Source organism: Allomuricauda sp. ARW1Y1 (assembly GCF_013407935.1).
Classification (GTDB): domain Bacteria; phylum Bacteroidota; class Bacteroidia; order Flavobacteriales; family Flavobacteriaceae; genus Flagellimonas.
The window spans coordinates 115343-173013 of the sequence record NZ_JACBZU010000005.1 but is presented as its reverse complement, the minus strand read 5'-3'; the positions used below and the strand labels follow the sequence as shown (position 1 = coordinate 173013).

Sequence of the window (57671 nt, the reverse complement as noted above, 5' to 3'; positions counted from 1 at the left end):
GGCTTTTCCGCATGGACATCCGATGATGGCACAGCCTGCCATGCAACAAGGCAGAAATTTAGGGGATAATTTGGTGCGTCTGGTTGAAGGTAAATCCATGAAGCCCTTTGTTTATAAAGATAAAGGAAGCATGGCCACTGTTGGCCGGAACAAGGCGGTTGTGGATTTGCCCAAGTTTAAATTTCAAGGCGTGTTCGCTTGGTTCGTATGGATGTTCGTCCACCTGTATTTTCTGATCGGTTTTAGGAACCGCGTAGTGGTCTTCATCAATTGGGTTTACAATTATGTCCGATTTGATCGTGAGGCCCGATTGATAATCCGGCCGTTTAAAAAACAGAATAAAGTGGAAAAGGATACCTTAATGCGTGATTAATCTTTTTTTCTCCTTGGATGAAACTCATTAAGAACCTTGCTTAAATGTGAACGGTTTACGTGCATGTACACCTCGGTGGTGGTGATGCTTTCATGGCCCAACATTTGTTGAATGGCCCTCAAATCGGCTCCGTTTTCCAGTAGATGGGTCGCAAAGGAATGCCGAAAGGTGTGTGGACTGATGTTTTTCTGCAATCCCACTTTTTCAGCAAGTTGCTTTACAATAGTGAAAATCATGGCACGAGTTAGCTGTTTGCCCCTTCGATTCAAAAAAACAATATCCTCGTGTTCCTTTTGAATGGGTAAATGTACACGCACCTCATTTCGATATATGTTGATGTATTTCTGGTTGATGCCGCTAATGGGAACAAAGCGCTGTTTGTTGCCCTTGCCCGTCACTTGGATAAAATCCTCATCAAAATAAAGGTCGGATAGTTTGAGGTTGATGAGTTCGGAAACACGCAGACCACAGCCATACAGGGTTTCGATAATCGCCCGGTTACGCTCGCCTTCTGGTTTGGAGAGGTCGATAGCGGCAATCAGGCTGTTGATTTCTGTTTCGGAAAGGGTGTCTGGAAGTTTGCGTCCAATTTTTGGGGTCTCGATCAAATCCATGGGGTTGTCTTCCCGGTAATCCTCAAAAACCAAATAGTTGAAGAATCCTTTCAAACCGGAAATTATCCTGGCCTGCGTTCTCGGGGTAACCACTTTGGCAATGCTGTAAATAAATTCTTGAACTGTTTCTCTGCGAATATGGACCGGTTTTTCGGCAATGGAGTATTCGTCCAGATAACTTTGGAGCTTTTCCAAATCCATGGTGTAGTTCACAATGGAGTTTGGAGAGAGCCCTCGCTCTATCTTTAAGTAATTTTGATAATCCTTAATCGCCTGCTGCCAATTCATCATCACAAATATATATCAACCCATGGTACTCTTAGGTTGATTTTTGTGTAGTTCAATTTTGTTTAAAGATAAATGGATTATGGAACTGTGCTTATACAGGTATGATTATTTCACTTAGATTCTTCGGTTCAACGGTAAATCGATTTTAAAATAAAAAACCCGTCGCGAGACGGGGACTTTTTATTAGAAAAGGAAGGGAATTATAAGCTTTCGATTTCCTTTTTTAATGCTTCTTTGGATTTTCCTGTTTTCTCTTGTACCCTTCCGAGCATCTCTTCGAATTTTCCTTCGGAATAAGAAAGGTCGTTATCGGTTACCTCCCCATATTTTTGTTTAAACTTTCCTTTTACTTGTTTCCATTTGCCTTCTAGCTGATCAGTATTCATATGTTTTGTTTTTAATGATTAATACTGTAAGTAAACTAAGGCGTGAAGCTTAAATTATTTAACGTCAATCCTTTAATTGTTAACGCAATAGCATATTCTGAATCAACTTAAAATAGTTTTAAGGGCAATAAAAACCTTGAATGGGGTAAGCTGATCATGTTTGTTTTTTCAATTTGGCCATGTTTTGTGATGGTCATTACACAAATGAAACCCATCAACCTAAACTGATTCAATCACGCGCAATCGTAACAATCTACAGATAATAGATGAAACAAATACCCCCCAAAATAGTACGACAGATTTTTATCCTTCTCTTGATTCTTTTGATGGCGGGGTTGATTTTCTCGGAAATTGCTCCCTATTTCTCGGGTATTCTAGGTACCATTACTTTGTTTGTCCTTTTAAAAAGGCCCATGGAAAAATTGGAGGACAAGGGATGGAATTCCACATTGTCTGCAATTCTTTTAATGTTGACCTCCTTTTTTATCATTCTACTTCCCATAGCAGGAGCATTTTTTATGCTTGGGAAAAGAATCCGTAAGGCCGCGGAAAATTCGGAGCAAATAACCTCCATGATCAAATCCCAATTGCAAACGCTCGAAGATTACGTAGGATTCAGGCTCACTTCCCAAGTGGATGCCTCTGCGGTAACGGAATGGCTTACCTCAAATTTACAGGGACTTGCGGGCGGTACTTTTAACGCGGTCATAGCAATTTCCATAATGTACTTTCTATTGTTTTACATGCTCACCAATCAAAAAAAGTTATACGAATCGCTTTATGAGTACATACCTATCGGAAATCATAATTTGAAGATAATCGGGGATGAGGTAAGGGAAATTGTCCGTGCCAATACCTTGGGAATTCCTTTGGTCGCTTTTGCACAAGGGGTCGTGGCCTTAATAGGTTTTCTGATTTTTGGTGTTGACAATGCCCTTTTTTGGGCCATTATGGTCACCATTGGTTCCATGATTCCCTTTGTAGGTAACCTATTGGGTACATTACCCGTATTTGTGTTGTCCCTGTCCAATGGTAATCATTTTCAGGCTTGGGGTGTCTTGTTATATGGGTCCATAGTGGTAGGATCTACCGATAACCTTATTCGATTGTACATCCTTAAAAAACTCGATGATGTTCACCCACTTGTAACCTTGATCGGGGTTTTGGTGGGTATCCCTTTATTTGGATTTATAGGTCTGATTTTTGGGCCGTTGCTGGTCAGTCTGTTTTTGGTAATCGTGCGTATTTATAAAAGAGAATATGGAAAGGGGGAAACTGAACCCTGATCAAAATGTGAGGTTATTCCTAGCGATTTTTTGATTTCATCATGCTGGAATAGCTATCATCAACACCATAAAACTAATTGCAAAAAACCTTCTGTTGATCGGGAAGGGGCATTGGTCAATTCAAAAGGGGCATCCGTCAATTGGCCACTTCCAACATGATTTATTTTGCTACTTTTCGGCAAGCAAACCATGCTGCATTTTAGAATGAAAGAATTTTATAGGAAAAATATTACAAAAGGTACTTTTTTGGTCATCCATGCGTTTTTCAGGTAGAAAAAATACAACCATGAGTAAAAAAACCTTTGTAATGGCAATTCTAGCGATGGTTGCCATCAGTTATTCGTCCAGTGCACAGCATGTGGACCGAACAAGTTTTAAAGCGGGAGTCCATGTTGGTGTGCCGCTAGGCGATATTTCCGATTTTTCCAATTTTGAGCTGGGTCTCGATTTGGGATATCACTGGTCCGTATCCGAAATGGTAGATGTAGGTTTGGCGACAGGATTTATGAATGCCTTTGGGAACACATCGACCGAAGATATTGGTCCGGTTGCAGTGGAAGTTGATTTTCCGGATATCCAATATATCCCGGCGGCAGCGGCATTCCGACTTTATCCTACCTACGATTTTAAGCTAGGGGCCGATGTGGGCTATGCCATTGGAATAAATGAAGGAAATACTGGGGGACTTTACATTAGGCCAATGGTGGGCGTAAACATAAGTAGTACTACAGAATTGAATATATCCTATGTAAATATCAGTGACGATTACGATTACTCGATGGTCGCCTTGGGATTGTTGTTTTTGTTTTAGATAGTAAATTTTTGTTTTAGATAGTAAAAAAGTAACTGTTCATAACCCCAAATCTTGCAAAAAACCATGAATATTAACCATTAATTATGTTTAGAAAATGAGAAAATTACTTTTAGTTTTTGCACTTGGAATGCTTGGACATTTGGCGGTAAAGGCCCAAACCAATTATCGGGCCGCTCTGGGATTGGGGATTGACCTTTATGATGACGCCACTTTTTTCGGGGCCACTGGAAAATACTTTTTTTCCGATAACCATGTTGGCCAGGGAGATTTGGGCTTTGAGGACAATGCCACCATTGCAACCTTTTTGTACTCCTATCACAAGGAATTTTTTAGGGCAAAGGGATTGCGCTGGTACGCTGGGGTTGGTCCCAGTATTATTTTTATCAAGAATTCGGATAATATTTTTGCATTGCGTCCGCATTTGGGGCTCGACTTTAAAGTAGATGGGGTGCCCTTTGTCATCAATTTTGATTGGCGCCCTTCTGTGGTACTTAGCGATGTGGGCGACAACGAGGTTGGCGCATTCGGCTTTGGACTTCAATTCGCCATTAATTAAAGAACAGAACATAGCACAATTAAGAGGCTATCTAAAAAGCAAAATAATAGTTGAGCTTTGTCAGGTTGAGCGCTTGCCTGCCGCAGGCGGGCGCTCGAACTGATAGGTAAACTGCTTTTTAGACGGTCTCTTTTCTTTTTATTGTATTTTTGAAAGCATGAAATTGATCATCATCAACGGACCCAACCTCAACCTCTTGGGAAAGCGTGAACCCGAAATCTATGGGAGTACCACTTTCCAGGACTATTTTGCAACGCTTCAATCCAAATTCCCCGAGGTGGAACTGTCGTACTATCAATCCAATATTGAAGGGGAAATCATTGCTAAAATACAGGAAGTAGGGTTCGATTACGATGGTATCATTTTAAATGCCGCAGCCTACACCCATACCTCCGTTGGCATTGGTGATGCGGTAAAAGCGGTGGAATCACCCGTAATCGAAGTGCATATTTCCAACACGCATGAGCGCGAGGCATATCGCCATGTATCCTACATAGCACCGGTCGCTAAAGGAGTAATCCTTGGGTTTGGCCTGCAGAGTTATGATTTGGCCATCCAGAGTTTTTTAGGCTAGTTCCTTCAAGTACTTTTTGTCAGCATAAAACGTCCCGAAGGGAAGGAGGGAGGCTATAAAAAGTATAACAAATCTTCTGAGCTTCCATTTGCGTTCCCAACAAAAAACGATGGCCACCACTACGTATAGAATAAACAATATTCCATGTGCCATCCCAACCACTTGGTTTGGTTCAGGAATATCCGCCCAATGCTTCAATGGCATGGTCATTCCGAAAAGGAGTAGATAGGAAATACCTTCTAAAATAGCAGTGGCCCTAAAAATCTTAAGCATAGGTTATAGGTGGATTACTTCATCGTAAGCATCCGCAACCGCTTCCATTACAGCTTCGCTCATGGTAGGGTGAGGGTGGACTGCTTTCAGTACTTCATGTCCGGTGGTTTCCAGTTTTCTGGCCACTACGGCTTCTGCGATCATGTCGGTTACCCCAACACCGATCATATGGCAACCCAACCATTCTCCGTATTTGGCATCAAAGATTACTTTTACAAAACCATCAGGGGTTCCTGCGGCTTTGGCCTTACCGCTCGCCGAAAACGGGAATTTACCAATCTTAAGGTCATATCCTTTTTCCTTGGCTTGCTTTTCTGTCAACCCAACAGAGGCGATTTCGGGGATACAGTAAGTACATCCTGGGATGTTGCCGTAATCCAAGGGCTCTACGTGCATTCCTGCTAATTTTTCTACACAAATAATACCTTCAGCCGAGGCTACGTGCGCCAATGCCTGTCCTGGGGTTACATCGCCAATGGCAAAGTAACCGGGTATGTTGGTTTGGTAGTAGTCGTTCACCAATATTTTGTCACGGTCTGTGGCGATGCCCACATCTTCCAATCCAATATTCTCGATGTTTGTTTTGATTCCCACTGCAGATAGTACGATGTCAGCCTCCAAAACTTCTTCGCCTTTTTGGGTCTTTACCGTGGCTTTAACGCCATCACCAGACGTATCCACCTTGGTCACCTCTGCGGAAGTCTTGATTTTGATGCCCGATTTTTTGAAGTTACGTTCCAATTGTTTGGAAATATCCTCGTCCTCTACGGGCACAATGTTCGGCATATATTCCACTACAGTAACCTCGGTACCCATGGAGTGATAGAAATAGGCAAACTCCATTCCGATGGCACCACTGCCTACCACGATCATTTTCTTGGGCTGTTTTTCCAAGGTCATGGCCTCACGGTACCCAATGACTTTTTTGCCGTCTTGGGGAAGGCTAGGCAACTCGCGGCTGCGAGCCCCAGTGGCGATGATGATATGGTCCGCTGAATACTCGGTGGTATCACCGTTCTCAGCTTTTACTTCTACTTTTTTTCCTTTTTTCAGTTTTCCAAATCCATTGATGACCTCGATTTTGTTCTTTTTCATCAAGAATTGGACCCCCTTGCTCATGCCATCGGCCACGCTTCGGCTTCTCTTGACAACGGCATCAAAATCATGGCTTACATCTTTGGCATTCAAACCATAATCTTCGGCATGTTTCAGATATTCAAAAACCTGAGCGGATTTAAGAAGGGCCTTGGTTGGGATACATCCCCAATTTAGACATACACCTCCCAAACTTTCCTTTTCTATAATGGCTGTTTTGAAACCTAATTGTGATGCCCTGATGGCAGTAACGTATCCACCTGGACCACTTCCCAAAACAATTATATCGAACTTGCTCATTAGATTTTGATTTTAGTTGTTAGATAAAAACCTGCCGTTGAATGGCAGCTGCAAAAGTACGCAAATCAATCTCCATTTCCCAAGTTGAAAAACTCAAATTTGGATTCGTTTGTGAAATCTGAAAAAATGGTTGTTCGGGGAAGAATTTAACCTTCTGGGTCAAAATCGATGCTCACTGAATTGATGCAGTACCGTTGCCCAGTGGTTTCCCGAGGCCCATCATTAAAAACATGTCCCAAATGGCTACCGCAGTTGGCACAGACCGTTTCAGTGCGTACCATACCATGGCTGGTATCGCGAATGTACTCGATGGCGCCTTCAACAGCTTGATCAAAAGAAGGCCAACCACAACCGCTTTCAAATTTGTGCTCACTTTCAAAAAGTTTGGCATTGCAGGCTTTACAGTGGTAGTTGCCATCTTCAAAATGAAGGTCGAACTTTCCAGTATAGGGCCGTTCGGTACCCTTTTGCCTCAGAACATAATATTCCTCAGGGGAAAGTTGCTGTTTCCATTCTTCTTCGGTTTTGTTTACCCCATATTTCTTGTCCATAGAAATTTTTTATGCCAAATTATGGGTTATCCGGAATAAAATCAAGCGCGGCTCCATTGATGCAGTGTCTTTTTCCAGTGGTATTCCGCGGACCATCGTTGAATACGTGCCCCAAATGCCCTCCGCACACGGCGCAATGCTCTTCGGTACGGGCCACTCCTATTTTATAATCCACGTCGTAGGCCACATTGCCCTCGATTTCCCTATCAAAACTGGGCCACCCGGTCCCTGAGTCAAATTTATGCTCGCTCTTGAACAGGGGAGTGCCACAACCGGCGCATACGTAGGTGCCCTTTTCCTTAATGTCCAATAGTTCACTGGAGAAAGCATTCTCTGTGGCGGCCTTGCGAAGCACGTAGTATTCCATGTCGGTAAGCTCGGCACGCCATTCGGCATCCGTTTTGTTGACCTTAAAGGTGGTTTCTTTTTCGGTCTCCTTTTTTTCTTCCTGTGAGTTTCCCTTGCATCCGGTCAGAACTACCAATGCAATCAATAGCAATCTTTTTCCCATTCTTGTTTTTTTATGATTGGACGACTTTTTATGGCTATCCTTTCAAAATTACCATAAAAAAAGTCCCATTGATTTTCAATGAGACTTAAAATATCATTTTTATATGATTTATTGAAGGTCCAACTGGATTACCTGTCCTTCATTGATCTGTAATTTGGACATCACGCTGTCAATGTTGGAGGCATCAAAATCCGGAGATTGGGCATATTCGCTCGGTATGAATACGATACGGAACAGCTGATTGTCCGTAAAGTCCGTGCTAAGGGTGGATAAATCAAAATTACCATCGATAAACAGCTCCAGGTCCACAAAAGTATGGGAAAACACATATTGAATGGTTCCACCTGGCAAAAAATAATTCTGTGGTATTTGGGTCCATGCATCTGCAGTGGAACCATCGCTTAAATCGATAACCCCGTCGTGGCGATATACCAATACGGCATCCGATTCGAATACCTCAAAATTGGTCACATCGGAAAAGGTGATCAGGGTACTGAAGAGATTGGCTTCGGCATCATAGCCAAAGTCAACGCCCTCTACTTCCACTACCTGTCCTTGGATACCTGGAGCGCCAGGAGCTCCATCTAGGCCGTCCAACCCGTCAAAGCCCGGAGGACCTTGTGGGCCTTCGCAAGCCGCGAAAACAAAAACGATAACTGCTCCTAAAATTGTACTAAATTTATTCATGATTTTTGGATTTTGGATTTGTGTTACTTTTAACTGTTAACGCATTAAAATCAAAAAGCGTTCCACTTTTTGAAAAAAAATGATTTTAATGGCAAACCGATTATCAAAATCGTATTCTTCCCTAAAGTTGCGTATTATTGTATAAGCACTAAAAACACTTTTATGTCAAAGGTAGTTCCACACAGTTTTTTTACGGAGTTTGATATCGATCTTTTTAAATCTGGAAAGCATTTTCGCCTGTATGACAAGTTAGGGTCGCACCTCACCGAAGTCGATGGGGTGAAAGGGACGTATTTCGCTGTTTGGGCACCTTCGGCAAAGTCGGTCAGTGTAATTGGCGATTTCAACTATTGGACTGTTGGGGAACACCAGTTGAATGTGCGCTGGGACAGCAGCGGAATCTGGGAGGGTTTTATTCCGGGAGTTGACAAAGGAATCAAGTACAAATATAAAATACAATCCCATAACAACGATATCTGGACCGAAAAGGCGGACCCTTTTGCCCGTTTCTGCGAGCAGCCTCCACAAACTGCATCCTTGGTCTGGGACGATAATTACAAGTGGAAGGACAGCGGCTGGATGGAAACCCGTGAAGAAAAGAACGCATTGGACAAACCGTATTCGGTTTATGAGGTCCATTTGGGCTCTTGGAAAAAGAAGAATGGTTGGCAATCGCTGAGTTATTTGGAAATGGCAAAGGAATTGGCCGATTATGTGGAGGAAATGGGCTTTACCCATGTGGAGTTTATGCCGGTTATGGAGTACCCTTACGACCCTTCTTGGGGTTATCAACTAACGGGTTACTTTGCGCCGACCTCGCGTTTTGGCAAACCTGAGGATTTTAAGGTTTTGGTAGATGCCCTGCACCAAAGGGGCATTGGGGTGATTTTGGATTGGGTGCCATCCCACTTTCCCGAAGATGCCCACGGTTTGGGCTTTTTCGACGGATCTCACCTGTATGAACATCCAGATAGACGAAGGGGTTATCATCCCGACTGGAAAAGTTTGATATTTAACTATGGACGTAACGAAGTACGGGCATTTTTGATCAGCAACGCCATTTTTTGGCTCGACCAGTACCATGTGGACGGCCTTCGGGTAGATGCAGTGGCTTCCATGCTCTATTTGGATTATTCCCGTGAAGATGGAGAATGGGAACCCAACATCTATGGCAATAACGAAAATTTAGAAGCCATATCCTTCCTGCAAGAAATGAACCAAGAGGTCTATGCCAGTTTTAAAGGGGTACAGACCATTGCCGAAGAATCCACTGCCTTTACAGGCGTTACCAAACCTGTACATTACGGTGGGCTGGGTTTTGGCATGAAATGGATGATGGGCTGGATGCACGATACCTTGGAATTCTTTAAAAAAGACCCAATCCATCGTTCGTATGATTTGAACTCCATAAGTTTTAGTCTTACCTACGCCTTTACGGAAAATTTTATGCTGCCCTTTTCCCATGATGAGGTTGTGTACGGTAAACAATCCTTACTGTACCGAATGCCCGGCGATGAATGGCAGCGCTTTGCCAATTTGAGGTTGCTTTATGGCTACATGTTTACCCATCCTGGAGGTAATTTGTTGTTCATGGGAGGTGAATTTGGACAGTCCTCCGAATGGAATTTTCAGGAAAGCTTGGATTGGCATTTGACCCAGTACGACTTTCATTCGGGAATACAGGAGGTGATCAAGGATTTGAACAAACTGTACAAAACAAGTCCGGCACTCTATGAGAAACAATTCCAGCCAGAAGGTTTTCAGTGGATTGAGTACAACGACCAAGAGAACTCGGTGATTTCGTACATTCGGAAAGGCAACGACCCAAAGGACGACTTGATCATTGTTTGCAACTTCACCCCGGTCCCAAGGGAAAATTATAGGGTAGGGGTGCCAAAAAGCACTACGCTTAAATTGGTTTTTAACAGTGATGACAAAAAATATTCGGGAAGTGGCATGGGCAAAAAGACCATGAAACCCTCCAAGACCTCTTGGAACGGTCAGGAACAGTCCGTTTTGATGAATCTACCGCCATTGGGCGTAGTCGTATACCGATAAAAGCAAAGCTACAACGTTGTAGTTGATTGCTTTTCAAAACATATTTTTAATTATTCAGGCTTTTGTGTTTCTTTTGCTAGCCTCAACTGATTATAGATGATAACCAATACAGAAATAGCCAGAACGGGAAATCAGTTCCCTAACCATATAGTCGATTTTAAACAGGAAAACGACAAACTATACTTCACCACCCAGAACGGGGTCATTTTGCAAGTCACCATTCTAAGGGACAGCGTTGTCCGATTCAGATATGCCACCGAGCACGTTTTTGAACCCGATTTTTCCTATGCCATCAGTGAAGATGTGAACCTTGGGTATAATGAGCTTACCGTGGAAGATGAGATTCCGGAGTACGTGATCACCACGGCGAAGATCAAGATCTACATCAACAAGACCAACCTCAAAGTGCAGATTGTAGATCTGGATGGGGTAATTTTAGCAGAGGACGAGCTTGGTTTCCATTGGGAGGAGAACTTCGATTATGGGGGCAATGTGGTGAAAATGAGCAAAATTTGCCATGCAGGGGAAAGTTACTACGGTATGGGAGACAAGGCCTCGCACACCAACCTGAAGGGTAAACGGGTGAACAACTGGGTAACCGATTCCTACGCCTACGGCAAGGACCAAGAACCTTTGTACAAATCCATCCCGTTTTACGTGGGGCTCAAAGAAAGCATTGCCTATGGCATATTTTTCGACAATTCCTTCAGCACCTATTTTGATTTTGCCAACGAGAAACGGAACGTAACCAGTTTTTGGGCAGATGGTGGGGAAATGAACTATTATTTCTTCTACGGACCCAAAATGAAGGATGTAGTGGAATCTTATACGGATTTGACGGGCGTTCCTGAGCTTCCGCCACTATGGGCCCTTGGGTTTCATCAATCCAAATGGAGCTATTTTCCAGAGGATAAGGTGAGGGATATTGCATCAACTTTTAGAAAACTGAAGATTCCGTGTGACGCCATTTATTTGGATATCGATTATATGGAAGGGTTCCGCTGTTTTACTTGGAACAACCAACATTTCCCCAATCCGAAGAAGATGATAGCGGAAATGGCGGAAGATGGCTTTAAGGTCATCACCATGATTGATCCGGGCATCAAAATAGACCGCGATTATTGGGTGTACCAACAGGCCATGGACCACGGATACTTTTGTAGAAGGGCCGATGGACCGCATTTTAAGGGAAAAGTATGGCCCGGGGAGTGCAAATTTCCGGATTTTACCAATCCAGAAGTACGGGAATGGTGGGCCGGCCTATACAAAGAGATGATTGCCGATATGGGCGTGAGCGGTGTTTGGAACGACATGAATGAACCTGCTGTAATGGAAGTGCCTACCAAAACGGCCAATCTCGATGTACGCCACGATTACGATGGGCACCCATGTAGCCACAGAAAAGCACACAACGTTTATGGCATGCAGATGGTAAGGGCCACTTACGAAGGGGTCAAAAAATACATGTTTCCTCGACGTCCCTTTGTGCTTACTAGGGCGGCCTATGCTGGTACCCAGCGTTACTGTGCCACTTGGACGGGCGATAATGTGGCCACTTGGGAACATTTATGGATTGCCAATGTACAGATGCAACGCATGTGCATGAGCGGATATTCTTTTGTAGGTTCCGATATTGGTGGATTTGCCGAGCAGCCCAACGGCGAACTTTTTGCCCGTTGGATGCAATTGGCGGTGTTCCACCCTTTTTGCAGGGTACATTCCAGTGGTGACCACGGCGATCAGGAGCCATGGTCGTTTGGAGAGGAGATAACCGATATTGTCCGTGAATTTATCGAGTTGAGGTATCAATTGATGCCCTATCTCTACACCATGTTCTACAACTACATCAAACAGGGTTTTCCCATGTTGCAGTCTCTGGTGTTTTACGATCAAGAAGACCAGCAAACGCATTTCCGTACGGATGAATTCATCTTTGGAAAACAAATATTGGTCTGTCCCGTGCAAGAACCCAACGCACAGGGCAGAAGAATGTACTTCCCAAAGGGAAATTGGTACAACTACTGGACCGATGAGCTCAATGAAGGCGGTATCGAAAGATGGGTTTCTGCGGAAATCCACCGAATGCCACTGTTCATCAAAGAAGGGGCTATGATCCCGAAATACCCTGTGCAGCAATACATAGGGGAAAAGGAAATCGAAAAGCTTGTTATCGATGTCTATTATAAGGAAGGAACCGAAAATTCCCAGGTGTACGAAGACCAACAAGAAGGGTACGATTATAAAAAAGGCCGCTTCAGCTTAAGGCGATTCAAATTGACAGGAAAGAAAAACGAATTGATCATCCAACAGTTCAAGGACGGTAACTACATTACCCCGTACAAGAATTTTAAGATGAGTTTCCACGGTCTGCCCTTTAAGATTGATTCCGTAGAGTTGGATAACGAAGAGGTGAATCTGGACGATATCAAACTGAATGGAAACAACTCCATTGAAGTGAGCAAGGATTTCACGGAACTTCACATTTTCGGAAAATAAATTTTTGTAAATTCAGAAGACAAAAACACTACAGCCATATGAAAAAAATAGTTTTGATAGCGGTGGCTTTCCTCATGGTATCGGCTTGCAAGACCAATCCGTTTACAGGAAAGAGTACCCTTAATTTTTACTCCAATAGTCAAATGTTCCCCATGGCTTTTGCCCAGTACGACCAATTTTTGGAGAGTAACAAGGTGGTAAAGGGAACTTCAGAAGCCGAGATGATACAACGGGTAGGGCAACGCATTGCTTCTGCCGCTGAACGCTGGCTGGATGCCAATGGCTACCCTGGATACCTTAAGGATTACAAATGGGAATATAATTTGGTTCAAGATGAGACCGTGAATGCTTGGTGCATGCCGGGTGGAAAGATTGTTTTTTACACCGGAATATTACCGATTACCCAGAACGAAACGGGCGTAGCGGTTGTAATGGGCCATGAGGTGGCACATGCCTTGGCCGACCATGGTGCGCAACGTATGAGTGCAGGAACCTTACAGCAAATTGGCGCCGTGGCAGGGAATGTGGCCATCCAAGACCCAGAAAAGCGAAATATGTTCAATCAGGCGTATGGCATTGGTTCACAGGTGGGGGTCATGTTGCCCTTTAGTAGAAGCCATGAAACCGAAGCGGACAGGATAGGACTTCAGATTATGGCCATTGCAGGATATGATCCCAGCGAAGCTGCCGAACTTTGGAAACGAATGAAAGCAAAATCGGGAGGACAGGCACCGCCGGAGTTTTTGAGCACCCATCCCTCCAACGACACCAGAATCAATAATTTGACGGCATGGGCACCGGCAGCCAAACAGGAAGCCCGTAAATTTGGGGTAACCTCCTTCAAATAAATCAAAATAAATAATTGGGAATGTCACTTCGAAACAGACGAAAAATCCAAATGATACCAAAAATGGGTTTTTCCAAGGAAGCGAAGTGACATTTTTTTATGATAGGACATGGCACAGACATTGGCATTAAAAGGAAGTAGAAAACTGTTGAACGCATGGGCTTTTTATGATTGGGCCAATTCGGTGTACAGTTTGGTAATCTCATCCGCCATTTTTCCACTTTTTTATGGGCTACTGTTCCGTACCGCTGGTATTGAGCAGGTAACACTATTTGGAGGCGAGATTGCAAGAGCTCCTTTAATCAGCTATGTGACTTCTTTGGCCTTTGTTTTTATAGCAATCGTAACCCCGCTTGTTTCCGGGGTGGCCGATTATTTGGGAAACAAAAAGGTGTTCCTCAAGTTTTTCTGCTATCTGGGGGCCGCCTCTTGCATAGGACTGTACTGGTTCTCGTTGGAGAACATCTATTTTGGACTGGCCTGTTACTTTTTTGGACTGGTAGGGTTTTGGGTGAGTTTTGCCATCAATAATTCGTATTTGCCAGACATCGCCTATCCAGAGCAACAGGACAGTATCAGTGCCAAAGGATTTTCGTTGGGCTATGTGGGCAGCGTCATACTATTGGTGTTCAATTTGTTTATGGTGATGGAACCAGATTTTTTTGGCATTACCGATAATGGTGGTGAAATTGCTGAAATCAAGGCGATGAAGTACTCTTTTATCTCCGTAGGTATTTGGTGGATATTGTTCAGTCAGTATACATTTAAGCATTTACCTAAAGGGTATAAAAGGGAAGGGGAGCGACACCACATCATTTTGAACGGTTTCAAGGAGTTAAAGCTCGTATGGCATCAACTCGGAGAAAACAGGAGACTGAAACGCTATTTGGGGGCATTTTTCACTTACAGTATGGCGGTACAGACCATTATGCTGATTGCCACTTACTTTGGGGAAGAAGAAATTGTTTGGGGTTCGGATAATGAACGCACCATGGGACTCATCATAAGTATATTGTTGATACAGATCGTGGCCATTTTGGGAGCAACACTTACGGCAATGGCATCCAAGGCGTATGGAAACATTAAAACATTGATCTTGATCAATGTGATATGGGGGCTACTTTGCGTTTATGCCTATTTTTTACAAACTCCCATGGATTTCTATATCGCGGCTGGATTGGTCGGTGTGGTGATGGGAGGTATACAGGCACTATCGCGGTCCACCTACTCCAAATTTTTGCCGGACACGACCGATACCACTTCCTTTTTCAGTTTTTACGATGTGGCCGAAAAAATAGGAATCATCATTGGCACGCTCATGTACGGTATCGTGGCACAACTTACGGGAAGCATGCGCAACAGCACCATCTTTTTGGGGTTGTTTTTTGTAATCGGTATCTTTTTGCTCACTAGGGTCAACAAAAAAAGCTAAGCAGATGAAACAAATTTTTATTATTTCCTTTTCGTTGTTATTTATGGCAGTACAGATTCAGGCTCAAAAAAGCGTTCAAGAACGTTTAGGATATCCCTCCGATGCCAAATTATTGATTGTACATGCCGATGATCTTGGGGTCATGCATACCGCAAACCAGGCCACGTTCAAAGCCTTCAAGGAAGGTTCCGTAAACAGTGCCAGCATTATGGTGCCAACCCCATGGTTGTCCGAGGTGGCCGAATATGCCAAAGCCAACCCAGACCATGATATGGGTATCCATCTAACCTTGACCAGTGAATGGAACTATTTAAGATGGGGGCCGGTGGCATCAAAATCAGAGGTGTCCAGCTTGTTGGACGACAATGGCTATTTCTATCCCGATTGCGCACAACTTTGGAAAAATGCCAAAATTGAGGAAGTGGAAATCGAGTTAAGGGCCCAAATAGATAAAGCCATTGCCATGGGTATCCAACCTACCCACTTGGATAGTCACATGGGGTGCTTGTTTTCCACAGACCCGAGATACTACGAGCTTTATGTGAATCTGGCCAAGGAGTATGGTATTCCGGCTATGATCAATCATCAAATCGAAGGACTGGGTGGCAAGGAAGGTCCCAAACAGCCCGTTCTCGTCAATCAAATATTTGGAGCAGGGCCCGCTGATTTTGATACGGACATGGCCGCTTATTATGCCAATACCCTCCGTAATATGGAACCGGGCGTCCATGTGATGATCATACACTGCGGATTTGATAATTTGGAAAGTCAGGGAATGTCCGTGGAGCATCCCTATTGGGGTGCTAGATGGCGCCAACAGGACTATAATTTCTTCACCAGTGAAGCATGTGCCCAAATCTTAGAAGAGGAAAATATCCATTTGGTGACTTGGAAGGAAATTGGAGCGTTGCTAAAACAATGACTCTTGATTTATGTAAAAGAAAGGTCTAAAAAGCAGTTTACCTGTCAGTTCGAGCGCAGTCGAGAACTTAAGACACATTTATAATCAATGGGTTTCGACTGCGCTCAACCTGACAAAGTTCAAATGTTACCGCTTTTTAGACCTCTTTTATGTGGTTATTTTGGATTCAACTATGCCCTAAAGGGGTCAATATACTTTTTGGTAAAATAATAAGCTACAATGGTCAGGACCTCATTAATAATGAACAGTAAACCTATACCAATGATTTGTTGATTCAAAAACTCCTTATGTACCATTAAATATTCCAATCCCATGAAAAATGGGCCCACCAAAAGATATGGGAAAAGGGCCAAATAGAATAAAAACCACCATATTCTATGTTTATTTTGAATTGCCTTGAAAGCTTTCACCAAAGGTGGAATACAAATTACCCAAATAATGATTATAACTGACCAGTACACGATGTCCGTTGCTCCAAACAGTTGTGCAGTGGCATAGTACTCATCGTTCATTCTAAAAAAGGGGTTCACCATTCGTTGCAAGGGAATTTGAGCAAAAATCATGGCAAACCCTAAATGCTTCGTGTAGTTGGAAAACTTTTCATTTAAGAGATAAGCACCAATGTACATCATGATAAAAGTGAAGATGGGCCCCGCATAGGTGGCTATGTGAGCTTTTGGTTCACCGTCGCACGCGGTACTAAAATAATTGAAGGTTTTAACCCCCCATTCTCCACAAACCACATATCCAGCAAAATGATGGATTAATTCATGTAGCGATGCGTAAAGCATGCCGATACAATAGAAAGCGATACAATACTTCCAAGTAATTTTTAGTTTAATCATAATTTAACGATTTGGGAGGTTGAATTATGAAATCAGTTCATTGTCTGCTAACGGTAGGTTTTAGGGTTAATGATCTACACTTTTGTAATATCCCCAGAGCCAGAGGCCTTGGAATGTACCTTTTTGGGATTACCCTTATACTGAATGTCCCCAGAACCGGAAACCCTGGCATCCAAGGATTGGTTTGCGGTCACTTTGATATCGGCCGATCCTGAAACGGTGGCCTCTACAAATTCAGCCTCCAAATCGAAAGCTTTGATGTCCCCGGAACCGGAAACCGAAACTGAAAAATCGGTTACTTTTCCGGACAGGTTGATATCCCCGGAGCCCGAAAGCGCAGCTTCCAGTTCGTTGGCCTCTACGGTCAGCGATACATCCCCGGAACCGGACATACTGGCATCGAACTTATCCGCTTGAATGGTCGTTTTTCCTACGATGTCCCCTGAACCGGATAGGCTTACAAAGTCGATGGAAGATATGGGAACCGTAATGCGGATGCCCCTGTTCCAACTGGATGGCCTAAGGTTCATGCCATTTTCGGCCTTAATGACCAGCTTTCCGTTCTTGACCTCGGTTTTAATATGCTCCAAAAGGTTGGATTCGCCTTCAAGGGTCAGTTCGCCTTCGGTTCCAGAAACCAGTTCCACATCAAACCAACCTGCCAGTGCGACCCCATCGTACTCCCCAACAGAGCGCTCCAGGGTTACGTAATCCCCGTTTCCTTTGACCCGTTTGCCCCATTGGGCGTTGGTACAGGCTATCATTCCTAAGGCTAGCGCAAATGTGATAAGTTTTTTCATGATCTTGTGTTTAAATTGTTTTTTGATTGCTATTAATTCTGATAAAATGAGATACCCCCGTAGTCGCTGGTAATGCTGACCCTGTTTCCAGAATTGGCCTTGCCATAGAACCCACGATAATATTTTTCGGTCGATTTTTCCTTACTGATGTTGATTTCAAAATCTTCCTTGCCGCTCACACTGGCATATTCGGTACTGATTTCAAAATCAAAATGGTAAGCTGGATCATAACCAATCTTGATGCCCGTGTAATCTGAACCAATCTCAATATTTCCGGCATCGGCGGCCATGCGATCAATTTTAATGGACCCATAGTCGCTGGTGATGGCTACGTTCCCGTGTACATTGCCCAGTTTTACACCGATATAGTCCCCGTTGCCTTCCACATTGTTTACGTTCCTAACGTCGATGGAACCATAATCACTACCGTATTGCAGGTTGTCCATTTCTTCCACGACTGCATTGGTATAGTCCGCCTTAATGTTGAGGTTGCCTGCCTTTTCGATGGTAAATCCGGAATAATCCGCAATGATTTCGGCACTGTTGATGTAATCGAAGGTTGATCGGGAAGTGTAGTCGAAACGTAGTTCATTGTTGCGACCACGTAGCTCTCCAATTTCCAATTTACCGTAGTCACAGCTGATCTTGGCGTGGCCATCGATACGGTCCAAAATAATGCTTCCATAATCGTTGCTGAGGTTAACACTGTTCTTTACGGGCAATTTTATGGTATAGTTGACCTGTACGCTGACTTTTTTGCGTCCACCCCAGCTCCAGCCCCAGCTATTGCTACGATCTCCGAACCGAGTAGTGGCAGAGACCATATCGGGACTATTTTCAAACTCCACGTCAATTTCGTCCAATCGTTCCTGCACCCGGTCTTCATCGTTGCCGTTGGTTTTGATGTGTACCTCGATTTCCACGCGGTTCTCGTTCCACGAGGTAAGGGTAACATTCCCATAGCTGTTCTTTACCTTAAAGAGCGCATCCGGATTAACATTGTATTCTTTTTTAATGGTCTTTTCCTTGGTGTACCTGCCGTTCAGCTTATCGCTGTCCACATGGCCCATAGCCACAAGGGGAATCAAAGCCAAGGCGAAAAAGAGGGATTTAAATGGTAAAACTTTCATCATGTTGTGATTTTAGATTCTTAATATTTTCTATTTGGCTCAAAACTTCTTTCAAAAGGTCAATACGGGTCTGGAAATTGGTGATCATCGCACTTAATATGATCTTGCTATCTCCACCATCGACCAGATCTTGCTCCAACGTTCGGTAATCTTTGTCCAGTTTGGTCAATTGTGCCAAAGTGTCGTCTACCAGTTGGGCCGTTTCCAGTGTTTTTTCTTCCTTGAGTTCTTCCACTTGCGCTTCTATCAAACTGGCAAAGTAGAACTCGGTCTGGGAAACTTCCGGTGCAATTTTGGTCACCTGTCGTTTAATGCTGGGCTCCGGGCCGAAGGCTTGGTATCCCAACACGGCCACAAGGACTATGGATGCGGCGATGGACAACGGTTTCCACCAGGAGGTCTTTTTCTTGCCCAAGGCAATGGTGCCCTGTTGCCGGTTCAATTTTTCCAAAAACCGCTCTTGGTGCCCGTTTTCCGGCTCCGCCACATCGAACTCTCCTTGGAGACGCTCGAACAAATGGTCTAAATTATCCTTCTTCATAACTAAACATTTACGGTCAATTTTTTTCGCAGACTTTCTTTGGCCCTCGAAATGGTGGTCCTACAATTAGCATAGCTAATGTTCATGATATCACTTATTTCTTCGTAGTCGTACCCTTCAATTAAATGTAAGGTCAAAGAAACTCTGTAATTGTCTTTCAAACTTTTCATGGTTTCCATCACTTTTTGAGCCTTCAGTTCTGTATAACCATTTTGGTCCGAAGCAGCTACATCGTTATCTTCGACCTTGTACATTACATCATCCAAGTCCACAGCGCGTTTTTTCTGCTGTTTTTTGTAATGATAGATACTGTTATTGATCACGATCCGCTTTAACCATGCTCCAAAGGCGACGTCTCCTTTAAAGGTGTGCAGCTTGGTAAATGCGTTCAGGAACGATTCCTGCATCACATCCTCTGCCTCTGCCGTATGTTTTACAATCCTCAAAGCAGTATTGTACATCGCTTTGTGATAGCGGTTGTAAACCTCTAGCTGTGCGCTTTGTTTGCCCTGCTTGCACAATTCGAGCAGCGTGTCAATATGTTCATTTTGTCGGCTCAAAAAATGATTGGTTTGTCTTATAGATTATGGAATTTACCAATTGTTACACTTTTTTCTTAAAATTTGAATTTTAAATGGCACAGGAATTGCCAATTAATGGGTGATACTAAGCTTGCAAATCACTATAAACATTGATTTTTAGGGATTTATGCGGCTGTTGATGTTGAACAAAAATGCGGGTCGTTGGTCAATTATGACAAAATGACCGAAAAGATGATATGGGAGAGATGAAAATTACCAAATTTGACAATATAGACCTTCAGGGATTGGACGAGGATGCCGAATTGATTCCGTTGTTGACCCCTGAGGACGAGGAGCAGATGAATAGGGAAAGTCTGCCCGAAACTTTACCGTTATTGCCGCTACGCAACACCGTTTTGTTTCCTGGCGTTGTGATTCCTATTACAGCGGGCAGGGACAAATCCATCAATTTGATCAAAGATGCCAATAATGGTTCCAAGGTCATCGGGGTGGTTTCCCAAAAGGACGAAAGCGTTGAGAATCCAGGGCCGGAGGATATCAATACCGTGGGAACAGTGGCTCGTATCCTACGGGTGCTTCAAATGCCCGATGGCAATACCACTGTGATCATTCAAGGGAAGAAGCGATTTAAGATCGATGCACTCTTGACCGAGAAGCCCTATATCACTGCTAAAGTGAGCGAAGCGGCAGAGGAGCGTCCCGACGACCAAAGCGGCGAATTCGAGGCCATTATCGATTCCATTAAGGAATTGGCGTTCAAGATTATCAAGGACAATCCAAATATTCCCAGCGAGGCCACCTTTGCCATCAAAAACATACAGAGCAATCCGTTCTTGATCAATTTTGTGTCTTCAAACTTGAACCTATCCGTTTCCGAGAAGCAGCAGCTTTTAGAGATGCCAAATTTACAGGAGCGCGCCTTGGCCACCTTGAAGTACATGAACATGGAACTTCAAAAATTGGAGTTGCGCAACGATATCCAAAGCAAGGTCCGTAGCGATATGGACCAGCAGCAGCGGGAATATTTCCTCCACCAACAGATGAAGACCATCCAAGAAGAGTTGGGCGGACTTTCGTATGAAGAAGAGGTGGACGAAATGACCGAAAAGGCCAAGACCAAAAAATGGAGCAAAAAGGTAGAGGAACATTTTGAGAAGGAATTGGCCAAAATGCGCCGTATGAACCCTCAGGTGGCCGAGTATTCCATCCAACGCAATTATTTGGACCTTTTGCTCGATTTGCCCTGGAACGAATACTCCAAGGATAAGTTCGATTTAAAAAAAGCACAGCAAATCTTGGATAGGGACCACTATGGTCTGGAAGATGTAAAACGCCGCATCATTGAATATTTGGCCGTGTTAAAACTGCGTAACGACATGAAGTCGCCCATCCTTTGTTTGTACGGACCTCCTGGGGTGGGTAAAACTTCTTTGGGGAAATCGGTGGCAGAGGCCTTGGGCCGTGAATACGTTCGCATGTCCTTGGGTGGACTCCGCGATGAAGCAGAAATCCGTGGCCACCGAAAAACATATATCGGTGCCATGCCAGGACGTATCATCCAAAGTTTAAAGAAAGCAGGAACTTCCAACCCTGTATTCATTTTGGATGAGATCGATAAATTGGCCAGCAGTCACCAAGGAGATCCTTCTTCGGCCATGCTGGAGGTATTGGACCCTGAGCAGAACAGCGATTTCCACGATAACTTCTTGGAAATGGGCTACGATTTGTCCAAGGTGATGTTCATTGCCACGGCGAACAATCTATCCACCATTCAGCCAGCACTTCGTGACCGTATGGAAATCATCAATGTGACGGGCTACACGATAGAGGAGAAGGTGGAGATTGCCAAGCGACATTTGTTGCCCAAGCAATTGGAGGAACACGGACTGTCCAAAAAGGACCTAAAGATTGGAAAGCGACAGTTGGAAAAAATCGTGGAGGGTTACACCCGCGAATCAGGTGTGCGTAGTTTGGAAAAACAAATCGCCAAGGTGGTGCGCTACGCTGCCAAATCCATTGCCATGGAAGAGGAATATAACGTAACCGTGACCAACGAGGACGTTGAAAAGATTTTGGGCCCAGCACGATTGGAGCGCGATAAGTACGAAAACAACGATGTGGCCGGTGTGGTCACTGGTTTGGCGTGGACCAGTGTTGGAGGCGATATTTTGTTTATCGAGTCCATACTTTCCAAAGGAAAGGGCAGTATGAACATTACCGGTAACCTGGGCAAAGTGATGAAGGAATCGGCTACGATTGCGATGGAATACATCAAATCGAATGCAGAGACTTACGGTATTGACCCGACGGTTTTCGATAAGTACAATGTACACATCCACGTACCCGAGGGAGCTACACCAAAAGATGGTCCCAGCGCAGGAATTACCATGCTAACTTCTTTGGTATCGCTATTTACGCAACGCAAAGTGAAGAAGAGCTTGGCAATGACAGGCGAGATCACACTTCGAGGCAAGGTGTTGCCGGTTGGGGGTATCAAAGAGAAAATCTTGGCGGCCAAAAGGGCACGGATCAAAGAAATTATCCTCTGTGCTGACAATAAAAAGGACATCGAAGAAATCAAAGAAGAGTACCTGAAAGGTTTGACGTTCCATTATGTGACCGACATGAGCGAGGTAATCGATATTGCCATCACCAAGCAGAAGGTGAAACATGCCAAGGAGCTTTAATTGACAGAAGTCATAACCGCATAAGCGCTTTTCTGCCTATTTTTGGCCTATGGGAAAAATTACGATTGCCATTGATGGATATTCCTCCACGGGAAAGAGTACCATTGCCAAACGACTGGCGGCTAGCCTCAACTATATTTATGTAGATACCGGCGCCATGTACCGTGCCGTAACACTTTTTGCGTTGCAAGAGGGCATTATTGATAAGGACGGGCATTTGGACGAAGCTGCGTTGGTAGACAAACTATCCGAAATTCACCTCCAATTTGTGCCCAACGAAGAAACTGGGCGTTCCGAGATGTACTTGAACGATAATAATGTGGAGCAAGAGATTCGCACCCTGCATGTCTCGGGATTTGTCAGCAAGGTGGCGGCCATTAAGGAAGTGCGCGAAAAATTGGTGAAGATGCAGCAGGCCATGGGCAAGGATAAGGGCATTGTGATGGATGGCCGTGATATTGGTACCGTAGTGTTTCCCGAAGCCGAACTAAAACTGTTTATGACGGCCTCACCAGAAACCCGGGCTACCCGTCGTTATAAAGAACTTTTGGAAAAGGGCGAAGCGGTAACTTATGAGGAGGTGCTGAGAAATGTGGAGGAGCGCGACCGTATCGACTCTACCCGTACCGTTTCCCCACTGACCAAGGCCAAGGATGCCATCGAGTTTGACAATAGCGATATGGGTCTGGAAGAACAGTTTGAGCGTATCCACGATTTTGCGCAACGGGTGATAGAGGAGGTGGGGTGAAAGTCGACTTCTAAAGAGTCTCCATAAGCCCAAAACAGAGTTGGTCAATGTGTATCATAAGGTCACCAAGAGCTGAAACGTTGGATAAGACAATAACGGCATTCTTACTTTCCGTATTCATTACCAAACAGGATGTGTACCCTCCAGTTCCACCATTGTGCCATATCCAATTTTCACCAGATAGCCCTTTTCGTATATGCCACCCCAAACCTACACTGGAATCTTCGTTTAGAGCATGTGTTGCCGCTCTGGTCATTGCCAAAACTTCATCATCTGCTTGAAATTGCGCCAACACAAATTGGGAAAGATCTTCAGCAGTGGAAATGATGTCACCGGCACCGGACAAAGAGGCCAAATTCCAATTTTGCACCGGTCGCCCTTCTGGGCTTTGCCCTTGCACTAATGAAGTGGGTACATTTTCGCTTCCAATAGTGCTGTTGGGCATGTCATATTTTGTAAATATCCTTTCTTGGAACAATTGGCTCAAGGGCTTTTTTTCAATTTTTGACAAGGTATACCCCAAAAGCCCAGCTCCCAAATTGGAATACTCATATGTTCCTTCATTATCAAAAGATAGTTCCATGTCATTCGTCAAATATGCTCTTAACTTTTCACTGTCGTAAGACGCAAATGGGTCTTGGTTACCGATATCAAAATCAAAATTAGAGGGCATTCTTGGAAGTCCCGAGGTATGGTTTGCCAATGTTTTAAAAGTGATTTTCTGATTTTTATGGAACGCAAAATCATAAAAAGGATTGATGGGGTCATCCAAATCTACTGTATGGTCGAACACCAAATCGGCCAAAACTGTACTGGTGAATACTTTGGTAATGGAACCGATTTCAAAGGCATTTTGATGATTTTGAACTGAAAGAATGGAGTCGTTTCTTTTCTTCACACCGTAGAACTGTACCCTGCCATTCTTAATAAAGGCGAAAGCGAGTTGGGTGTTGTTCGGAAAGACTTTGGTATGGTCAAAAATCAACTCGGATTGGGCTTTTTTAATAGCCTGCTCGTTAACAGTTTGATGATCGATGGTTGTTTTGGCGTTAGGATTACCACAACTGAATAATAAAACAGATATGGACCAAAAGATGATAAGGCCATTTTTCGTCATACGTGTAATGGTATAAGTAAGGATGCTGTTAACATCAAAAAAAGATTGCTTTTATCAAATGTCGTTGAAATAACAGCACGCTTACAATTGAAAAATCAATTAAAAACTATCTCTGGTACACCGAAACCCCATTTTTAATGGTTTCCAATACGATAATGTTTTTGATATCACTTTCCGGCACCTTCAACGGGTTTTTGTCCAAGATCACCAAGTCCGCTGTCTTGCCTGCTTCCAACGTCCCTTTGGAATCTTCCTCAAAATGTTGGTAGGCGGACCATTCGGTGATTCCTTTTAGGGCTTCGTAAGGGGTGAGTTTTTCGTTTTCGCCGATCACTTGTCCAGAACGGGATTTGCGCTCCACGGAAATGCCTACCATGCGCATGAGGTTGGGCAGGGCCACGGGCGCATCGGTATGAATGGTAATGTCCAAGCCTTTGTTTAAAGCGGTACGTGTAGGGCTGATTTTATTGCCCAGGCTGTCCCCGATAATCTGTTTGTGCCAATCGCCCCAATAAAAGGTGTGCAACGGGAAAAGGGATGCAATCACATCCAATTTTTTGAGGGAGTCCAATTGGTCTTCGCGCACGTATTGCCCATGAATCAATACACTCCTCCGGTCTTCATTGCCATGGGTTTGGGCGGCAGTTTTCATGGTGCGGATCATTTGGTCGATGGCGGCATCGCCGTTGGCATGGGTCAAAATTTGCCAATTGTTTTTGAAGGCTTTGTCGTAAATGGCCGTGACCACGCTGTCTTGCGGAATGGCAGGGTACCCGCTGTAATCCGCGCTGGCGCCATCCGGCGGAATCAAATAGGGGGTGGTGCGCCACGCAGTTCTTCCTTGGGGCGAGCCATCTAGGGTAACTTTCATTCCCCCGATTCTATAATGATTATTGTAGGTATTGCTCTTCCATTCGCTGTCCAGGTACTTGTCCACAAAAAGGTAATCCACATAGCTTACCACATCCAATTTTAATTTTTGGGCATTGGCCAGTTGTGCAAATTGATCCACATTCCCCATATCCCTTCCTTCTTGCGCGGTGGTATAACCGTAGGAAAGGGCCATCTCCTGACCTGCTTCAAAAAAGCGATTGGCCGCTTCGGCGGTCGCCGGTGTCAAGGCTTTTGCATAGTACGGAATGGCGGCAAGTTCTTCCAGTACACCATTGGGTTCGTTATTGCCTTCCCTTCGGATGATACCTCCTTCGGGATCAGGGGTGCTGGCATCGATGCCCAAAAGCTCAAGCCCTTTGGAATTGACCGAGGCAAAATGCCCGGAAATGTGCACAATCATAATGGGAAACTCAGTGGTTACTTGATCTAGGTCGTGTTTGGTAGGAAATCTGTTTTCTTCTAGGGCAGAATCATCAAAGCCTATCCCAAAGATCCATCCCGTAAGTGCTCGGTTTTCTGGTGTGTTCCATTCCTTTAAAACCGAAATCAAGGTAGGGATGTCTTTTGCCCCGGCATCGGGAGGCGGTAATATTTGTGCTCCGATGGCCTGTGCGGAAAAGGATGAAAAGTGAGCGTGGCCATCGATTAAGCCCGGCAGCATGGTACGGCCTTCCAAATTTACCATTTGATGACCTTTGCCCGCTTGGTTCATGGCTTCGTCAGCGGCTCCGGCATAGATAATTTGACCATCCCGAACCACAAGGGCTTCCACATATTCGGGAGTGTCACCAGCCATGGTGAGGATGTCTCCACCATGGTAAACTATGGCAGGGGTTGTATCAACGTGCTTGTTGTCCGATTTACATGCCATGACAAGCATAATCACGGAACATACGGTAAAGGTTTTCAAATGATGCATAGGTTGGATTTTTAAAAAATTAAGGTTTGTGGATTGGTAATCGTAGTTTGTTGATAATCAACTAAATTTAGTAATTTTCGGTTTATGGGCGATAAAAAAATGTGCCTTAATCACTATTATTTTTTGATTTGATAAACGACAGCTGTAGCCATTAAATCAGCAGGGTATCCTGTCCTTGGCGAAATATTGTAGTTTTGGACTATGGATGAAAAAACAAGGCAACAACTGATTCGTTTGGCTGAAGATGAAATTCCGATACACCGCTATTTGGGATTAAAAGTAGTGACCATCGAAAAGGAATTTATACGGGTACGGATTCCGTTTCGTGAAGATTTTGTTGGAGATATCCGCACAAAACGTTGGCATGGCGGCATCATGGCTACGGTCATGGATTCCGTAGGAGGCGCCATAGGAATCGCCAATTTTGAGTCACCGGAAGATAAGCTTTCCACCATTGACCTGAGGGTAGATTATTTGCGGTTTGCAGAGGGTAAGGACCTTCTCTTTGAAGGTAAACTGGTACGGATGGGCAACCGCATCATGGTGACCAAAATGAAGGCATTTCAAGATGGGGTGTTGGTAGCGGAAGGTAGGGGGGTCTATAATTTTATTAGGGCGTTGCAAGAGTAGCAAACGATTTAAATTGCCATCAAAAGAAAACAGTCCGAGACCAACGGCCCCGAACTGTTCATCAATTTTACAAATTGGGAATCACCAACACTTGGTCAGGGTGGATCACATCCGGATTCTTCAGGATATTGGTGTTGGCCTCAAAAATCTTGTTGTATTTCATGGGATCGCCATAATAATGCTTGGCAATCTTGCTTAGCGATTCCCCGCTCTTCACCGTATGCCTATGGTAAACGGATTCGTCCTCCACGGTAATATTGGCCTTGATATCCGATGGCTTTTCCCCACCAATCTCCTTGATTTTGTCCCATAACAGGTTCTTTTCGTATTGGGTCTTGGTCGTGCCCTTGATTTTTAGGACATCCCCCTCAACGGTGACATCGCCATGTTGTACATTCAATTTTTCACCTAGGTCGAGTACAGGTTGATACTTTGCTTTTACGCTCATAAGGGTACTTTTTTATAGTTAACAATTAGAAGTCTCAAGATAAACATTCTCTTATTATTTTGCCACCCAACCAAAGGAATACTTTTTTTGTTGAAACCTTGCTTGTAGGCTTTGTATATCAATAATTTAATTGTATTTTTGCACCCCTTTTAGCAAGGAGGCAAGAGCGAAAGGGACTATAGAAAATCAATTTAAAACCGCTTTCACGGTAATTGTTGGGCTCTTGTAAAACGTGGAATACAAATTTTAATCAGCAAAGTATGGCTGAAGAAAAACAAAACGTTGAGGTAGAAGAAACTGCCTTGGCACCAGAAGTAAAGGAAGCAAAACAACCCGAACAAGATCCTCAGGAATTTCTTGAAAACTTTGATTGGGACAAGTACGAAGAAGGAATTGAGCGCGTAGATGATACAAAGCTCAAGGAATTTGAAAACCTTGTTGAGGAAAACTTTGTGGACACTGCCGATGAGGAAGTTGTGGAAGGAAAAGTGGTTCACATGACAGACCGTGAGGCGATCATTGACATCAATGCCAAGTCCGAAGGTGTGATTTCCTTGAATGAGTTCCGCTACAATCCCGATCTTAAAGTTGGTGATAAAGTTGAGGTACTTATAGATATCCGTGAAGACAAGACCGGTCAATTGGTGTTGTCCCACAGAAAAGCAAGGACCATCAAAGCTTGGGAGCGCGTAAACAACGCCCATGACAAGGAAGAGATTGTTACTGGTTTCGTTAAATGCCGTACCAAAGGTGGTATGATCGTTGACGTATTCGGTATCGAGGCGTTCTTGCCAGGTTCCCAAATCGATGTGAAGCCTATCCGTGATTACGATCAATATGTAGGCAAGACCATGGAGTTTAAGGTAGTGAAGATCAACCACGAGTTCAAGAACGTAGTGGTATCCCACAAAGCCTTGATCGAAGCGGACATCGAAGAGCAGAAAAAAGAGATCATCGGCCAATTGGAAAAAGGTCAAGTATTGGAAGGTGTGGTCAAGAACATTACATCATACGGGGTATTTATCGACCTTGGAGGTGTGGATGGATTGGTTCACATTACCGACCTTTCCTGGAGCCGTATCAACCACCCGAACGAGGTGGTGGAGCTAGACCAAAAATTGAACGTGGTTATCTTGGACTTCGACGACAACAAGTCCAGAATCCAGTTGGGTCTTAAGCAATTGGAGAAACACCCATGGGATGCCCTTGGTGATGAGATCAAAGTAGGAGACAAGGTGAAAGGTAAAGTAGTCGTTATCGCAGATTACGGTGCATTTATCGAAGTTGCCGAAGGAGTGGAAGGTTTGATCCACGTTTCTGAAATGTCTTGGAGTACTCACCTAAGATCGGCCCAAGATTTCGTTAACGTAGGTGACGAAGTTGAGGCCGAGGTATTGACCTTGGATAGAGAAGATCGTAAAATGTCGTTGGGTATAAAGCAATTGACTCCTGACCCATGGACCGATATCACTTCCAAATACCCAGTGGGATCAAGACACAAAGGAATCGTTAGAAACTTTACCAACTTTGGAGTATTCGTAGAGTTGGAAGAAGGAATCGACGGTTTGATCTATATCTCCGACCTTTCTTGGACCAAGAAAATCAAGCACCCATCCGAGTTTGTGACTGTAGGTGACACTTTGGAGGTGGAAGTATTGGAATTGGACGTGGAAGGCCGCAAGTTGAGCCTTGGACACAAGCAGACCACAGAGAACCCTTGGGACAAGTACTCCGAGGAGTTTGCTGAAGGTACCATCCACAAAGCTGCCATCGCTGAGGTGGTGGACAAAGGAGCTACCATCAACTTTAACGAGGATATCGTAGGGTTTGTGCCGCAGCGACACATGGAGAAAGAAGACGGTAAAAAACTCCAAAAAGGAGAAGAGGCCGAATTCAAGATCATCGAGTTCAACAAAGATTTCAAGCGAGTTGTGGCTAGCCACACTGCTATCTTTAGAGAGCAAGAGGACAAGAATGTGAAAGCTGCCAAGAAAAGAGCCGCATCATCCGATGAAGCTGCTCCAACCCTTGGAGATGCCAACTCACAGTTGCAAGCCTTGAAGGACAAAATGGAAGCTGATTCCAAGAAAAAGTAATCAGAACTTTCAATCATACAAAGCCCCGCTGGAAACAGTGGGGCTTTTTTATGCGCCAAACATTTTAAAGAATTGCTTACTTTTGTAATCAACCGAGTTGGTCGCACAAAGCCTATGAGTCAAAAAGTTCTGCTTACTTCAAAGGAAATCAACATCATACTGCACCGGTTGGCCTGTCAGCTCATGGAAAACCATTTGGATTTTACCAATACCGCCTTAATAGGTATTCAGCCCAGAGGTGTTTTTTTGGCAGAGCGATTGGTCAAGATTCTTAAAAAGGAATACAAGATCAAACATATTGACCTTGGATTCTTGGATATCACATTTTTTAGGGATGATTTTGGACGAGGGGAAATCCTCAAGGCCAATTCCACACAGATGAATTTTTTGGTGGAGGACAAAAAAGTGGTATTTATCGATGATGTCCTCTACACAGGTAGAAGCATCCGGTCGGCCCTTACGGCCATCCAGTCCTTTGGTAGACCAAGCAATATCGAGCTTTTGACATTGATTGACAGACGTTTTAGCAGGCACTTACCCATTCAGCCCACCTATCGCGGCCGACAAGTGGATGCCATCAACGAAGAAAAGGTCAAAGTGATGTGGAAAGAAAACGACGGTGAGGATAAAGTATATTTAGTAAGCAAATAATAGGGAATGAGCGAGTTAAGCGTAAACCACTTGTTGGGAATCAAATATCTGAACCAAAAGGATATATCGCTCATTTTTGAAACGGCAGACCATTTTAAGGAGGTCATCAACCGTTCCATAAAAAAAGTGCCCACCCTTCGCGATATCACCATTGCCAATATCTTTTTTGAGAACAGTACCCGTACCAAGCTTTCTTTTGAGCTCGCGGAAAAGCGACTTTCGGCAGATGTGGTGAATTTTTCCGCAGGGCAATCCTCTGTGAAAAAGGGCGAAACCCTTATCGATACGGTCAACAATATCCTCTCCATGAAGGTAGATATGGTGGTGATGCGACATCCCAATCCCGGAGCGGGTATATTTTTGTCACAACACGTAAAAGCATCCATCGTAAATGCAGGTGACGGCGCCCATGAGCATCCGACGCAAGCCTTATTGGATTCTTTCTCCATACGGGAAAAATTGGGTGACGTAGGCGGAAAAAATGTGGTCATCGTGGGGGATATTTTGCACTCTCGGGTAGCCCTTTCCAATATTTTCGCCTTGAAGCTGCAAGGGGCCAATGTAAAAGTTTGTGGACCAAAAACACTTATTCCAAAGCATATTGAATCCTTGGGTGTGGGCGTAGAGACCAATTTGAGGAAGGCCTTGGAATGGTGCGATGTGGCTAATATGCTTCGGGTACAGAACGAGCGTATGGACATCAGCTACTTTCCATCCACACGGGAATACACCCAGCAATTTGGGGTGAACAAGGAGCTTTTGGACAGTTTGGACAAGCAAATTGTGATCATGCACCCGGGACCTATTAATAGAGGTGTGGAGATTACCAGTGATGTAGCCGATTCCGACCAATCCATTATCCTGCACCAAGTGGAAAATGGCGTAGCCATACGAATGGCCGTACTATATCTTTTGGCATCTAAAATAAAGTAAGCGATATGATTATCGACAAAGAAGGAACCACCACCATCGTCTTTCAAGAGAAGACCACGCTTTCCGGGTTTATGGAAAATCTGCAGAACGCCTACCCGAAACTGAAGCACGACAATATCGTGGTCAATCTTTTTTCCTTCAAAAAACTCACAGTGGATGACCTGTTGGAGTTTTTGGATCTCTCAAACACCCATAAGGCCGGTGGACAATCCTTTGTTTTGGTCACGGATGCCGTTAGCTATGATGACATTCCAGAAGAGTTGAGTGTAGTGCCCACTCTTCAAGAGGCAAAGGACATCATCGAAATGGAAGAAATTGAACGCGACCTTGGCATATGAAGCTTACCGTACTCGGTTGTTATGCCGCCACACCACGAACATTTACCAATCCTACCGCTCAGGTACTCGAAATCAAAAACCACCTATTTTTGATAGATTGTGGCGAAGGGACCCAAGTGCAGCTTCGAAAATATAAGGTCAAGTTTTCCAGAATCAACCATATTTTTATCTCCCACCTCCATGGAGACCATTTTTTTGGTCTGCCCGGATTAATTTCCACCTTTCGATTGCTGGGAAGGGATAAAGAGCTTCATATTTATGGACCCAAAGGCATCAAACAGGCCATTACCCTCTTTTTAAAATTGGGGGATTCCTGGACCAATTACCCACTGGTGTTCCACGAATTGGAATCCAAGGAATCCGAACTTGTATTTGAGGATGATAAAGTGACCGTACGCACCGTACCCTTGATACACAGGGTTTATACCAATGGATTTCTGTTTCAGGAAAAGGAGTCACCCAGAACTTTGGATGTTCAGGCCACACGAAAGTATGGGGTGGACAGGAGTCAGTTCAACAACATCAAAAATGGAGCCGATGGCGTTGATGCTTCGGGCCGCACGGTTCCGAACCGAAAGTTGACCTTGGACCCTCCGGAACCGAAAAGCTATGCTTTTTGCAGTGATACCATGTATAACGAGACCGTTGTACCCATCATCCAAGACGTGACCGTATTGTACCACGAGTCCACTTTTCTGGAATCCGAAGCGCATTTATGCGAGAAAACAAAACATTCCACGGCCATGCAGGCAGCCCAAATAGCCCAAGGAGCCAATGCGAAACTTTTGATTTTGGGCCACTATTCCACACGATACAAATCCATCCGACTCTTTAAAGAAGAGGCGGAAACCATTTTCACCCCAGTTGATTTAGCGGATGACGGTAAGGTGTTTGACTTTGGCGATTAAAAATTTTACCAAAGTTTTACAAACTTCCCGTTTTGAGGAGACCCTATTTTTGACGATCTTCACCTTATGCAAAAAGATCTCAGCGATTACCGAAAATCCTACGAAAAAAGTGAGCTTACCGAAACATCCATCAGGGAGAACCCCATGGAACAGTTCCAAAAGTGGTTCCATGAGGTGGAAGCCTCGGACGGCGTGGATGAACCCAATGCCATGACGGTATCCACCATTGGTTTGGACGGATTTCCAAAAAGCAGGGTGGTATTGATGAAAAAATTCACTTTTGAGGGATTTATTTTTTATACCAACTATCGGAGTGAAAAGGGGAAGGCCATTGCTGCCAACCCTTCCGTATGTCTTTCCTTTTTTTGGCCCAATATGGAACGTCAAGTTATCATTAAGGGGAAAGCGGAAAAGATTGCTGAAAATCTTTCCGACGGCTATTTTGAGTCCCGGCCCAAAGGCAGCCAATTGGGAGCCGTGGTGTCGGACCAGAGCCAAGTGGTGCCTTCCCGTGAACATTTGGAAGGCAAACTAAAGGAGCTCGAACAAGAATATGAGGGAAAGGAAGTACCAAGACCCGATTATTGGGGAGGTTTTTTGGTGAGGCCTGTATCCATCGAGTTTTGGCAGGGCCGCCCGAATCGATTGCATGACAGGATACGATACACCTTGGATGAAGATTTTGATTGGAAAATTGAACGACTGGCACCTTAACACCTAAGACAATGAAACAACTGATATTGATGCGACATGGAAAATCCTCATGGGATTATGATGTCTCTGATAAAGACCGGCCCTTACAGGAACGTGGTATAAATGATGCCCACAAGGTATCCAAGACCTTTGGATTGCATGCGCCCAAAATTGATTTTATCTTTTCCAGCCCTGCCAACAGGGCCTTGCATACCAGTATGATTTTTGTGAGGAACTTGGAGTACGACCTATCCAATTTTAGGGTAAACCATATGCTCTACGACTTTTCCGGTAATAGTGTGGAGCAGTTCGTACAACAATTGGACAATGCCATGGATACCGTGGCGCTCTTTGGCCATAATAATGCCTTTACCTCGCTTGCAAATACTTGGGGAGATCAGTATATTGACATCGTTCCCACGGCAGGATTGGTCCATATTACATTTGGTGTGGACGATTGGTCCAAAGTAAGCAGGGGAACCACCAAACAAATGATCTTTCCAAAACACTTGAAGAAATAGATGGTAAAAACAACAAACGAATATATCAATAGGGAAATCAGCTGGTTACAGTTTAATGCAAGGGTATTGCAAGAGGCGAAAGACCACCGGGTACCCTTAATTGACAGGCTACGATTTTTAGGAATTTTCAGCAATAACCTTGATGAGTTTTTCAAAGTACGCTACGCTACGGTGAAACGTATCGTGGATGCTGGAAAAACAGGAAAAAGTGTTTTGGGTGGAGAAAAGGCCAAGGATCTGTTGGAAGAAATCACCAAAATTGTAATCGACCAGCAGGCACGAAGTTTGGAGATTTTTAAACAGATCGATAGGGAGCTTCGACAGGAGAACATCTTCATCATTAGGGAAACCGAGGTTAGTGAAAGCCAAGCTGAATTTATTCGGGATTACTTCTTCAAAAAGGTCAACCAAGAACTGATGACCATCATTTTGAACGACCTGACCGAATTCCCCTTGTTGAAGGATACCGCTGCCTATTTGGCCGTAAAAGTGGTCATGAAAAACGGAACGCCCCGTGGAAAGCACAATCGATATGCGCTTATAGAAATCCCTAAGGGAATCGACCGTTTTGTGGTATTGCCCAAAGAAGGGGACAAGGATTATGTGATCATGTTGGATGATTTGATTCGTTACTGTTTGGACAGTGTTTTTACCATGTTCGAATTCGATTCCATTTCGGCACACATGATCAAAATTACCCGCGATGCCGAACTTGATATCGACAATGATCTGAGCAAGAGCTTTATCGAGAAAATTTCTTCCAGTGTGGAGGATAGAAAGATAAGCGACCCCGTGCGTTTTGTATACGATAAGAGCATTGATAAAGACACTCTGCAGTTCCTCAAGGATAAAATGGACATAATGGATACCGATAGTGTCATTCCCGGCGGGCGCTACCATAACCGAAGGGATTATATGGGCTTTCCCAGCTTGGGCCGTCATGACTTGATGTACGAAAAAATAGAGCCTTTGCCTGTAAAAGGTTTGAGCATGAAGGGAAGTTTGCTGGATATGATCGCACATAAGGATTATATGATCTATGCACCCTATCATACATTTAGTTATGTGACCAAATTCTTGCGCGAAGCCGCTTTAGATCCAAGGGTGCGAACCATAAAGATTACCATTTATCGTTTGGCCAGTGAAAGTCAAATTGCATCGGCCTTGGTCAATGCGGTGAAGAACGGGAAGCAGGTCACTGTACAAATTGAACTCCAAGCGAGATTTGATGAACAGAACAATATTGAGTACGCCAACTACTTACAGGACGAAGGAGTTAATTTGATTTTTGGTGTGCCAGGGCTTAAAGTACACAGTAAAATATGTTTGATAGAACGAGAGGAAGGACACACCATTAAACGATATGGTTTCATCAGTACAGGAAACTTCAACGAGTCTACTGCCAAAATCTATACTGACTATACCTTGTTTACTGCGCACCAAGGCATCTTGAAAGACATGAACAAAGTGTTCGGGTTTTTCGAGACCAATTATAAAATCAACAAGTACAAACATCTAATTGTATCCCCTCATTACACGAAGTCGACTTTTATGAAGTTGATTGACAAGGAAATTGCCCTTGCCAAGGCAGGAAAACAGGCTTACATCAAAATAAAGATGAACAGTCTCACCTCTTACAAGATGGTCGATAAACTGTACGAGGCCAGTAGGGCAGGGGTGAAGATACAAATGATTGTTCGGGGTATTTGCTGTCTTATCCCTGGGGTTGAGGGCATGAGCGAGAATATAGAGGCCATCAGTGTGGTGGATAAGTTTTTGGAACACCCCAGACTCTTCATTTTTGGCAACGACGGTAACCCAAAGATTTATATTTCCTCAGCAGATTGGATGACCCGTAATTTGGATTTTAGGGTAGAAGTGGGTTGCCCCATTTACGACCCGGATATTAGACAGGAACTGCTAGATACCTTTGAAATTTCTTGGAATGACAATTCGAAGGCCCGTGTTTTCTCTGCCAAACAGGACAATGCCTACAGAAAAAGACCCAAAGGTCAGCCTGAGCTAAGATCCCAGTTTGAGATGTACGATTATTATAAAAAGAAGTTAGAGGAATAACCCACGGAGTTACCCGTGCATGGTTTCCTTTTTTCCGAGATTTTTCATCAGTTGGGCCTCGTACTCCAAAAGGTCGTTCCACTTTTGGTCCACTTCCTCCTTTTTCCCGTATTTTCGGGCAAATTTGAGGAACATGGTATAGTGATTGGCTTCACTGATCATGAGGTTACGGTAGAATTCCGATAGCTCTTGGTCGTCGATTTCCTCGGAAAGCAACCTAAAACGTTCGCAGCTCCGGGCCTCTATCAAGGCAGCATATAATAATTTATGCACCAAGTGGGTCTCTCGGCTACCACCTTTTGGGAAAAATTTCATTAGTTCGATGACGTATTCATCCTTACGTTCGCGACCCAAAACCCATCCACGCTGGATAATTTTGTCGTGAACCATGTTGAAGTGTCCCATTTCCTCACGGGCCAAAGCGGTCATTTCTTTCACCAATTCCGATTTTTCCGGAAACCCGATAATCAACGAAATGGCAGTGCTGGCAGCTTTTTGCTCGCAATACGCGTGGTCCGTCAAGATCTCCTCGATGTTCTTTTCAACAATATTTACCCATCTTGGGTCGGTAGGTAATTTTAAGCCTAACATGGTCATCTAATTTTGGGCAAAGATAATCTGATAGGATTAAATAAAATCGGTGAACCCTCGTTATATTTGTAAACCAACGTATTCTAGTCAGAATTTATGGCCAAAACCTCTAAAGAATATCTCTCCGATATCCTGAAACTTAACTTGGAAAAAACAGAATTTGAATGGTTGATGGATGCCATTGCGCAGGTCGTTGATGCTAAAAGCAGAAAAGATCTGTATATGACCTATAGCTTATCTACATCAAAAATAAAGGATGCCCCAATCCATGATTTTGGTGAGAAGGATTTCCAGTGGAGTAGCTATTTGGAACAGCAGAACGCCTCTACCTTGGAAATGTCCCGAATTTTGCTCTTGTTATCTGTTTTGGAGTCAGATGAGGTTTTTTTAAAGCCCGTTCAGCAATTGATACAAATATCGGATAAAACCGAATTGGAAACTTTTTTGAAATACTTGGTTCTTTTACCGAAACCAGAGCATTTTAAATTTGCTGCGGTGGAAGCGCTACGTACCAATATCGCGACGGTGTTCAACGCCATTTCCCAACATAATCCCTATCCCGCAAGGTATTTTACCAACGCGGAATGGAATCAAATGTATCTGAAAGCTGCATTTATGCAGCAGGATTTGAAGAAGATTCCAGACGTGGACAAAATGGCCAACAAAGATTTGACAAGAATCGTATCAGACTACGCCCATGAACGATGGGCAGCCTCACGGGATATTGATCCCATGTTCTGGAGACCGGTCTCCCCATTTTTGGAAGGCGCTTTGATCGAGGATATGGAACGCTTGTTTCAAAGCGAAAATGAAAGGGAGCAAAAAGCGGCCACATTGGTCTGTTTTCATTCGGATACCGAAGCGGGAAAAAAATTATTGAAAACATACAACACTCACCTGGAAAAGGCAGAAAAAGGGGAGTTAACTTGGAAAAATTTGTAATAGCATGGATGATAAATTAATGATCATAGACCCACACGTTCACATGACCTCTAGAACTACGGATGATTACGAGGCCATGGCGGCAGCTGGGGTAGTCGCGGTGATAGAACCTTCATTTTGGTTGGGGCAACCCAGAACACAGGTAGGTTCTTTTCAAGACTATTTCAGCAGTTTGGTGGGGTGGGAACCTTTTAGGGCTTCTCAATTCGGAATCAAACATTATTGTACCATCGGGCTTAACTCCAAAGAGGCGAATAATGTACCCTTGGCCGAAGAGGTTATGGAATTATTGCCTTTATATCTGCACAAGGAAAATGTGGTGGCCATTGGAGAAATCGGATATGACGACCAGACCGAGGCAGAGGATAGGTTCTTTCGGGAACAATTGGAGCTGGCCAAAGAGTTTAATATGATGGTTCAAGTACATACCCCCCATAGGGATAAAAAGGCAGGGACCATTAAAAGTATGGAAGTCTGTATAGAGCACGGGATTGACCCTGGAATGGTAGTCATCGACCATAATAATGAGGAAACGGTAAAGGAAGTTTTGGACCGCGGATTTATTGCAGCCTTCACCATTTATCCAAAAACCAAAATGGGAAATCAGCGTATGGTGGAAGTCGTTAAAAAATTTGGAAGTACGAATATAATTGTGGACAGTTCTGCGGATTGGGGCGTTTCCGACCCGTTGGCGGTTCCCAAAACGGCCAACCTAATGCTGCAAAATGGGGTTTCCCGTATTGATGTGGTAAAAACCTGTTACCAGAATGCACTGGACTTTTTTGGCAGGTCGGTAAAAATGAAAGCCGAACATTGGTTGAACCCTGAAGCTATCGACCAACGGAAATTGTTTAATGACAATAGTGTCCTACGAGGGCAGGAACCCAAAGTAGAGGATAACAAAATCGTTTAATGAGTCCACGCTTAAAGGCATATCTCCAATTGTGTAGACCGGCCAATTTACCTACGGCAGCTGCCGATGTTTTGGCAGGAACCGCTATCTCTGGTCTGTTTGCGGTTGAGGGAGCTTTTCAATTGGCGGACATCGCAGTTTTACCCTTTTTGTTGCTGGTGATGGCTTCCGTTTTCCTGTACGCAGGAGGAGTGGTACTCAATGATGTATTTGATATTGAAATCGATAGGGTGGAGCGACCTGAACGACCTATTCCCAGCGGAATAGTGCCTTTGGGAAAGGCAAGGTCTCTTGGTTTTGTCCTGCTTGCGGTTGGAATCGGACTAGCATTTTTTGTGGGTAAAACCACAGGCTTAATCGCTGTTTTTTTGGCATTGTCCATTTTGTCGTACGATAAATTTGCAAAGCACCATCCTATATTGGGACCATTGAATATGGGTGTTTGCAGAGGGCTCAACCTTTTAATGGGTATTTCGTTGTTGGGAACCTTTCAATATTGGCCGTATGTGCTGCTACCGATTGTTTTCATCTTTGCGGTCACCATGATCAGTAGGGGTGAAGTACATGGCAAGAATAAAGGAAATATCCTGATGGCAGGATTGCTCTATGGAATGGTTATCACTGCTTTAGTTTACCTCCATTACACTTATGCCAAAAATGATTTTTGGTATGTATTGTTTTTGGTACTCTTCGGGCTAATGGTCTTCCGACCCTTGATTATCGCTTATAGGAACAATACCCCAACCCATATTAAAAATGCCGTAAAATCTGGCGTTTTGTCCATTGTATTGCTGGACGCCTCCCTGGCCGTAGCACATTCGAACCTTCTACTGGGGATTCTCATAGTTTTATTATTACCGTTGTCTATCTTTTTGGCCAAACAATTTGCAGTAACCTAATTTATGAATACGAATTTACCTCCCATACGCCAGGCGTTTCAAGTAAGGTATGATTATCAATTGCTTTTTACCCAGCATCTGTTTGCCGTGGAGAACCCTTTGTTCAAAAATGTACTGTCGGAATATAGACCTAATGAGCCTATCAAATGTCTATTTATCGTCGATCAAGGGGTTATGGACTGTCACCCATTGTTGGAGACCCACATCAAACAGTATTGTGAGCAGTACAAACATCAAATACAGTACACAGAATTAGTTGTAGTGCCGGGAGGTGAGCAAAGTAAAAAAGACCAAGCGAGTGTGGAAAGGTGCCTTACCGCCATTAATGAGAATGCCATTTGCAGGCATTCCTTTGTAGTGGCCATAGGTGGCGGAGCCGTGGTTGATATGGTGGGTTATGCGGCTACTATCGCGCACCGAGGGGTGCAGCTCATTAGGGTACCCACGACCGTTTTGGCCCAGAACGATGCCGCTGTGGGGGTCAAGAACAGTGTGAACGCCTTTGAAAAGAAAAACTTTTTGGGGACGTTTTCCGTGCCCTACGCGATTATCAACGATCTGGAATTTTTAAAAACCCTGGAGCAAAGGGATTGGGTGGCCGGAATCGCAGAGGCCATTAAAGTGGCGTTGATCAAGGACAAGGCATTTTTTGAATACATTGAAAACAAAGCCCAAGCTTTGGCCAACAGGGATATGGAGGTCATGGCCTATCTTATCCATCGCTGCGCCGAGCTGCACATGGAACATATTTCCAAAGGAGGAGACCCTTTCGAAAGTGGTTCGTCCAGACCCTTGGATTTTGGTCATTGGTCCGCCCATAAAATGGAATATATGACCGATTATCAACTTCGACACGGGGAGGCAGTTGCCTTGGGTATGGCCGTAGATATGGTGTATGCTGATTTAATCGGCATTTTGGAAGATGATTTAGACCGAGTGTTGAACGTTATCAAAAAAGTGGGGTTCCAACTCGAAATGCCTTTTGAAAGCGATCAAGAAATCAAGGAAGTGCTCCATGGAATTGAAGAATTTAGGGAGCATTTGGGTGGTAAGCTAACCATCCCCTTGATTCCTAAAATCGGAACAAAAACCGATGTACATCAGATTGACTACACCATAATGGAACAGGCTATCCGAAGCTTTGTGCGCAAACCGGAAAGTTCCCTATGAAAATCAATGAAAAATATCACCTTACCTATTGCACCAATATCCATGCTGGTGGGAATTGGGAAGAAACATTTACAAGCTTAAAGGAAAATGTGCCCCAAATCAAGAGTGCTGTTTGTCCGGATAAACCTTTTGGATTGGGACTTCGTTTGGGAAACACTGCCAGTTTGGAACTCGACCAAGGGCATCTCAAGGAATTTAAGGAATGGTTGGATAAGGAAGATTGCTACGTATTCACCATGAACGGGTTTCCCTATGGGAATTTTCATGGCGAACCGGTAAAGGATAAGGTGCATGTGCCGGATTGGACCACACAGGAACGTTTGGAGTATACCCTGAGGTTGTTCAAACAATTGGATGTTTTGGCGCCCGAAGGTATGGAGTGTGGTATTTCCACTTCCCCAGTTTCCTACAAACATTGGTTCGATTCGGAAGAGGATAAGCGAAAAGCATTGACCAGTGGGGCCAAAAATATGGTTCGCGTAGCTTTGGAACTCTATCAAATGGAGAAAGCTTCGGGCAGGTATATGCATTTGGATGTGGAGCCCGAACCCGATGGTTTTTTGGAAAATACGCAAGAGGTACTCGATTTTTATGCGGAATACCTAGTCCCTACGGCTATTAAAGCTTTTGGGGAATACCAATTCAATCCCGAAAAGATAACCGAGTTGCTCAAGCGTTATATCACGGTATGTTACGATGTTTGTCATTTCGCATTGGCTTATGAAGCCCCAAATTGGACCTTTGAAAAGTTAAAGGAATCGGATATCAAGATTGGTAAGATTCAGGTGAGTGCCGCCCTAAAAATAATGTATGACCAAGATAAAGCGGATGACATTTGGAACACCTTGGCAAAGTTCAATGAACCGGTTTATCTACATCAAGTAACTCAAATGGTCGATGGCAAGGTGAAAACATACAACGATTTACCCGTGATTTTGGAAAAGAGGGCACCATTTACCGAATTGCGCTCGCACTTTCATGTGCCCATATTTTTAAAGGATTACGGTTTGCTCCAATCCACACAAGACCAGATTGAGAGCGTATTGGCTTATTTGAAAAGTCATTTGGTGAGCCAACATATCGAGGTGGAAACCTACACTTGGGATGTTTTACCCAAGGATCTTAAAATGCCGATTACAGAATCCATAGCGCGGGAACTGAATTGGATGAAATCAAGATTGGAATGAAGAAGACCGTAGTGATCAATATTGTAGGATTGACCCATAGATTGATAGGGGAGCATACCCCTTTCATCAAATCATTCTTGGAAAAAGGCAAAAGCAGTGTGGTAAAGCCCGTATTGCCCGCAGTTACTTGCTCTGCCCAAAGTACCTATCTCACGGGAAAATGGCCATCCGAACACGGTATTGTTGGGAATGGATGGTTTTTTAAGGATGAACTGGAGGTAAAGTTTTGGAGACAGGGAAATCCTTTGGTGCAATCCCCAAAAATTTGGGACGAACTAAAGACATTGAATGCCAATTTTACCTGTGCCAATATGTTTTGGTGGTACAATATGTACAGCACAGTTGATTTTAGCGCCACCCCACGCCCCAATTACTTGGCGGATGGCAGAAAGATTCCAGATATTTATACCTATCCGTCCGAACTGAGAGACAAGCTTCAAGCTAAATTGGGTACGTTTCCCTTGTTTAAGTTCTGGGGACCCAAAACCTCCATTGCATCGAGTAGATGGATTGCCGATGCCACCATGGAAATGGACCGTGAGCATGACCCCACCATGACCTTGGTGTATCTGCCCCACTTGGATTACAATACGCAACGCCATGGGCTCAACTTTGATATCCTACAAAAGGATTTAAGGGAGATTGATGCTGTGGTCAAGGATTTGGTGCAGTATTACGAGGCAAAGTCTGCCCATGTGGTGCTATTGTCCGAGTATGGCATCACCGATGTGTCCAATCCCATCCATATTAACCGTTACCTTAGGAAAAAGGGGTATTTGGGTATTCGGATGGAAAGGGGGTTGGAACTCTTGGATGCCGGTGCGAGTAAAGCCTTTGCCGTTGCCGACCATCAAGTGGCCCATGTGTATGCCAAGGAAGCTGTCGATTATGAAGCATTGCACACCTATTTAAGGACCATACCCGGTGTGGAAAAAGTCATTCCGAAAAATGAACTGGAGTCACATCAGCTTAACCATGATCGAGCCGGGGATTTCGTCCTTGTAGCAGATAAGGATAGTTGGTTTACCTATTATTTCTGGGAAGATGATGCTGTGGCACCCGATTATGCCCGAATGGTGAACATTCATAAAAAGCCAGGGTACGACCCCGTTGAAATGTTTACGGACCCTTCAGATCCGTTTGTAATGCCCAAAGTGATTTGGAAACTTCTTAAAAAGAAATTGGGCTTTAGGACGGTGATGGATGTGATTCCCCTAAAAGCTGAGTTAGTGAAAGGCTCGCATGGTAGAATCCCAGAGGATAAACAAGATTGGCCTATCTTGGCTACCAACGCCCAAGACCATTTGCCCAAAGCGGAATTATTGGCCACCGATGTTTATGAAGTACTGAAAAACCACATAACCCAATAAGTAATGGAAACTTTTTTTAAAATTTTTGCTGTTGTCTTCACGCTGTTGTTTGGATACGCGATAGCTGTTCAGTTCAATGACCCTGACGCTGTAAAATGGATTTTAATTTATTTTGCAGCAGCACTGGCCTCAGTACTTTTCTTGTTGAAAAAACTGAAGTCCGGTATCTATTTTTTTCTTTCGGGATTCTTCATCATGCTTTTTATTCTATACTGGCCGGAAACCTGGGAAGGAGTTCAGTTGGACCATGGGATGAAAACCGTGAATATCGAGGAGGGTCGAGAGTCTTTAGGTTCTTTGATTGCGGGAATTGTGATGTTGGTCTATGGTTTTAGGACCCGTTTTATCAACCGATCAAAAATCTAGGTCAAACTCTTTCCGGAGCAAATCCAAGTTGGGGTTTTTCTCCCGTAATTTTTCATATTTTTCTTGGGGAGTAAAGGCGAACTTTTTGGCAACCTCTTCATTTACCGTAATGTGCAGTGTAATGGAGTAGTTGTTCAGTTTTTGCTTAAGGTAATCCAGCATCAAACTTTGTTCCCGCTCTATCTCCTTTTTCATGGTGCCATTGGGAAGTTCTATCCAAATGGTATTTTCATTCTTGAGTTTGGGCACATCGGTCTGTAAATTGCTTGCCAGTATTTTTCTGCCTTGTTGCTCCAGTTGGTGGACAAAATTATCCCAATGTTCTTGCATTTCCTTTTCCTCAAAAGTATCCTTGGGAAGGTCCTTTTCGTCAACACTGGGAGCTTTGGTGTTTTGATGCTCTTTTTTGACCTTGATGCTGGATAGGGATAGACCCGAGACCCTTTTTTCAGCACCTTTTATAGCTATCTTTTTGGGTTGATAGCTTTTTTCGGGTTCGCTGGCCAGCTCTTTTTCAACTTCGTTTTCATCTGGCGCATCATCCACCTTGGGCACCATTTCTTGGGTCGACGCCATGGTCGCCTGTTCTATTGGTGTCTTTTTTGAAGGAGTTTCAGGTGAATGGGTTTCTGGGACTTTGATACCGTTTGTAACGATTTTTGTCTCCTTGAAATGTGAAGCAGGTATTAAGAAATTAGAGTTTTTTTTTTCTCCATCGAAAGTGATGGACGCTAGCTTCATGAGTGTGAGTTCTACCAGCAGACGTTGGTTTTTACTGGTCTTGTATTGCAAATCGCAATCGTTGGCCATATCTAGTGCTTTCAACAAAAACGCTTTGGATGCCTTTTTGGATTGCTCTTGATATTGACCCACCACATCTTCGCCTACTTCCAATAAACTTAAGGTATCCTTGTGCTGGCAGACCATCAAATCCCGGAAATGGGAGGCAAGACCGGTTATAAAGTGATGACCGTCAAAACCAAGGGACAAGGTTTTGTTGAAGAGGACCAAAAGTTCAGGAATGTTGTTGTCCAGGATCAAATCCGTGGCGGAAAAATAAATGTCGTAATCCAGCACATTCAGGTTTTCCGTAACGGCCTTTCTGGTGAGTTCTTTCCCAGAAAAACTTACTACGCGATCAAAAATGGAAAGGGCATCGCGCATAGCACCGTCCGCTTTTTGCGCTATGATGTGCAGTGCACTTTCTTCCGCATCAATGCCTTGTTGTTCCGCAATGTACTTTAAATATTCAGTGGCATCCTTAACGGTGATACGCTTAAAGTCAAAAATTTGACAACGTGAAAGAATGGTTGGTATGATTTTGTGCTTTTCCGTGGTCGCCAAAATAAATATGGCATGCTTTGGTGGCTCCTCCAAGGTCTTTAAAAAAGCGTTGAAGGCCGATTGGGAGAGCATGTGCACCTCGTCGATGATGTACACTTTGTATTTGCCCGTCTGTGGAGGAATACGCACCTGGTCTATAAGGCTTCGGATATCATCCACAGAATTATTGGAAGCCGCATCGAGCTCAAAAATATTGAAGGCGAAATCCTCATCTTCCCTTTCGGTACCATCTTGATTTATTTTTTTGGCCAAGATTCGGGCACAAGTTGTTTTACCAACGCCCCTTGGGCCACAAAACAAAAGAGCCTGTGCCAAATGATTGTTCTCAATGGCATTCATTAAGGTGTTGGTTATGGACTGTTGGCCCACAACATCCTTAAACGTCTGGGGTCTATATTTTCTAGCCGATACAATAAATGGTTCCAATGCTGGGAAAAATAGATTTCATACAAATATAAAAATAGCAATGGCTAAAGTTTGTCGCAAGTGAAGAGTTCCCTCTTTTTTTATTAACAATTGGATTACCTTTGCGGCCAGCAGGCCACCTTATCGCTGCAAGTTGGGTAAACCAACTTGAAGAGGAAAGTCCGGACACCGTAGTGCGGCATAGCGGGTAACGCCCGTCCGCCGAAAGGCGAGGACCAGTGCAACAGAAAGCAAGTACAGTTCGGCTGTAGTGAAATCAGGTAAACTCTATGCGGTGAAACGTCATGTAAACCAATGTTTGAGGGCTGCACGCCCGAGTTGGAGGGTAGGCGGTTGGAACACTTGGGCAACCATTTGTCTAGATAAATGATAAGGACTCCCAAAGTTAATTTGGGATGCACAGAATCCGGCTTATGGCCTGCTTTTATTCTTCTTTTTCTTCAAAAAAACTGAAAATGCTTCCCCCATATTTTCGCTGCTCGGAAAACTTAGGGTGCTCCGAAAGGTCGGTTTGGTCGGAATGTTCAATGATCAAAACTCCATCTGGCAGCAAAAGGTTCTTTGCGAAGACCAAATCTGCGATTTTCAAAAATGACTCTGTGTCAAAATCATAGGGTGGGTCAGCAAAAATGAGGTCAAATGGTTCCGATGTCCCCTCCAGAAATTTGTAAACATCCGATTTAACGGTATTAATGGAAAAACCCAGTTCATTGGCTGTTTTGGAGATGTACCGCACACAACCTTGAAAACCATCAACGGCCGTAATCTGTTCCGTTCCCCTTGAAGCAAATTCAAAACTAATGTTTCCCGTGCCCGAAAATAGGTCCAGCACCTTGAGTTCATCAAAATAAAACCTATTGTTCAATATATTGAACAGGGCTTCCTTGGCCATGTCGGTGGTCGGCCGGACGGGCAATTTTTTTGGTGCGGTCAACCGCTTTCCTTTATATTTTCCAGAAATGATGCGCATTTAGAGCGAGCTTAAAATGGAAAAATCGATGCTTTCGTTTTCCAGTTGTTCCAAGGGAAAGGACGGATTGCTCGGGACAAATACGGAAACGTTTTTGATGTATTGGTAGCAGATATCATAGATAGGGTCACCTTCTTCAACGGCACCAAAGAGTTTGAGCTGTACTCGTTCAAGGTCTATCTGCAATTGTTCCAAACTGAATAACAGGTAGTACAGAAAATCCTCTTTGGTCTTGTATTCAAATTGGTTGTAGAAGAGCAGTTTTTTATCGGAAATTACCATCATTTCCATTTCTCCTTTGGAAACCTGAACGTAACAAATGGGTTCGGTTGTAATTCTGTTTTGGTTCAATAGGGTGTTGATAAGGACGGTGCCACTATGTTTGAACTCAAATTCCCCGAAAAGGTCAAAAATATAATTGTTGACATTGGTATAGGGTACATATACATTGACAATATCCTGATTGGGTATCTCATCATAGGCGATTAAATCGTTCGCCATGATCTTGGTGTTGAACTTGAGATAGTTGGGGAGCTCGTCTTTATTAAAAAGCGGTTTGGGCACAAGTCCGAAAAGGTTGTTTTTGTGAATCACCATTACTTCTGAAAAGTTATGGCCCACCTCGCCTTGTTTACCCAATTTTTCCTTGAGTTCCTTGAGCATAAGGTAGGGGGTAAGCTGCGATTTGAAGTCTACCCGTTCAAAGGCAAGGATTTTATGGGATACAGTATCCAGTACACAAAAAGAAAGTCCATTCAAGCCAGCTTGAATGGACAATTTTCTATGAGTGCTATTTGTGGTGTTCTGTACTATAGCTAGTTGTTCTTTTTCCTGTCGTAAACAGGTGGCCAGTTACCGTTGGTACTAACATCGGTCAATGAGCCAACTTTGATTTCCGTGCCATTTACCTCTTCCACACTTTGGTAAGAGTTTTCTTTTTCCACCAAGTCTTGTGGTTGATCGTAAAGCACTACGTTCTTTTTCACTTTGGCTTCGAATACAGGTGCCTTGTAGCCACTTTTATCGATGATGTCCGCCTTCATTTCAAACTTCTCATCGTTCTGCGCGTAAGGTACGTTCATCATGGTTTTGTAACGGTCGTCCGCACCAAAAAGTGAATCCTTTACCTTAACTGTGCCCAAAGTGTCGATGATGACAGTGTCTTGTTGCATCTCAATTTGGTACACTCGGTCGTATCTCATAAAAGAGGAATCCCGTTGCGTGGTGATGGTATAATTTCCGGTATCGATAAATTTGATCAAGCTTTCAAAATCGTTGGCGTATTTTCCGTTCACCGTTTTGTAGGCTTCCTGAGAATCCCGGATGTCCTTTAGTTTGTTGATTACCTTGGCAAATCTTTCGTTTCTTACCTTGTTGAATTCGATGGGAGCATTAATGGAATCGTATATTTTGTATCCTAGGAAAATGCTCAAAATTCCAAAGAGAATCACCAGTACAGGCTTCACTTTTTGAGGTAAAAATCTATCGATCAAGAAAACAAGCCCTACGGTCACAAGGCATATTAAAACAACAATAAGAATTAAGTTTAACATATCTGATACTGTCTTTCAAAGTTAATTTAGTGGTTAAAGACAAATCTACAATATTTTTTTTATTGGGAAACTTTTTGCTTTAAAAAAGACCACTATATTTAGGCTCCATGAATGATGCTACCGTACCTACATTTTTAAAAATTTTAACCGAGAAATTTCCCCATTCACCTACCTTAAAACAGGATGTAGCCCTTAATAAGCTGGCTAACTTTGTTTTAGGAAAACAAAAGGACAGACTGTTCCTTTTAAAGGGATTTGCAGGAACGGGAAAAACGACACTGGTAGCTACCCTGGTGAGCAGTTTATGGAAGGTGAAAATGAGTGCGGTATTGATGGCCCCGACTGGTAGGGCGGCCAAAGTGATGTCCGTTTATTCCGGAAACAAGGCCTTTACCATCCATAAAAAGATATATTTTCCCAAAAAGCAGTCAGGCGGAGGTATCCAATTTGTGTTGGCTCCAAACAAACATCGCAATACCATTTTTATTGTGGATGAAGCTTCCATGATTCCTGATACCCCAGCGGATTCCAAATTGTTCGAAAACGGTTCGCTTTTGGATGATTTGATGCAGTACGTGCATTCGGGACATAACTGTAAATTGATATTGATCGGGGATACTGCGCAGTTGCCTCCCGTAAAGCTGGAACTCAGTCCTGCACTGGATGAGGGCCGCTTATCCTTACACTATAATAAGGATGTCGAATGTTTGGAACTCGATGAGGTGATGCGACAATCGGGCGATTCCGGTATCCTTCACAATGCCACGAACCTCCGTGAGCAATTGCAATCCGAATTTTTTGAGGAGTTTAAGTTTGAACTCAGCCATTTTACCGATATCGTTAGGCTTATCGATGGCAACGAAATCCAAGAGGCGATTGATTCGTCCTACAGTGAAAACGGCAAGGAACAAACAGCCATTATTGTACGTTCCAACAAGAGGGCCAACCTGTACAACCAGAACATCCGTGAACGTATCCTTTTTTTGGAAAATGAAATTGCCGTAGGTGATTATATGATGGTGGTGAAGAACAACTACTTTTGGCTAAAGCCCAATTCCGAGGCGGGGTTTATTGCCAATGGTGATATTATAGAGGTGCTCGAACTGTTTGCCATCAAGGAGTTGTATGGCTTCAAGTTTGCCGAGGTAAAGGTAAAAATGGTGGATTATCCCAATCAAAGGCCCTTTGAGACGGTTCTACTGTTGGATACCATCACGGCAGAAACACCATCTCTTTCCTATGAGGACGGAAATAAGCTGTACCAAGAGGTGATGAAGGACTATGCCCATGAAAAGACCAAATACCGCAAGTTTTTAGGTGTCAAAAACAACAAGTTCTTCAATGCCCTGCAAGTAAAATTCTCCTATGCCATTACCTGCCATAAATCGCAAGGGGGCCAGTGGGATACGGTATTCGTGGAACAACCATATTTGCCCAATGGGGTGGACAAGGATTACCTAAGGTGGTTGTACACTGCCGTAACAAGGGCCGAGCGTCAACTCTATTTAATAGGTTTCAAGGATGATTTTTTTCTTGGCTAGGAAAAGGCTAATTTAGACATCGGCATGAACATTGAACCAGATACCATAATAAGTTTGTTTTTAGGGATAGGATTGGCGGCCTCCGCTGGTTTTCGTGTTTTTTTGCCCCTTTTTGCCCTTAGTTTTGCGGCTTATTTAGGGGTGTGGGAACTCAACGATAACTGGCAATGGATTGGGAGTCTGACCGCGCTCATTACCTTGGGTATTGCCACGGTGGTCGAGATATTTGCCTATTTTATCCCATGGGTCGACAATGCCTTGGATACCATAGCTCTGCCTTTGGCCGGGATAGCTGGCACTGCCGCCGTGGTAAGCACCGCAAGCAATATGGATCCGGTAATCACTTGGTCTTTGGCCATCATTGCCGGGGGAGGAACCGCTACGGCCATCAAAGGAGCCAATGCTACGGGTAGATTGGCTTCAACAGGGACCACGGGTGGATTGGCCAACCCATTGGTATCGACCGTTGAAACGGGAGCGGCCGTTGCCGTGAGCACCGCCTCCATATTAGTGCCGCCCATTGCTGCGATATTGGTCATCATCATTTTGCTGATCATCTTCAGAATTTACCGAAAAATACGGCCAAGAGCCAAATAACCATTGTTCAAACCAAAAACCTAAAAGTGAAGATAATATCCATGATTCCCGCTCGCTATCAAGCCTCGCGCTTTCCTGCCAAATTGATGCAGGATCTCGGTGGGAAGCCTGTCATTGTAAGAACTTATGAAGCGGCGGTCCATACCGGACTGTTCGACGACGTATTTGTAGTGACCGATAGCCCAATTATTGCCGAAGTCATTGAAGCTATTGGCGGAAAAGTCATTATGAGCAAAAAAACACATGAAAGCGGCAGCGATAGAATTGCCGAAGCCGTAGAAGATATGGATGTGGATGTGGTGATCAATGTGCAAGGTGATGAACCCTTTATCGATGCGGATAGTTTAGGAAAAATCATCAAAGTGTTTAAAAATGATACCGAGCAGGAAATTGATTTGGGTTCGTTGATGACACCCATTACCGATTGGGACGAAATATCCAACCCCAATACGGTAAAGGTCGTTGTGGATAATCAAGGATTTGCACTATATTTTTCACGTTCCCCGATTCCCTATCCTCGGGATGAGAAAGTGGATGCCACCTATCACAAACATAAAGGCGTCTACGTATTCAGAAAAAGGGCGCTGATGGATTTTCAAAAGTTGCCCATGTTGCCTTTGGAAGCCAAGGAAAAAATAGAGGCCATTCGCTTTTTGGAATATGGCAAAAAAATAAAAATGGTAGAGACCCATGTCACCGGTATCGAAATTGATACGCCTGAAGACTTGGAACGTGCACGAAAAGTATGGAAGTAGATTTCAGCAATATAAAAACCATTGGTTTTGATGCCGATGATACCCTTTGGGTCAACGAGACCTATTTTAGGGATACCGAAGAAAAGTTTGCGGAACTTTTGGAAGGCTACGAAACCAAGAACAAAATAGACCAAGAGCTCTTTAAAATGGAAATGGCCAATTTGGACAGCTACGGTTACGGCATCAAGGGGTTTATGCTTTCCATGATAGAATCCGCATTGGACCTTTCCAATAACAAGGTCCCGCAAGAGACCATTGCCCAGATATTGGAGCTAGGTAAAAAAATGATTTCGCATCCGGTGGAACTCCTCGATGGGGTGGAGGAAGTACTTGCCAAACTATCGGGAAAATATAGATTGATTGTACTTACCAAAGGCGATCTTTTGGATCAGGAACGAAAGTTGGAAAGATCGGGACTTTCCCAATATTTTCATCATGTGGAGGTGTTGAGCGATAAAAAGGAAAGCAATTACAAGAATCTGTTGGACCACTTGAATATCGATGTCAAGGAATTTTTGATGATAGGAAACTCCTTAAAGTCGGATGTATTGCCTATCTTGAATATTGGAGCGCAAGCGGTTCATGTGCCCTTTCATACCACTTGGGCCCACGAGATGGTACCGGAAGATGAAATGGTCAATAACCACTTGAAATTGAACCGTCTAAAGGATGTTTTGAAGTATTTGGACAACTAAATGAAGACAGCGAATAATTTGAAGAAGCAAGAAGAAATAGCCTCAACCCACAGAACGGCCTATAAAAATTTTCCCATGGTTCCCAGGGTCATTTTTGGGTCGGGATGTTTTTCGCAATTGGGCGACATTTTATTGCCCCAACGAAAAAGTTCGGAGGCACCCTTTATTTTTTTGGTGGATGATTTTTTTGAGAACACAGGGTTCATGGCCAAAGTGCCCCTTATGTTCAATGACGAAATCATATTCATCTCGGCTGAGGAGGAACCCAAAACGGCCCAGGTAGATGCTTTGGTTGCCCAAATACGTGAAAAGTACAAGGAAATGCCCTCAGGTATCATTGGAATCGGTGGGGGAACCCTGCTCGATCTGGCCAAGGCCGTATCCATATTGCTGAACAACAAAGGATTGGCCAAGGACTATCAAGGATGGGACTTGGTGAACAAGCCAGCACTGTATCATGTCGGCATTCCTACGATTAGCGGAACTGGGGCAGAGGTTTCACGGACCACGGTACTCTTGGGTCCAGAAAAAAAGTTGGGAATCAATTCCGATTTTACCCCCTTCGACCAAGTGCTGTTAGATCCCGATTTTAGTGAAACCGTGCCCAAGGAGCAATGGTTCTACACCGGAATGGACTGCTATATCCATTGCGTGGAATCGTTAACAGGCACTTATTTGAACGCTTTTAGCCAGAGTTACGGTGAAAAGGCGCTGGAATTGTGCAAGGAAGTCTTTTTGGAAGATTTACCAGCGGAGGAATCCCGCGATAAATTGATGATGGCCTCCTGGCATGGTGGAATGAGCATCGCCTATTCACAAGTAGGGGTGGCACATGCCATGAGCTATGGTCTATCGTATTTATTGGGTGTAAAGCATGGTATCGGAAACTGCTTGGTGTTCCAGCATTTGGAGGAATTTTATCCCGAAGGAGTAGCACTGTTCAAAAAAATGATGGACAAGCATTCGATTACATTGCCTAAAGGTATCTGTGCGGATCTTACCCAGAATGACTTTGATGTAATGGTCAATGTTTCGATGGGATTGGAGCCTCTTTGGGAAAATGCATTGGGAAAGGATTGGAAAACCAAAATGACGCCCGAAAGACTTCAGGCCTTGTTCGAAAAAATATAGGGTTGGTTCTACAAGGAACGAATCCTTCTAATCATGCAGTCACTAGCGAAGTTTATTTATTTTAAGTTGTTGGGTTGGAAACTTAACGGACAGTTTCCAAAATTGGATCAATGTGTCGTCATTGTAATTCCGCACACCCATTGGTTAGATTTTTTTCTAGGCCTGTTGATTCGAAAAGTCATCAAGGAAGAAATCAACTACATTGGAAAAAAGAGTCTTTTCAAGCCTCCGTTTGGATGGTTTTTTCGTTGGACGGGAGGTGCACCCGTAGATCGTTCCAAAAGCTCCAATACGGTGGACAATATCGTTCAAATCTTTAAAGAACGAAAAGTATTCCGATTGGCTCTGGCACCCGAAGGTACCCGTAAAAAAGTAACCCAATTGCGAACCGGGTTTTATCATATTGCCCAAAAGGCCAATGTACCCATTGTGATGGTGGCCTTCGATTTTGGCAAGAAAGAAATCAAAATTGGCGAACCATTTTGGGTAACCGATAACCAGGAAAGTGATTTTGCAAGGATTCACGATTTCTATAGGGGGGTAAAAGGCAAAATTCCAGCCTACAGTTTTCCTTGAATTTTAAGTGACAATAATTGTCCATAAGATTTTCTACCCTACAACCAAACCACTTCTACGGAATCTCCGTACGTAAAAGTACAGCGACCAATTCGTCGGACTTACCAAAAAGGTCTTGTTTGCCTTTCGGTATTAAATCCTAGTACGAGTTAGTGGTTTACATTGTTTTAGGTTAGGTTAATTAGGTGTCTTAACGATCTACAGTTGTAGGTCCTTTTGATTTTTTAGTGCTGTTGTTTCCTCGTGGTAAGTTTTCCATACACTTTATAAATTGATTTGGTCCCAAGGCTTGGAGAATTTTTGAGCATTATAAACCCTATATTTAGGCAACCAAAACTAACTCAAATGATCAAGCTCAAAAATTCGAGAAAAAATTCTAGGTATCTCATTGCCTTTGCGGGTTTAATGCTTACTTCGACATTATCCGCACAAGATTGGAACGGGTACACCCCTTCTGCCATGCAAAAACAAGCCCAAACAGAGGCTACTTTTCTGAAAAGCGTGGATTTCCCAAAATATAGGGAGCACCTTCAAAAACTCACGGAAAAACCCCATGTGGCCGGAACTGCTGCCAACGAAGAAGTGGCCGAATATATGGCCACCGTCATGGAAAATGCTGGGATGAAAGTGGATTTCTATCCTTATGATATTTACATGTCCACTTCTGGCGGAAGCTCCTCAGTGGAACTGGTTACGCCCTACCGTAGGCCACTGAACCAGCAGGAAAATATTTTGGACGAAGACCGGTTTTCTTCTGACCCTACCTTGGAGAAGGGCTGGAACGCCTATTCAGGAAGTGGTGATGTAACCGCTGCGGTGGTGTACGCCAATTATGGGACCAAGGAAGACTTTGAACGCCTCGCTGAAATGGGTGTTGATGTAAAAGGAAAAATTGTTATTGCCCGTTATGGACGGAATTTTAGGGGATACAAGGCCAAATTTGCGGAGCAATATGGGGCAGCGGGACTCATTATGTATACCGACCCAGCCGATAGCGGGTACACCAAAGGCTTGGTCTACCCCGAAGGATACACCTATAATGAAAGCGCCATACAACGGGGCTCCGTTCTTACTTTGGACTATCAAGGAGACCCACTGACCCCTTTTGAACCTGCACTTCCCTTGGACGGCAAAAAGAAAGTTCAGCGGATGGACCCATCCGAAGCAGCCTTGCATACCATACCCGTGTTACCGTTGCCCTACGGTTCGGCAAAAGAAATTATTGGCAACATGAAAGGAAAACCGGTCCCGCAAGAATGGCAGGGCGGCTTGCCCTATACCTACCGACTTGAAGGTGGCGAGGAATTGACCGTTCGGCTGTATGTAGACCAACCCAAGGAATTTGTGCGTGTGAGCAATGTGGTGGGAACATTCAAGGGTACCGAATATCCAGATGAATGGATCATTCTAGGGTGCCATTACGACGCTTGGGCCTTTGGAGCCACGGACCCCAACAGCGGAACGGCCATGCTATTATCCCTGAGCGAAAGCATTGGAAAATTGGTCAAAAGTGGAAACGGTCCCAAAAGATCTATCCTGATTGCACATTGGGATGCCGAGGAGCACGGTGTGATAGGTTCCTCCGAATGGGTGGAGCAACTCAAGGATGAATTGGGGGCCAAAGCGGTTGCCTACCTCAATTTTGATGGAGGTGTATCCGGAAAAAACTTTGGTGCATCTTCCTCTCCAACCTTGAAAAACTTGGTCTCTGAAATGGCTAAAAAAGTGGATTACCCCTATTCGGAAAAGTCGCTCTATGATCAGTGGAGAGGTGATAAGGAGGAGCCCACTATTGGTAATTTGGGAGGAGGTTCCGACCATATCGGTTTTTATATGCACGTAGGGGTTCCTTCGTTGAGCGGTGGAGCAGGAGGCCCTACCTTGTATCACACCAATTACGACAGTTTCCACTTTTACGAAACTTTTGTGGATCCCGAGTTTAAAATGGGAGGTACCATTGAGCAATGGACGGGACTCATGACCTTGCGTATGGCCAATGCCGAATTGATTCCGTACGATGTAGAACGATATGCTGTGGATTTGAAAGGGCACTTTGCCAAGACCGTGGAAAAAATCAAAGGATTCCATGCCGAATTTGAAGGTTTTGATCAAGTGGACCAATCCATTGCTACTTTGGAAAAGAACACCCAACTTTTGGATGAAACTTTGTCCAACGCCTTGTCGTCGGGCGCATTGTCCAAAAAGGAAATCAAGGACATCAACAAGCAATTGATTGCCCTGGAAAAAAGCTTTATCGACGAAAAAGGGATGTATTATGGGTCGTGGTTCAAATCCCTGTACGCTTCAACAGATCCTTTTAGTGGATATGCTTCATGGATTTTACCTGGATTGGAATATGAGATTTCCTTGAAATCCACAGATCGATTGGAAGAGTGGGACCAAAGATACGCCAACGCTATCTCGTCCTTGGCTAACAAGGTTTTGACTTTGGCCCAAAGTATTCGATAAGTAGTTAAATGATTTAAACTAAAAAGGGGCATGGTCTGAAAACTATGCCCCTTTTTTATATTGTTGATTTGGTGTCTATTCCTTCATGGTATGATATACGTTCTGCACGTCATCATCCTCTTCAATTTTCTCGAGTAGTTTTTCCACATCGGCTGCCTCTTCTTCGCTGAGCTCCTTGGTTACCTGTGGGATGCGTTCAAAACCTGAAGAGATAATCTCGATTCCCTTGGACTCCAGTTCTTTTTGAATGGCCCCAAAATTCTCGAAAGGCGCATAAATATGAATTCCGTCCTCATCCGTGAACACTTCTTCGGCCCCAAAGTCGATCATCTCCAGTTCCAGTTCCTCTGGGTCGATACCTTCACCATTAATGGTAAAATTACAGGTATGGTCGAACATGAATTCAACCGAACCCGATGTTCCCAAACTCCCATTACATTTGTTGAAATAACTCCGGATGTTGGCCACGGTTCGCGTATTGTTGTCGGTGGCGGTCTCAATCAAAATGGCAATACCATGGGGTGCGTAGCCCTCAAAGAGTACTTCTTTATAATCTCCTTGGTTTTTGTCAGAAGCCCTTTTGATAGCACGCTCAATATTGTCCTTGGGCATGTTTACCGCCTTGGCATTTTGAATGACGGCACGGAGCTTCGCATTGGCATCTGGGTCGGGACCACCTTCCTTGACCGCCATTACAATGTCTTTCCCAATTCTGGTAAACGCTTTGGACATCGCTGCCCAGCGCTTCATTTTTCGTGCTTTTCTAAACTCGAACGCTCTTCCCATAACATCTTACATTCTGGATGCTGGCAAATTTAGCAAAAAATGCCCCTTTGTCAAGTCGATAATTTTTAACGCTGACCAACAATTTTTTCGATGGATTTTGCCAGGTCGATATCCTTTTGGGTAACACCTCCTGCATCGTGTGTACTTAGGTGTATGTTAAGGGTATTGTAGACATTTTCCCAATTGGGATGGTGGTTTTGCTTTTCACATGCAAAGGCAATGTGTGTCATCACGGAGAATGCTTCCATAAAATCCCCAAAAGTGAAAGATTTTTGAATCATGTCATCATTTAAGGTCCAGCCTGATAGATTTTTAAGGGCGTCTTTGATTTCTTCGGTATGTAATTTTTTCATAAATACGTGCTTTTTTAAAAGATAATCAATTTTAATGAGCTCAAAATAAAAAAGGCATACGGATTAGGTATGCCTTTAAAATTTATGTGCCATCAGATTTTATTCCAAATCAGCCATGTAAACTTTCCACTCTTGGAGAGGCCAATAAAAGTTATCCTCATTGGCCAAACTTTCATCTCTATCACCGTACAATAAAAACATTTTTCCGTTGAATATCGCCATTTGGTGCACAGCACTACCTCCGTTTGGATTGGATAGATTATGGGACAATTCCTTTAGACTATTATCTTCTGTATCGAACGCCCATATTTTGGTATTGTCATAGTTGACAGTTACATTTCCTAATCCTTGATCAGTAAAATCTAAAATTTTGTAACCCGTTACATAAATAATATTGTCATCTTTTTGAACAAAACTATGCTGAATTTCGGAGCCCAAATTTAGGGTTTGGATACTGTCAGGATTGTTCATGTCAATAATATAAATAGTGTCGGTGGCAGGTGTTAAATAACCAAACTCTGGTGAGCCGCCAAAAACATACATTTTATTGTCAACAATGGTTCCCCTTGCTCCAAATCGTGGTTCAGGAAGTTGCGCAAAAAACGTCAGGGAGTTATTGTTCAAATCCAACCTATAAATGTTTTTAGTCTCCTCAATGGCTCCTTGCCATTCATCCCCAAACCAAGTTGTTGCACCGCCTATGATGTAGACATAATCGTCCTGTACCGCCATGCCAAACCTTGACAAAACAATTTCGGTCCCAAATTCTTCTGAAATAAGTCCTGAATTGTAGTCGCTGATTACCTGATTTGTTAAATCAAAATCATATTTCCTTATTGAGCCTCCGCCAATACTAATCAGTTCATTATTTATAATATGTAACTGTTTTGTAGCCGAGCCTATATTTTCATAGTCTACAAATTCAGTTTGAGACATATCATCCAAATCAAATTTCACAACTCTATCTGGACGAATTTGTTGAGGATTATCAGGGTTTCCATAAGTATAGCCATCCTCACGAGTTACATAGAAGAAGCTATTGTCACTATTGGAACCAATCATTCCAGGGGAGTGGGTTTCAACTGATGCTGTTGCTACGGTAAAGGCTTCGGAAAAAACCAAGTCGTCAGGTGCAAACTTGTAATCGTTAGGAACCTTCGGAGTCAAAACAAAGTTGACTTGTACATCTAAGTCTTTGTTCGTTGTATTTTTTGATTTTGCTGTTGCATTACTACCTAAAGTAAGTAATACACTGGATTCATCAGATATTTGAATATCAAAATCATCGGATGTCAAAGTTGAGTCGCTCTCTCCAACAAACGAAAAAGGAGAGCTCTTTGGAGACCGATAATAGTCTAGAAGGGTTTCTTCAATATTTTGGCCTGATAGGTTTATGTCATGGCCTTTTCTCCATTCAAGTGAACCATTTTCTTTGTTTCCAGAAAAAACAATCTCAT

58 protein-coding genes and 1 other RNA gene (2 of these 59 running past the window's edge) are annotated in these 57671 nt (G+C 43.7%); 36 read left to right on the top strand and 23 right to left on the bottom strand.

Annotated elements, in window-relative coordinates; all coding sequences use genetic code 11:
* Positions 1 to 373: the 3' end of an NAD(P)/FAD-dependent oxidoreductase gene (locus GGE08_RS13755; protein ID WP_179385514.1), read on the top strand. Its footprint begins 935 nt before the window's first position; the window shows 373 of its 1308 coding nt (coding positions 936-1308); the start codon falls outside the window, past its left edge; it ends in the stop codon at positions 371 to 373.
* Here the strand turns inward: GGE08_RS13755 and xerD are convergent.
* Both xerD and GGE08_RS13745 read right to left on the bottom strand, forming a co-directional pair.
* Positions 370 to 1275 (bottom strand): site-specific tyrosine recombinase XerD, encoded by a 906-nt coding sequence (xerD, locus tag GGE08_RS13750; RefSeq protein WP_179385513.1) that lies wholly within the window; start codon positions 1273 to 1275, stop codon positions 370 to 372. The genes GGE08_RS13755 and xerD overlap by 4 nt on opposite strands.
* A gap of 200 nt (positions 1276 to 1475) precedes the next feature.
* Positions 1476 to 1661 carry a CsbD family protein gene (locus GGE08_RS13745; protein ID WP_179385455.1) on the bottom strand — a complete coding sequence of 62 codons (186 nt, stop codon included), beginning with the start codon at positions 1659 to 1661 and terminating at the stop codon, positions 1476 to 1478.
* Positions 1662 to 1927: 266 nt separating this feature from the next.
* On the opposite strand from GGE08_RS13745, the gene GGE08_RS13740 reads away from it, so the two are divergent.
* The 4 genes from GGE08_RS13740 (at position 1928) to aroQ (ending at position 4891) form a co-directional block, all read left to right on the top strand.
* Positions 1928 to 2947, top strand: a complete 1020-nt coding sequence (locus tag GGE08_RS13740) for an AI-2E family transporter (protein ID WP_179385454.1) — start codon at positions 1928 to 1930, stop codon at positions 2945 to 2947.
* Positions 2948 to 3254: 307 nt separating this feature from the next.
* On the top strand, positions 3255 to 3758 hold the full coding sequence (locus GGE08_RS13735; RefSeq protein ID WP_179385453.1) for an outer membrane beta-barrel protein: 504 nt from the start codon (positions 3255 to 3257) through the stop codon (positions 3756 to 3758).
* Between the two features lie 97 nt (positions 3759 to 3855).
* A complete protein-coding gene (locus GGE08_RS13730) occupies positions 3856 to 4317 on the top strand; it encodes a hypothetical protein (RefSeq protein ID WP_179385452.1) in 462 nt (153 codons plus the stop codon).
* Between the two features lie 157 nt (positions 4318 to 4474).
* Positions 4475 to 4891 (top strand): type II 3-dehydroquinate dehydratase, encoded by a 417-nt coding sequence (gene aroQ, locus GGE08_RS13725; protein ID WP_179385451.1) that lies wholly within the window; start codon positions 4475 to 4477, stop codon positions 4889 to 4891.
* Here aroQ and GGE08_RS13720 read toward each other — a convergent pair.
* The 5 genes from GGE08_RS13720 to GGE08_RS13700 all read right to left on the bottom strand — a co-directional run bounded on the left by GGE08_RS13720 (position 4883) and on the right by GGE08_RS13700 (position 8308).
* Positions 4883 to 5164: a DUF3817 domain-containing protein gene (locus GGE08_RS13720; RefSeq protein ID WP_179385450.1), complete on the bottom strand. Its 282-nt coding sequence runs from the start codon at positions 5162 to 5164 to the stop codon at positions 4883 to 4885. The genes aroQ and GGE08_RS13720 overlap by 9 nt on opposite strands.
* A gap of 3 nt (positions 5165 to 5167) precedes the next feature.
* Positions 5168 to 6559: a dihydrolipoyl dehydrogenase gene (lpdA, locus tag GGE08_RS13715; RefSeq protein ID WP_179385449.1), complete on the bottom strand. Its 1392-nt coding sequence runs from the start codon at positions 6557 to 6559 to the stop codon at positions 5168 to 5170.
* Between the two features lie 146 nt (positions 6560 to 6705).
* Positions 6706 to 7110, bottom strand: coding sequence for a peptide-methionine (R)-S-oxide reductase MsrB (gene msrB, locus GGE08_RS13710; protein ID WP_179385448.1), 405 nt, complete (start codon positions 7108 to 7110; stop codon positions 6706 to 6708).
* Positions 7111 to 7129: 19 nt separating this feature from the next.
* Positions 7130 to 7621 (bottom strand): peptide-methionine (R)-S-oxide reductase MsrB, encoded by a 492-nt coding sequence (gene msrB, locus GGE08_RS13705; protein WP_179385447.1) that lies wholly within the window; start codon positions 7619 to 7621, stop codon positions 7130 to 7132.
* Between the two features lie 108 nt (positions 7622 to 7729).
* Positions 7730 to 8308: a collagen-like protein gene (locus GGE08_RS13700; protein WP_179385446.1), complete on the bottom strand. Its 579-nt coding sequence runs from the start codon at positions 8306 to 8308 to the stop codon at positions 7730 to 7732.
* Positions 8309 to 8470: 162 nt separating this feature from the next.
* Here GGE08_RS13700 and glgB point away from each other — a divergent pair, with 162 nt between their 5' ends.
* The 5 genes from glgB (at position 8471) to GGE08_RS13675 (ending at position 16063) form a co-directional block, all read left to right on the top strand.
* Positions 8471 to 10366 carry a 1,4-alpha-glucan branching protein GlgB gene (gene glgB / locus GGE08_RS13695; RefSeq protein WP_179385445.1) on the top strand — a complete coding sequence of 632 codons (1896 nt, stop codon included), beginning with the start codon at positions 8471 to 8473 and terminating at the stop codon, positions 10364 to 10366.
* Between the two features lie 96 nt (positions 10367 to 10462).
* A complete protein-coding gene (locus GGE08_RS13690) occupies positions 10463 to 12862 on the top strand; it encodes a glycoside hydrolase family 31 protein (RefSeq protein WP_179385444.1) in 2400 nt (799 codons plus the stop codon).
* 38 nt (positions 12863 to 12900) lie between these two features.
* Complete coding sequence (locus GGE08_RS13685; protein WP_179385443.1) at positions 12901 to 13710, top strand: M48 family metallopeptidase; 810 nt, start codon at positions 12901 to 12903, stop codon at positions 13708 to 13710.
* A gap of 108 nt (positions 13711 to 13818) precedes the next feature.
* A complete protein-coding gene (locus tag GGE08_RS13680) occupies positions 13819 to 15141 on the top strand; it encodes an MFS transporter (RefSeq protein ID WP_179385442.1) in 1323 nt (440 codons plus the stop codon).
* A 4-nt stretch (positions 15142 to 15145) separates the two neighbouring features.
* Positions 15146 to 16063 (top strand): polysaccharide deacetylase family protein, encoded by a 918-nt coding sequence (locus GGE08_RS13675; protein WP_179385441.1) that lies wholly within the window; start codon positions 15146 to 15148, stop codon positions 16061 to 16063.
* A gap of 170 nt (positions 16064 to 16233) precedes the next feature.
* On the opposite strand, the gene GGE08_RS13670 is transcribed toward GGE08_RS13675, so the two are convergent.
* The 5 genes from GGE08_RS13670 to GGE08_RS13650 all read right to left on the bottom strand — a co-directional run bounded on the left by GGE08_RS13670 (position 16234) and on the right by GGE08_RS13650 (position 19939).
* Entirely contained in the window at positions 16234 to 16908 is a 675-nt protein-coding gene (locus GGE08_RS13670) for a hypothetical protein (RefSeq protein ID WP_179385440.1), read from the bottom strand.
* Positions 16909 to 16982: 74 nt separating this feature from the next.
* Positions 16983 to 17708, bottom strand: coding sequence for a head GIN domain-containing protein (locus GGE08_RS13665; RefSeq protein ID WP_179385439.1), 726 nt, complete (start codon positions 17706 to 17708; stop codon positions 16983 to 16985).
* A gap of 32 nt (positions 17709 to 17740) precedes the next feature.
* On the bottom strand, positions 17741 to 18838 hold the full coding sequence (locus GGE08_RS13660; protein WP_179385512.1) for a hypothetical protein: 1098 nt from the start codon (positions 18836 to 18838) through the stop codon (positions 17741 to 17743).
* Complete coding sequence (locus tag GGE08_RS13655; protein ID WP_179385438.1) at positions 18819 to 19379, bottom strand: hypothetical protein; 561 nt, start codon at positions 19377 to 19379, stop codon at positions 18819 to 18821. Before GGE08_RS13655 ends, GGE08_RS13660 begins: the two co-directional genes overlap by 20 nt.
* A gap of 2 nt (positions 19380 to 19381) precedes the next feature.
* Entirely contained in the window at positions 19382 to 19939 is a 558-nt protein-coding gene (locus GGE08_RS13650; RefSeq protein ID WP_179385437.1) for an RNA polymerase sigma factor, read from the bottom strand.
* A 218-nt stretch (positions 19940 to 20157) separates the two neighbouring features.
* On the opposite strand from GGE08_RS13650, the gene lon reads away from it, so the two are divergent.
* Together lon and cmk are read left to right on the top strand one after the other, a co-directional pair.
* Positions 20158 to 22608 (top strand): endopeptidase La, encoded by a 2451-nt coding sequence (lon, locus tag GGE08_RS13645; RefSeq protein WP_179385436.1) that lies wholly within the window; start codon positions 20158 to 20160, stop codon positions 22606 to 22608.
* Between the two features lie 49 nt (positions 22609 to 22657).
* Positions 22658 to 23356, top strand: coding sequence for a (d)CMP kinase (gene cmk / locus GGE08_RS13640; protein ID WP_179385435.1), 699 nt, complete (start codon positions 22658 to 22660; stop codon positions 23354 to 23356).
* 10 nt (positions 23357 to 23366) lie between these two features.
* On the opposite strand, the gene GGE08_RS13635 is transcribed toward cmk, so the two are convergent.
* Both GGE08_RS13635 and GGE08_RS13630 read right to left on the bottom strand, forming a co-directional pair.
* Positions 23367 to 24473 (bottom strand): serine hydrolase domain-containing protein, encoded by a 1107-nt coding sequence (locus GGE08_RS13635; protein ID WP_179385434.1) that lies wholly within the window; start codon positions 24471 to 24473, stop codon positions 23367 to 23369.
* Positions 24474 to 24579: 106 nt separating this feature from the next.
* Complete coding sequence (locus GGE08_RS13630) at positions 24580 to 26286, bottom strand: amidohydrolase (protein ID WP_179385433.1); 1707 nt, start codon at positions 26284 to 26286, stop codon at positions 24580 to 24582.
* 201 nt (positions 26287 to 26487) lie between these two features.
* On the opposite strand from GGE08_RS13630, the gene GGE08_RS13625 reads away from it, so the two are divergent.
* Complete coding sequence (locus tag GGE08_RS13625; protein WP_179385432.1) at positions 26488 to 26916, top strand: hotdog fold thioesterase; 429 nt, start codon at positions 26488 to 26490, stop codon at positions 26914 to 26916.
* A 67-nt stretch (positions 26917 to 26983) separates the two neighbouring features.
* On the opposite strand, the gene GGE08_RS13620 is transcribed toward GGE08_RS13625, so the two are convergent.
* Positions 26984 to 27364 carry a LysM peptidoglycan-binding domain-containing protein gene (locus tag GGE08_RS13620; RefSeq protein ID WP_179385431.1) on the bottom strand — a complete coding sequence of 127 codons (381 nt, stop codon included), beginning with the start codon at positions 27362 to 27364 and terminating at the stop codon, positions 26984 to 26986.
* Positions 27365 to 27624: 260 nt separating this feature from the next.
* Between GGE08_RS13620 and rpsA the strand changes: the two genes are divergently transcribed.
* The 8 genes from rpsA (at position 27625) to ppk1 (ending at position 35580) form a co-directional block, all read left to right on the top strand.
* The gene (gene rpsA, locus GGE08_RS13615) at positions 27625 to 29460 is read left to right on the top strand and encodes a 30S ribosomal protein S1 (RefSeq protein ID WP_179385430.1); all 1836 of its coding nucleotides are present in this window, start codon (positions 27625 to 27627) and stop codon (positions 29458 to 29460) included.
* Between the two features lie 114 nt (positions 29461 to 29574).
* Positions 29575 to 30111, top strand: coding sequence for a bifunctional pyr operon transcriptional regulator/uracil phosphoribosyltransferase PyrR (gene pyrR, locus GGE08_RS13610; RefSeq protein ID WP_179385429.1), 537 nt, complete (start codon positions 29575 to 29577; stop codon positions 30109 to 30111).
* A 6-nt stretch (positions 30112 to 30117) separates the two neighbouring features.
* On the top strand, positions 30118 to 31044 hold the full coding sequence (locus tag GGE08_RS13605; protein ID WP_179385428.1) for an aspartate carbamoyltransferase catalytic subunit: 927 nt from the start codon (positions 30118 to 30120) through the stop codon (positions 31042 to 31044).
* 5 nt (positions 31045 to 31049) lie between these two features.
* Positions 31050 to 31382, top strand: coding sequence for a ribonuclease Z (locus GGE08_RS13600; RefSeq protein ID WP_179385427.1), 333 nt, complete (start codon positions 31050 to 31052; stop codon positions 31380 to 31382).
* On the top strand, positions 31379 to 32290 hold the full coding sequence (locus tag GGE08_RS13595) for a ribonuclease Z (protein WP_179385426.1): 912 nt from the start codon (positions 31379 to 31381) through the stop codon (positions 32288 to 32290). The genes GGE08_RS13600 and GGE08_RS13595 overlap by 4 nt, the downstream gene beginning before the upstream one ends.
* Before the next feature lie 66 nt (positions 32291 to 32356).
* The gene (gene pdxH, locus GGE08_RS13590; protein ID WP_179385425.1) at positions 32357 to 33004 is read left to right on the top strand and encodes a pyridoxamine 5'-phosphate oxidase; all 648 of its coding nucleotides are present in this window, start codon (positions 32357 to 32359) and stop codon (positions 33002 to 33004) included.
* Between the two features lie 11 nt (positions 33005 to 33015).
* Positions 33016 to 33504, top strand: a complete 489-nt coding sequence (locus GGE08_RS13585) for a SixA phosphatase family protein (RefSeq protein WP_179385424.1) — start codon at positions 33016 to 33018, stop codon at positions 33502 to 33504.
* Positions 33505 to 35580, top strand: a complete 2076-nt coding sequence (gene ppk1, locus GGE08_RS13580; RefSeq protein WP_179385423.1) for a polyphosphate kinase 1 — start codon at positions 33505 to 33507, stop codon at positions 35578 to 35580.
* 9 nt (positions 35581 to 35589) lie between these two features.
* Here ppk1 and GGE08_RS13575 read toward each other — a convergent pair whose 3' ends face one another.
* A complete protein-coding gene (locus GGE08_RS13575) occupies positions 35590 to 36171 on the bottom strand; it encodes a tRNA-(ms[2]io[6]A)-hydroxylase (protein ID WP_127140000.1) in 582 nt (193 codons plus the stop codon).
* Positions 36172 to 36267: 96 nt separating this feature from the next.
* Between GGE08_RS13575 and GGE08_RS13570 the strand changes: the two genes are divergently transcribed.
* The 7 genes from GGE08_RS13570 to GGE08_RS13540 are packed head-to-tail and all read left to right on the top strand — an operon-like array spanning position 36268 to position 43018.
* Entirely contained in the window at positions 36268 to 37113 is an 846-nt protein-coding gene (locus GGE08_RS13570) for an EboA domain-containing protein (RefSeq protein WP_179385422.1), read from the top strand.
* A gap of 4 nt (positions 37114 to 37117) precedes the next feature.
* Positions 37118 to 38026, top strand: coding sequence for a TatD family hydrolase (locus tag GGE08_RS13565; protein ID WP_179385421.1), 909 nt, complete (start codon positions 37118 to 37120; stop codon positions 38024 to 38026).
* Complete coding sequence (gene eboC, locus GGE08_RS13560) at positions 38026 to 38925, top strand: UbiA-like protein EboC (RefSeq protein ID WP_179385420.1); 900 nt, start codon at positions 38026 to 38028, stop codon at positions 38923 to 38925. The genes GGE08_RS13565 and eboC overlap by 1 nt, the downstream gene beginning before the upstream one ends.
* Positions 38926 to 38928: 3 nt before the next feature.
* The gene (locus tag GGE08_RS13555) at positions 38929 to 40095 is read left to right on the top strand and encodes a 3-dehydroquinate synthase (protein ID WP_179385419.1); all 1167 of its coding nucleotides are present in this window, start codon (positions 38929 to 38931) and stop codon (positions 40093 to 40095) included.
* Positions 40092 to 41282, top strand: coding sequence for a metabolite traffic protein EboE (eboE, locus tag GGE08_RS13550; RefSeq protein WP_179385418.1), 1191 nt, complete (start codon positions 40092 to 40094; stop codon positions 41280 to 41282). Before GGE08_RS13555 ends, eboE begins: the two co-directional genes overlap by 4 nt.
* Positions 41279 to 42652: an alkaline phosphatase family protein gene (locus GGE08_RS13545; protein ID WP_179385417.1), complete on the top strand. Its 1374-nt coding sequence runs from the start codon at positions 41279 to 41281 to the stop codon at positions 42650 to 42652. The genes eboE and GGE08_RS13545 overlap by 4 nt, the downstream gene beginning before the upstream one ends.
* 3 nt (positions 42653 to 42655) lie before the next feature.
* Entirely contained in the window at positions 42656 to 43018 is a 363-nt protein-coding gene (locus GGE08_RS13540; RefSeq protein ID WP_179385416.1) for a transmembrane 220 family protein, read from the top strand.
* Here GGE08_RS13540 and GGE08_RS13535 read toward each other — a convergent pair.
* Complete coding sequence (locus GGE08_RS13535; protein WP_179385415.1) at positions 43007 to 44788, bottom strand: DNA polymerase III subunit gamma/tau; 1782 nt, start codon at positions 44786 to 44788, stop codon at positions 43007 to 43009. The two genes, GGE08_RS13540 and GGE08_RS13535, sit on opposite strands and share 12 nt — an antisense overlap.
* 107 nt (positions 44789 to 44895) lie before the next feature.
* On the opposite strand from GGE08_RS13535, the gene rnpB reads away from it, so the two are divergent.
* Positions 44896 to 45217, top strand: an RNA gene (gene rnpB / locus GGE08_RS13530) — RNase P RNA component class A.
* Here the strand turns inward: rnpB and GGE08_RS13525 are convergent.
* Genes GGE08_RS13525 through GGE08_RS13515 form a run of 3 tightly spaced genes read right to left on the bottom strand, consistent with a single transcriptional unit; the run spans position 45213 to position 47224 of the window.
* Positions 45213 to 45758: an RsmD family RNA methyltransferase gene (locus GGE08_RS13525; RefSeq protein ID WP_179385414.1), complete on the bottom strand. Its 546-nt coding sequence runs from the start codon at positions 45756 to 45758 to the stop codon at positions 45213 to 45215. The genes rnpB and GGE08_RS13525 overlap by 5 nt on opposite strands.
* Positions 45759 to 46535 carry a DUF3822 family protein gene (locus tag GGE08_RS13520; protein ID WP_409553496.1) on the bottom strand — a complete coding sequence of 259 codons (777 nt, stop codon included), beginning with the start codon at positions 46533 to 46535 and terminating at the stop codon, positions 45759 to 45761.
* Positions 46536 to 46573: 38 nt separating this feature from the next.
* Positions 46574 to 47224, bottom strand: a complete 651-nt coding sequence (locus tag GGE08_RS13515) for a hypothetical protein (protein WP_179385413.1) — start codon at positions 47222 to 47224, stop codon at positions 46574 to 46576.
* Between the two features lie 194 nt (positions 47225 to 47418).
* Between GGE08_RS13515 and GGE08_RS13510 the strand changes: the two genes are divergently transcribed.
* The 7 genes from GGE08_RS13510 (at position 47419) to GGE08_RS13480 (ending at position 55075) form a co-directional block, all read left to right on the top strand.
* Positions 47419 to 48852, top strand: a complete 1434-nt coding sequence (locus GGE08_RS13510) for an ATP-dependent RecD-like DNA helicase (protein WP_179385412.1) — start codon at positions 47419 to 47421, stop codon at positions 48850 to 48852.
* Between the two features lie 24 nt (positions 48853 to 48876).
* A complete protein-coding gene (locus GGE08_RS13505) occupies positions 48877 to 49449 on the top strand; it encodes a DUF4126 domain-containing protein (protein ID WP_218847547.1) in 573 nt (190 codons plus the stop codon).
* Between the two features lie 41 nt (positions 49450 to 49490).
* A complete protein-coding gene (kdsB, locus tag GGE08_RS13500; RefSeq protein ID WP_179385509.1) occupies positions 49491 to 50204 on the top strand; it encodes a 3-deoxy-manno-octulosonate cytidylyltransferase in 714 nt (237 codons plus the stop codon).
* The gene (locus GGE08_RS13495; protein ID WP_179385411.1) at positions 50195 to 50899 is read left to right on the top strand and encodes an HAD family hydrolase; all 705 of its coding nucleotides are present in this window, start codon (positions 50195 to 50197) and stop codon (positions 50897 to 50899) included. Before kdsB ends, GGE08_RS13495 begins: the two co-directional genes overlap by 10 nt.
* Positions 50900 to 52030 (top strand): iron-containing alcohol dehydrogenase family protein, encoded by a 1131-nt coding sequence (locus GGE08_RS13490; protein ID WP_179385410.1) that lies wholly within the window; start codon positions 50900 to 50902, stop codon positions 52028 to 52030.
* Between the two features lie 33 nt (positions 52031 to 52063).
* The gene (locus GGE08_RS13485; RefSeq protein WP_179385409.1) at positions 52064 to 52606 is read left to right on the top strand and encodes a 1-acyl-sn-glycerol-3-phosphate acyltransferase; all 543 of its coding nucleotides are present in this window, start codon (positions 52064 to 52066) and stop codon (positions 52604 to 52606) included.
* 345 nt (positions 52607 to 52951) lie between these two features.
* Positions 52952 to 55075, top strand: a complete 2124-nt coding sequence (locus GGE08_RS13480) for a M28 family peptidase (protein WP_218847546.1) — start codon at positions 52952 to 52954, stop codon at positions 55073 to 55075.
* Between the two features lie 75 nt (positions 55076 to 55150).
* Here GGE08_RS13480 and GGE08_RS13475 read toward each other — a convergent pair whose 3' ends face one another.
* From GGE08_RS13475 to GGE08_RS13465, 3 genes are all read right to left on the bottom strand, one after another.
* Positions 55151 to 55861 (bottom strand): YebC/PmpR family DNA-binding transcriptional regulator, encoded by a 711-nt coding sequence (locus GGE08_RS13475; RefSeq protein ID WP_127139810.1) that lies wholly within the window; start codon positions 55859 to 55861, stop codon positions 55151 to 55153.
* Positions 55862 to 55926: 65 nt separating this feature from the next.
* Positions 55927 to 56214, bottom strand: a complete 288-nt coding sequence (locus GGE08_RS13470) for a 4a-hydroxytetrahydrobiopterin dehydratase (protein ID WP_179385408.1) — start codon at positions 56212 to 56214, stop codon at positions 55927 to 55929.
* A gap of 99 nt (positions 56215 to 56313) precedes the next feature.
* Positions 56314 to 57671, bottom strand: partial view of a hypothetical protein gene (locus GGE08_RS13465; protein WP_179385407.1) — the 3' portion only. The gene runs 262 nt beyond the window's last position; 1358 of the gene's 1620 nt are visible here — the last part of the coding sequence; its start codon lies off the right edge, out of view; it ends in the stop codon at positions 56314 to 56316.

Coding starts and splice junctions, on each gene's coding strand:
- xerD (WP_179385513.1), bottom strand. CDS start 1,275: ATGAATTGGCAGCAGGCGATTAAGGATTATCAAAATTACTTAAAGATA.
- GGE08_RS13745 (WP_179385455.1), bottom strand. CDS start 1,661: ATGAATACTGATCAGCTAGAAGGCAAATGGAAACAAGTAAAAGGAAAG.
- GGE08_RS13740 (WP_179385454.1), top strand. CDS start 1,928: ATGAAACAAATACCCCCCAAAATAGTACGACAGATTTTTATCCTTCTC.
- GGE08_RS13735 (WP_179385453.1), top strand. CDS start 3,255: ATGGCAATTCTAGCGATGGTTGCCATCAGTTATTCGTCCAGTGCACAG.
- GGE08_RS13730 (WP_179385452.1), top strand. CDS start 3,856: ATGAGAAAATTACTTTTAGTTTTTGCACTTGGAATGCTTGGACATTTG.
- aroQ (WP_179385451.1), top strand. CDS start 4,475: ATGAAATTGATCATCATCAACGGACCCAACCTCAACCTCTTGGGAAAG.
- GGE08_RS13720 (WP_179385450.1), bottom strand. CDS start 5,164: ATGCTTAAGATTTTTAGGGCCACTGCTATTTTAGAAGGTATTTCCTAT.
- lpdA (WP_179385449.1), bottom strand. CDS start 6,559: ATGAGCAAGTTCGATATAATTGTTTTGGGAAGTGGTCCAGGTGGATAC.
- msrB (WP_179385448.1), bottom strand. CDS start 7,110: ATGGACAAGAAATATGGGGTAAACAAAACCGAAGAAGAATGGAAACAG.
- msrB (WP_179385447.1), bottom strand. CDS start 7,621: ATGGGAAAAAGATTGCTATTGATTGCATTGGTAGTTCTGACCGGATGC.
- GGE08_RS13700 (WP_179385446.1), bottom strand. CDS start 8,308: ATGAATAAATTTAGTACAATTTTAGGAGCAGTTATCGTTTTTGTTTTC.
- glgB (WP_179385445.1), top strand. CDS start 8,471: ATGTCAAAGGTAGTTCCACACAGTTTTTTTACGGAGTTTGATATCGAT.
- GGE08_RS13690 (WP_179385444.1), top strand. CDS start 10,463: ATGATAACCAATACAGAAATAGCCAGAACGGGAAATCAGTTCCCTAAC.
- GGE08_RS13685 (WP_179385443.1), top strand. CDS start 12,901: ATGAAAAAAATAGTTTTGATAGCGGTGGCTTTCCTCATGGTATCGGCT.
- GGE08_RS13680 (WP_179385442.1), top strand. CDS start 13,819: ATGGCACAGACATTGGCATTAAAAGGAAGTAGAAAACTGTTGAACGCA.
- GGE08_RS13675 (WP_179385441.1), top strand. CDS start 15,146: ATGAAACAAATTTTTATTATTTCCTTTTCGTTGTTATTTATGGCAGTA.
- GGE08_RS13670 (WP_179385440.1), bottom strand. CDS start 16,908: ATGATTAAACTAAAAATTACTTGGAAGTATTGTATCGCTTTCTATTGT.
- GGE08_RS13665 (WP_179385439.1), bottom strand. CDS start 17,708: ATGAAAAAACTTATCACATTTGCGCTAGCCTTAGGAATGATAGCCTGT.
- GGE08_RS13660 (WP_179385512.1), bottom strand. CDS start 18,838: ATGAAAGTTTTACCATTTAAATCCCTCTTTTTCGCCTTGGCTTTGATT.
- GGE08_RS13655 (WP_179385438.1), bottom strand. CDS start 19,379: ATGAAGAAGGATAATTTAGACCATTTGTTCGAGCGTCTCCAAGGAGAG.
- lon (WP_179385436.1), top strand. CDS start 20,158: ATGGGAGAGATGAAAATTACCAAATTTGACAATATAGACCTTCAGGGA.
- cmk (WP_179385435.1), top strand. CDS start 22,658: ATGGGAAAAATTACGATTGCCATTGATGGATATTCCTCCACGGGAAAG.
- GGE08_RS13635 (WP_179385434.1), bottom strand. CDS start 24,473: ATGACGAAAAATGGCCTTATCATCTTTTGGTCCATATCTGTTTTATTA.
- GGE08_RS13630 (WP_179385433.1), bottom strand. CDS start 26,286: ATGCATCATTTGAAAACCTTTACCGTATGTTCCGTGATTATGCTTGTC.
- GGE08_RS13625 (WP_179385432.1), top strand. CDS start 26,488: ATGGATGAAAAAACAAGGCAACAACTGATTCGTTTGGCTGAAGATGAA.
- GGE08_RS13620 (WP_179385431.1), bottom strand. CDS start 27,364: ATGAGCGTAAAAGCAAAGTATCAACCTGTACTCGACCTAGGTGAAAAA.
- rpsA (WP_179385430.1), top strand. CDS start 27,625: ATGGCTGAAGAAAAACAAAACGTTGAGGTAGAAGAAACTGCCTTGGCA.
- pyrR (WP_179385429.1), top strand. CDS start 29,575: ATGAGTCAAAAAGTTCTGCTTACTTCAAAGGAAATCAACATCATACTG.
- GGE08_RS13605 (WP_179385428.1), top strand. CDS start 30,118: ATGAGCGAGTTAAGCGTAAACCACTTGTTGGGAATCAAATATCTGAAC.
- GGE08_RS13600 (WP_179385427.1), top strand. CDS start 31,050: ATGATTATCGACAAAGAAGGAACCACCACCATCGTCTTTCAAGAGAAG.
- GGE08_RS13595 (WP_179385426.1), top strand. CDS start 31,379: ATGAAGCTTACCGTACTCGGTTGTTATGCCGCCACACCACGAACATTT.
- pdxH (WP_179385425.1), top strand. CDS start 32,357: ATGCAAAAAGATCTCAGCGATTACCGAAAATCCTACGAAAAAAGTGAG.
- GGE08_RS13585 (WP_179385424.1), top strand. CDS start 33,016: ATGAAACAACTGATATTGATGCGACATGGAAAATCCTCATGGGATTAT.
- ppk1 (WP_179385423.1), top strand. CDS start 33,505: ATGGTAAAAACAACAAACGAATATATCAATAGGGAAATCAGCTGGTTA.
- GGE08_RS13575 (WP_127140000.1), bottom strand. CDS start 36,171: ATGTTAGGCTTAAAATTACCTACCGACCCAAGATGGGTAAATATTGTT.
- GGE08_RS13570 (WP_179385422.1), top strand. CDS start 36,268: ATGGCCAAAACCTCTAAAGAATATCTCTCCGATATCCTGAAACTTAAC.
- GGE08_RS13565 (WP_179385421.1), top strand. CDS start 37,118: ATGGATGATAAATTAATGATCATAGACCCACACGTTCACATGACCTCT.
- eboC (WP_179385420.1), top strand. CDS start 38,026: ATGAGTCCACGCTTAAAGGCATATCTCCAATTGTGTAGACCGGCCAAT.
- GGE08_RS13555 (WP_179385419.1), top strand. CDS start 38,929: ATGAATACGAATTTACCTCCCATACGCCAGGCGTTTCAAGTAAGGTAT.
- eboE (WP_179385418.1), top strand. CDS start 40,092: ATGAAAATCAATGAAAAATATCACCTTACCTATTGCACCAATATCCAT.
- GGE08_RS13545 (WP_179385417.1), top strand. CDS start 41,279: ATGAAGAAGACCGTAGTGATCAATATTGTAGGATTGACCCATAGATTG.
- GGE08_RS13540 (WP_179385416.1), top strand. CDS start 42,656: ATGGAAACTTTTTTTAAAATTTTTGCTGTTGTCTTCACGCTGTTGTTT.
- GGE08_RS13525 (WP_179385414.1), bottom strand. CDS start 45,758: ATGCGCATCATTTCTGGAAAATATAAAGGAAAGCGGTTGACCGCACCA.
- GGE08_RS13510 (WP_179385412.1), top strand. CDS start 47,419: ATGAATGATGCTACCGTACCTACATTTTTAAAAATTTTAACCGAGAAA.
- GGE08_RS13505 (WP_218847547.1), top strand. CDS start 48,877: ATGAACATTGAACCAGATACCATAATAAGTTTGTTTTTAGGGATAGGA.
- kdsB (WP_179385509.1), top strand. CDS start 49,491: ATGATTCCCGCTCGCTATCAAGCCTCGCGCTTTCCTGCCAAATTGATG.
- GGE08_RS13495 (WP_179385411.1), top strand. CDS start 50,195: ATGGAAGTAGATTTCAGCAATATAAAAACCATTGGTTTTGATGCCGAT.
- GGE08_RS13490 (WP_179385410.1), top strand. CDS start 50,900: ATGAAGACAGCGAATAATTTGAAGAAGCAAGAAGAAATAGCCTCAACC.
- GGE08_RS13485 (WP_179385409.1), top strand. CDS start 52,064: ATGCAGTCACTAGCGAAGTTTATTTATTTTAAGTTGTTGGGTTGGAAA.
- GGE08_RS13480 (WP_218847546.1), top strand. CDS start 52,952: ATGATCAAGCTCAAAAATTCGAGAAAAAATTCTAGGTATCTCATTGCC.
- GGE08_RS13475 (WP_127139810.1), bottom strand. CDS start 55,861: ATGGGAAGAGCGTTCGAGTTTAGAAAAGCACGAAAAATGAAGCGCTGG.
- GGE08_RS13470 (WP_179385408.1), bottom strand. CDS start 56,214: ATGAAAAAATTACATACCGAAGAAATCAAAGACGCCCTTAAAAATCTA.